This window comes from Shewanella sp. OMA3-2 (genome assembly GCF_021513195.1).
Taxonomy (GTDB): Bacteria; Pseudomonadota; Gammaproteobacteria; order Enterobacterales; family Shewanellaceae; genus Shewanella.
On sequence record NZ_CP090974.1, the window covers coordinates 2220826 to 2278496 of the forward strand.

General features: G+C 41.0%; 52 protein-coding genes, 4 pseudogenes and 1 riboswitch (2 of these 57 only partly in view). Of the genes and pseudogenes, 24 read left to right on the forward strand and 32 right to left on the reverse strand.

The window, feature by feature from the left end:
* A protein-coding gene (locus L0B17_RS09785; RefSeq protein WP_235084434.1) for a citrate synthase crosses the window boundary here: on the reverse strand, positions 1 to 636 show its beginning. Its footprint begins 651 nt before the window's first position; the window shows 636 of its 1287 coding nt (coding positions 1-636); it begins with the start codon at positions 634 to 636; its stop codon lies beyond the left edge, outside the window.
* A gap of 416 nt (positions 637 to 1052) precedes the next feature.
* Between L0B17_RS09785 and sdhC the strand changes: the two genes are divergently transcribed.
* The 12 genes from sdhC to L0B17_RS09845 all read left to right on the forward strand — a co-directional run bounded on the left by sdhC (position 1053) and on the right by L0B17_RS09845 (position 13939).
* Positions 1053 to 1448: a succinate dehydrogenase cytochrome b556 subunit gene (sdhC, locus tag L0B17_RS09790; protein ID WP_235084436.1), complete on the forward strand. Its 396-nt coding sequence runs from the start codon at positions 1053 to 1055 to the stop codon at positions 1446 to 1448.
* Positions 1442 to 1789 (forward strand): succinate dehydrogenase, hydrophobic membrane anchor protein, encoded by a 348-nt coding sequence (gene sdhD / locus L0B17_RS09795; protein WP_235084437.1) that lies wholly within the window; start codon positions 1442 to 1444, stop codon positions 1787 to 1789. The genes sdhC and sdhD overlap by 7 nt, the downstream gene beginning before the upstream one ends.
* Entirely contained in the window at positions 1790 to 3556 is a 1767-nt protein-coding gene (gene sdhA, locus L0B17_RS09800) for a succinate dehydrogenase flavoprotein subunit (protein WP_235084439.1), read from the forward strand.
* A 15-nt stretch (positions 3557 to 3571) separates the two neighbouring features.
* Positions 3572 to 4279: a succinate dehydrogenase iron-sulfur subunit gene (locus L0B17_RS09805; RefSeq protein ID WP_235084441.1), complete on the forward strand. Its 708-nt coding sequence runs from the start codon at positions 3572 to 3574 to the stop codon at positions 4277 to 4279.
* A 222-nt stretch (positions 4280 to 4501) separates the two neighbouring features.
* Positions 4502 to 7324: a 2-oxoglutarate dehydrogenase E1 component gene (gene sucA / locus L0B17_RS09810; RefSeq protein WP_235084442.1), complete on the forward strand. Its 2823-nt coding sequence runs from the start codon at positions 4502 to 4504 to the stop codon at positions 7322 to 7324.
* A 28-nt stretch (positions 7325 to 7352) separates the two neighbouring features.
* Positions 7353 to 8552 (forward strand): 2-oxoglutarate dehydrogenase complex dihydrolipoyllysine-residue succinyltransferase, encoded by a 1200-nt coding sequence (gene odhB / locus L0B17_RS09815; RefSeq protein ID WP_235084444.1) that lies wholly within the window; start codon positions 7353 to 7355, stop codon positions 8550 to 8552.
* A 76-nt stretch (positions 8553 to 8628) separates the two neighbouring features.
* On the forward strand, positions 8629 to 9795 hold the full coding sequence (gene sucC / locus L0B17_RS09820) for an ADP-forming succinate--CoA ligase subunit beta (protein ID WP_226415298.1): 1167 nt from the start codon (positions 8629 to 8631) through the stop codon (positions 9793 to 9795).
* Positions 9795 to 10667: a succinate--CoA ligase subunit alpha gene (sucD, locus tag L0B17_RS09825; protein ID WP_235084445.1), complete on the forward strand. Its 873-nt coding sequence runs from the start codon at positions 9795 to 9797 to the stop codon at positions 10665 to 10667. The genes sucC and sucD overlap by 1 nt, the downstream gene beginning before the upstream one ends.
* Positions 10668 to 10752: 85 nt before the next feature.
* Complete coding sequence (locus tag L0B17_RS09830) at positions 10753 to 11679, forward strand: AEC family transporter (protein ID WP_235084447.1); 927 nt, start codon at positions 10753 to 10755, stop codon at positions 11677 to 11679.
* Between the two features lie 40 nt (positions 11680 to 11719).
* Positions 11720 to 12124 (forward strand): NUDIX hydrolase, encoded by a 405-nt coding sequence (locus L0B17_RS09835; protein ID WP_235084449.1) that lies wholly within the window; start codon positions 11720 to 11722, stop codon positions 12122 to 12124.
* Positions 12125 to 12345: 221 nt separating this feature from the next.
* Positions 12346 to 12777, forward strand: coding sequence for a PliI family lysozyme inhibitor of I-type lysozyme (locus tag L0B17_RS09840; RefSeq protein WP_235084451.1), 432 nt, complete (start codon positions 12346 to 12348; stop codon positions 12775 to 12777).
* Entirely contained in the window at positions 12770 to 13939 is a 1170-nt protein-coding gene (locus L0B17_RS09845; protein WP_235084452.1) for a thiolase C-terminal domain-containing protein, read from the forward strand. Before L0B17_RS09840 ends, L0B17_RS09845 begins: the two co-directional genes overlap by 8 nt.
* A gap of 29 nt (positions 13940 to 13968) precedes the next feature.
* Here the strand turns inward: L0B17_RS09845 and L0B17_RS09850 are convergent, their stop codons facing one another.
* From L0B17_RS09850 to L0B17_RS09870, 5 genes and pseudogenes are all read right to left on the reverse strand, one after another.
* Entirely contained in the window at positions 13969 to 14313 is a 345-nt protein-coding gene (locus L0B17_RS09850; RefSeq protein WP_235084453.1) for a hypothetical protein, read from the reverse strand.
* Between the two features lie 193 nt (positions 14314 to 14506).
* Positions 14507 to 14935 carry a CBS domain-containing protein gene (locus tag L0B17_RS09855; protein WP_235084454.1) on the reverse strand — a complete coding sequence of 143 codons (429 nt, stop codon included), beginning with the start codon at positions 14933 to 14935 and terminating at the stop codon, positions 14507 to 14509.
* Positions 14936 to 15056: 121 nt separating this feature from the next.
* Positions 15057 to 16791: pseudogene (locus L0B17_RS09860) on the reverse strand (GNAT family N-acyltransferase).
* Complete coding sequence (locus L0B17_RS09865; protein ID WP_235084455.1) at positions 16791 to 17759, reverse strand: UDP-2,3-diacylglucosamine diphosphatase; 969 nt, start codon at positions 17757 to 17759, stop codon at positions 16791 to 16793. The pseudogene L0B17_RS09860 and the gene L0B17_RS09865 overlap by 1 nt, the downstream one beginning before the upstream one ends.
* Positions 17760 to 17983: 224 nt before the next feature.
* The gene (locus tag L0B17_RS09870; protein WP_235084456.1) at positions 17984 to 19015 is read right to left on the reverse strand and encodes a Glu/Leu/Phe/Val dehydrogenase dimerization domain-containing protein; all 1032 of its coding nucleotides are present in this window, start codon (positions 19013 to 19015) and stop codon (positions 17984 to 17986) included.
* Between the two features lie 393 nt (positions 19016 to 19408).
* Between L0B17_RS09870 and L0B17_RS09875 the strand changes: the two genes are divergently transcribed.
* Positions 19409 to 19849 (forward strand): DUF4826 family protein, encoded by a 441-nt coding sequence (locus tag L0B17_RS09875; protein WP_235084457.1) that lies wholly within the window; start codon positions 19409 to 19411, stop codon positions 19847 to 19849.
* Positions 19850 to 19959: 110 nt separating this feature from the next.
* On the opposite strand, the gene L0B17_RS09880 is transcribed toward L0B17_RS09875, so the two are convergent.
* The 6 genes and pseudogenes from L0B17_RS09880 to L0B17_RS09905 form a co-directional block, all read right to left on the reverse strand.
* Entirely contained in the window at positions 19960 to 21096 is a 1137-nt protein-coding gene (locus tag L0B17_RS09880) for a ribosomal protein uL16 3-hydroxylase (protein WP_235084458.1), read from the reverse strand.
* A 107-nt stretch (positions 21097 to 21203) separates the two neighbouring features.
* Positions 21204 to 22574 carry an adenylosuccinate lyase gene (gene purB / locus L0B17_RS09885; protein WP_235084459.1) on the reverse strand — a complete coding sequence of 457 codons (1371 nt, stop codon included), beginning with the start codon at positions 22572 to 22574 and terminating at the stop codon, positions 21204 to 21206.
* Positions 22575 to 22621: 47 nt separating this feature from the next.
* Positions 22622 to 23212, reverse strand: a complete 591-nt coding sequence (hflD, locus tag L0B17_RS09890; RefSeq protein ID WP_235089729.1) for a high frequency lysogenization protein HflD — start codon at positions 23210 to 23212, stop codon at positions 22622 to 22624.
* Between the two features lie 42 nt (positions 23213 to 23254).
* On the reverse strand, positions 23255 to 24370 hold the full coding sequence (gene mnmA / locus L0B17_RS09895) for a tRNA 2-thiouridine(34) synthase MnmA (protein WP_235084460.1): 1116 nt from the start codon (positions 24368 to 24370) through the stop codon (positions 23255 to 23257).
* 151 nt (positions 24371 to 24521) lie between these two features.
* Positions 24522 to 24980, reverse strand: a complete 459-nt coding sequence (locus tag L0B17_RS09900) for an NUDIX hydrolase (RefSeq protein ID WP_235084461.1) — start codon at positions 24978 to 24980, stop codon at positions 24522 to 24524.
* Between the two features lie 70 nt (positions 24981 to 25050).
* A pseudogene (locus L0B17_RS09905) lies at positions 25051 to 25753 on the reverse strand (rRNA large subunit pseudouridine synthase E).
* Positions 25754 to 26341: 588 nt separating this feature from the next.
* Between L0B17_RS09905 and L0B17_RS09910 the strand changes: the two are divergent.
* Positions 26342 to 28567: an NADP-dependent isocitrate dehydrogenase gene (locus L0B17_RS09910; RefSeq protein ID WP_235084463.1), complete on the forward strand. Its 2226-nt coding sequence runs from the start codon at positions 26342 to 26344 to the stop codon at positions 28565 to 28567.
* A 125-nt stretch (positions 28568 to 28692) separates the two neighbouring features.
* On the opposite strand, the gene cspD is transcribed toward L0B17_RS09910, so the two are convergent.
* Positions 28693 to 28899 carry a cold shock domain-containing protein CspD gene (gene cspD, locus L0B17_RS09915; RefSeq protein WP_235084464.1) on the reverse strand — a complete coding sequence of 69 codons (207 nt, stop codon included), beginning with the start codon at positions 28897 to 28899 and terminating at the stop codon, positions 28693 to 28695.
* 195 nt (positions 28900 to 29094) lie between these two features.
* Between cspD and clpS the strand changes: the two genes are divergently transcribed.
* A complete protein-coding gene (gene clpS / locus L0B17_RS09920) occupies positions 29095 to 29403 on the forward strand; it encodes an ATP-dependent Clp protease adapter ClpS (RefSeq protein WP_235084466.1) in 309 nt (102 codons plus the stop codon).
* Between the two features lie 70 nt (positions 29404 to 29473).
* A pseudogene (gene clpA, locus L0B17_RS09925) lies at positions 29474 to 31733 on the forward strand (ATP-dependent Clp protease ATP-binding subunit ClpA).
* 50 nt (positions 31734 to 31783) lie between these two features.
* On the opposite strand, the gene L0B17_RS09930 reads toward clpA, so the two are convergent.
* From L0B17_RS09930 to aat, 4 genes are all read right to left on the reverse strand, one after another.
* On the reverse strand, positions 31784 to 33109 hold the full coding sequence (locus tag L0B17_RS09930) for an IS4 family transposase (RefSeq protein ID WP_235084467.1): 1326 nt from the start codon (positions 33107 to 33109) through the stop codon (positions 31784 to 31786).
* Positions 33110 to 33378: 269 nt separating this feature from the next.
* Complete coding sequence (infA, locus tag L0B17_RS09935; RefSeq protein WP_011496276.1) at positions 33379 to 33597, reverse strand: translation initiation factor IF-1; 219 nt, start codon at positions 33595 to 33597, stop codon at positions 33379 to 33381.
* A 77-nt stretch (positions 33598 to 33674) separates the two neighbouring features.
* Positions 33675 to 34394 (reverse strand): arginyltransferase, encoded by a 720-nt coding sequence (locus L0B17_RS09940; RefSeq protein WP_235084469.1) that lies wholly within the window; start codon positions 34392 to 34394, stop codon positions 33675 to 33677.
* Positions 34384 to 35091 carry a leucyl/phenylalanyl-tRNA--protein transferase gene (aat, locus tag L0B17_RS09945; protein ID WP_235084471.1) on the reverse strand — a complete coding sequence of 236 codons (708 nt, stop codon included), beginning with the start codon at positions 35089 to 35091 and terminating at the stop codon, positions 34384 to 34386. The genes L0B17_RS09940 and aat overlap by 11 nt, the downstream gene beginning before the upstream one ends.
* 54 nt (positions 35092 to 35145) lie before the next feature.
* Here aat and L0B17_RS09950 point away from each other — a divergent pair, with 54 nt between their 5' ends.
* Positions 35146 to 35634, forward strand: a complete 489-nt coding sequence (locus L0B17_RS09950) for a glycine zipper 2TM domain-containing protein (RefSeq protein ID WP_235084472.1) — start codon at positions 35146 to 35148, stop codon at positions 35632 to 35634.
* A 72-nt stretch (positions 35635 to 35706) separates the two neighbouring features.
* On the opposite strand, the gene L0B17_RS09955 is transcribed toward L0B17_RS09950, so the two are convergent.
* Together L0B17_RS09955 and L0B17_RS09960 are read right to left on the reverse strand one after the other, a co-directional pair.
* Entirely contained in the window at positions 35707 to 36099 is a 393-nt protein-coding gene (locus L0B17_RS09955; RefSeq protein ID WP_235084474.1) for a hypothetical protein, read from the reverse strand.
* A 120-nt stretch (positions 36100 to 36219) separates the two neighbouring features.
* Positions 36220 to 36402, reverse strand: coding sequence for a hypothetical protein (locus L0B17_RS09960; protein WP_235084477.1), 183 nt, complete (start codon positions 36400 to 36402; stop codon positions 36220 to 36222).
* Between the two features lie 174 nt (positions 36403 to 36576).
* Between L0B17_RS09960 and L0B17_RS09965 the strand changes: the two genes are divergently transcribed.
* The gene (locus L0B17_RS09965) at positions 36577 to 37329 is read left to right on the forward strand and encodes a Nif3-like dinuclear metal center hexameric protein (RefSeq protein ID WP_235089733.1); all 753 of its coding nucleotides are present in this window, start codon (positions 36577 to 36579) and stop codon (positions 37327 to 37329) included.
* A gap of 67 nt (positions 37330 to 37396) precedes the next feature.
* Here L0B17_RS09965 and L0B17_RS09970 read toward each other — a convergent pair whose 3' ends face one another.
* The 8 genes from L0B17_RS09970 to L0B17_RS10005 form a co-directional block, all read right to left on the reverse strand.
* Entirely contained in the window at positions 37397 to 38152 is a 756-nt protein-coding gene (locus tag L0B17_RS09970) for a hypothetical protein (RefSeq protein ID WP_235084478.1), read from the reverse strand.
* A 226-nt stretch (positions 38153 to 38378) separates the two neighbouring features.
* Entirely contained in the window at positions 38379 to 38699 is a 321-nt protein-coding gene (locus tag L0B17_RS09975) for a YdbL family protein (RefSeq protein ID WP_235084481.1), read from the reverse strand.
* Positions 38700 to 38711: 12 nt separating this feature from the next.
* The gene (locus tag L0B17_RS09980) at positions 38712 to 38870 is read right to left on the reverse strand and encodes a YnbE family lipoprotein (RefSeq protein ID WP_235089734.1); all 159 of its coding nucleotides are present in this window, start codon (positions 38868 to 38870) and stop codon (positions 38712 to 38714) included.
* 43 nt (positions 38871 to 38913) lie between these two features.
* A complete protein-coding gene (locus tag L0B17_RS09985; RefSeq protein WP_235084484.1) occupies positions 38914 to 39774 on the reverse strand; it encodes a YdbH domain-containing protein in 861 nt (286 codons plus the stop codon).
* 38 nt (positions 39775 to 39812) lie between these two features.
* Positions 39813 to 42092 carry a hypothetical protein gene (locus L0B17_RS09990; RefSeq protein WP_235084485.1) on the reverse strand — a complete coding sequence of 760 codons (2280 nt, stop codon included), beginning with the start codon at positions 42090 to 42092 and terminating at the stop codon, positions 39813 to 39815.
* Positions 42093 to 42185: 93 nt separating this feature from the next.
* Positions 42186 to 43031: a D-hexose-6-phosphate mutarotase gene (locus L0B17_RS09995; RefSeq protein WP_235084488.1), complete on the reverse strand. Its 846-nt coding sequence runs from the start codon at positions 43029 to 43031 to the stop codon at positions 42186 to 42188.
* A 95-nt stretch (positions 43032 to 43126) separates the two neighbouring features.
* Positions 43127 to 43726 (reverse strand): DUF938 domain-containing protein, encoded by a 600-nt coding sequence (locus L0B17_RS10000; protein ID WP_235089735.1) that lies wholly within the window; start codon positions 43724 to 43726, stop codon positions 43127 to 43129.
* Positions 43726 to 44388: a response regulator transcription factor gene (locus tag L0B17_RS10005; RefSeq protein ID WP_235084490.1), complete on the reverse strand. Its 663-nt coding sequence runs from the start codon at positions 44386 to 44388 to the stop codon at positions 43726 to 43728. Before L0B17_RS10005 ends, L0B17_RS10000 begins: the two co-directional genes overlap by 1 nt.
* Positions 44389 to 44775: 387 nt before the next feature.
* Between L0B17_RS10005 and katG the strand changes: the two genes are divergently transcribed.
* The 3 genes from katG to L0B17_RS10020 all read left to right on the forward strand — a co-directional run bounded on the left by katG (position 44776) and on the right by L0B17_RS10020 (position 48211).
* Positions 44776 to 46932 (forward strand): catalase/peroxidase HPI, encoded by a 2157-nt coding sequence (gene katG / locus L0B17_RS10010; RefSeq protein ID WP_235084491.1) that lies wholly within the window; start codon positions 44776 to 44778, stop codon positions 46930 to 46932.
* Positions 46933 to 47172: 240 nt separating this feature from the next.
* Positions 47173 to 47526 carry a YkgJ family cysteine cluster protein gene (locus L0B17_RS10015; protein ID WP_235084494.1) on the forward strand — a complete coding sequence of 118 codons (354 nt, stop codon included), beginning with the start codon at positions 47173 to 47175 and terminating at the stop codon, positions 47524 to 47526.
* Positions 47527 to 47623: 97 nt separating this feature from the next.
* Positions 47624 to 48211, forward strand: coding sequence for a GNAT family N-acetyltransferase (locus L0B17_RS10020; RefSeq protein ID WP_235084497.1), 588 nt, complete (start codon positions 47624 to 47626; stop codon positions 48209 to 48211).
* Positions 48212 to 48366: 155 nt separating this feature from the next.
* Here the strand turns inward: L0B17_RS10020 and L0B17_RS10025 are convergent, their stop codons facing one another.
* The 5 genes from L0B17_RS10025 to kdnA all read right to left on the reverse strand — a co-directional run bounded on the left by L0B17_RS10025 (position 48367) and on the right by kdnA (position 52468).
* A complete protein-coding gene (locus L0B17_RS10025; protein ID WP_235089738.1) occupies positions 48367 to 48774 on the reverse strand; it encodes an acyl-CoA thioesterase in 408 nt (135 codons plus the stop codon).
* Between the two features lie 260 nt (positions 48775 to 49034).
* Positions 49035 to 49292, reverse strand: coding sequence for a DUF2897 family protein (locus L0B17_RS10030; protein ID WP_235084498.1), 258 nt, complete (start codon positions 49290 to 49292; stop codon positions 49035 to 49037).
* A 20-nt stretch (positions 49293 to 49312) separates the two neighbouring features.
* On the reverse strand, positions 49313 to 50050 hold the full coding sequence (gene kdsB, locus L0B17_RS10035; protein WP_235084501.1) for an 8-amino-3,8-dideoxy-manno-octulosonate cytidylyltransferase KdsB: 738 nt from the start codon (positions 50048 to 50050) through the stop codon (positions 49313 to 49315).
* Positions 50051 to 50135: 85 nt separating this feature from the next.
* Complete coding sequence (gene kdnB / locus L0B17_RS10040) at positions 50136 to 51206, reverse strand: 3-deoxy-alpha-D-manno-octulosonate 8-oxidase KdnB (RefSeq protein ID WP_235084502.1); 1071 nt, start codon at positions 51204 to 51206, stop codon at positions 50136 to 50138.
* A gap of 77 nt (positions 51207 to 51283) precedes the next feature.
* Positions 51284 to 52468 (reverse strand): 8-amino-3,8-dideoxy-alpha-D-manno-octulosonate transaminase KdnA, encoded by a 1185-nt coding sequence (gene kdnA, locus L0B17_RS10045; protein ID WP_235084505.1) that lies wholly within the window; start codon positions 52466 to 52468, stop codon positions 51284 to 51286.
* Positions 52469 to 52669: 201 nt separating this feature from the next.
* Positions 52670 to 52770, forward strand: a riboswitch (TPP riboswitch).
* A 188-nt stretch (positions 52771 to 52958) separates the two neighbouring features.
* On the opposite strand from kdnA, the pseudogene thiC reads away from it, so the two are divergent.
* The 3 genes and pseudogenes from thiC to L0B17_RS10060 form a co-directional block, all read left to right on the forward strand.
* Positions 52959 to 54943 (forward strand): annotated as a pseudogene (gene thiC / locus L0B17_RS10050) (phosphomethylpyrimidine synthase ThiC).
* Positions 54943 to 57021: a bifunctional hydroxymethylpyrimidine kinase/phosphomethylpyrimidine kinase gene (locus tag L0B17_RS10055; protein ID WP_235084507.1), complete on the forward strand. Its 2079-nt coding sequence runs from the start codon at positions 54943 to 54945 to the stop codon at positions 57019 to 57021. The pseudogene thiC and the gene L0B17_RS10055 overlap by 1 nt, the downstream one beginning before the upstream one ends.
* Positions 57018 to 57671, forward strand: partial view of a HesA/MoeB/ThiF family protein gene (locus L0B17_RS10060; RefSeq protein WP_235084510.1) — the 5' portion only. Its footprint extends 162 nt past the window's final position; only the first 654 of its 816 coding nucleotides appear in the window; its start codon is at positions 57018 to 57020; the stop codon falls past the right edge of the window. The genes L0B17_RS10055 and L0B17_RS10060 overlap by 4 nt, the downstream gene beginning before the upstream one ends.

Below are 57671 nucleotides of genomic sequence, written 5' to 3' on the forward strand. Positions count from 1 at the left end.
GACTTTGTACTCTTCACACGGAGTAGCAAACATCATCGACAAGAAGTTACCCGCATAGCTTAAATCGTTACGTGGATAAACAAAAGGTTGTCCCATTGAGTATTTGTAACACATTGCGGCGATCGTAGGCATTTTTGACACCAAACGATAAGCAGCAATTTCACGATGCTTAGAATTATTTACATCAAGAGAATCTTGATAAAAAGCAGACAGTGCACCAGTCACACCACAAAGCATTGCCATTGGGTGTGCGTCACGACGGAAACCGCGGAAGAAGAAAGCGATTTGCTCGTGAACCATAGTGTGTTCTTTCACTGTGGCTTCAAACTTTTCGAAATCAACTTTAGACGGTAGCTCTCCGTATAATAGCAAGTAGCATAAATCTAAATAAGTTGATTCAGTTGCAAGTTGATCAATTGGGTAACCACGGTGTAATAAAATACCTTGGTCGCCATCGATGTATGTAATTGCAGACTCACAAGAAGCTGTTGCTAGAAAGCCTGGATCGAAAGTGAAATAACCTTTCTTTCCTAATGTACTGATGTCGATTACATCAAACCCTTCAGTACCTTTCTTAATTGGTAAGTCGATTGAATCGTTACCTGGTAACTCTAATTTGGCTATATTATCAGCCATACCCCGTTCTCCTTACGTCATTCTCTATCTATGAGTGCGGCATGTTAAGCGGACATTACTTTACAGTGAATAGGGATGACAGATCAATTTAAATAAGCGTTTAAATTTGTTAGACCAAGGTATATCTCGCGCTAAAAGCCCTGTGGTGTAGGCTTTAGAATAAAAAAATCATAAAAAAACATAAATTGGATAATGTGATGTTTGTATTTGAGAATTCTCACGAGTATACTTGCCTTCGTCCCTAAGGGCGACAAACATCACACTTTAGAAATGATTGCTTTACAAACTAAACTAGTGATTTCTCAATTGGTTAGATGTTTGATAGTAATGTCTTTTTTGCTCAATTAATGTAATTAACATTTTTTGACCTTGATGTGTTTAAAGCAAAAAAGAGATACATAAAAAAATAATGCTCAATGGAGCTGAGTGAGCAGAACGTGAAAAAGCAAAGACCTGTCCATCTAGACCTGCAGACGATAAGCTTCCCTGCGACAGCTATCGCATCTATCCTACACCGCATTTCCGGTGTCATCATGCTATTCGCTATTGGTATTCTTTTGTGGTTGTTAAATTCTACTTTAACTTCTGCTGAAGGCTTCGCTAGCGTACAAACCTTGTTTGATGGTTTCGTAATGAAGTTCATCCTTTGGGGCATTCTAACCGCGCTTGGATATCACTTATTAGGTGGCATACGCCATTTGATTATGGATACTGGCCGTTGGGAAGAGCTAGCTTCAGGTATTGCTTCAGCTAAAGTGATGTTTGCTTTAGCAGTAACCTTTTCTATCATAGCGGGGATTTGGGTATGGTAACTAACGCAGCAAGTTTTGGACGCAGTGGTGTCCATGACTATATTTTACTACGTGCCAGTGCGGTAATCCTAGCTTGTTATACTGTTTTTTTGGTGGGATTTATCGCGTGTAGTTCTCCACTGACTTTCGAGATTTGGCATGGCTTATTTAGCACATTGCCGATGAAAGTATTTACACTGTTAGCCTTAGTTGCTTTGCTTGTCCATGCGTGGATTGGTGTATGGCAAGTATTGACTGACTATGTAAAATGCACTTCGTTACGTGGTGTATTACAGTTTATCTTTGTTGTGACCGCATTCAGTTATTTAGCGGCCGGCATCGTAATAGTGTGGGGTGTATAAGTGAGTATTCCAGTACGCGAATTTGATGCAATCGTGATTGGCGCCGGTGGCGCTGGTATGCGTGCAGCATTACAGATTTCTAAAGAAGGTAAAAGCTGTGCGCTTTTATCAAAAGTATTTCCTACTCGTTCTCATACCGTATCTGCGCAAGGTGGTATCACTGTTGCGTTAGGTAATGCGCATGAAGATCACTGGGAACAACACATGTACGATACGGTTAAAGGTTCCGATTTTATCGGTGACCAAGACGCGATCGAATTTATGTGTCAAACCGGCCCAGAAGCCATTATCGAACTTGAGCACATGGGTTTACCTTTCTCACGTTTTGAAGACGGCACGATTTATCAACGTCCATTTGGTGGCCAATCAAGAAACTTTGGTGGCGAGCAAGCGGCGCGTACAGCAGCAGCAGCAGATCGTACAGGTCATGCATTGCTTCATTGTTTATATCAGCAAAACGTAAAGCATAAAACTCAAGTGTTTTCTGAGTGGTATGCATTAGATCTTGTTAAAAATGATGACGGTGCGATTGTCGGTTGTACAGCCATTGAAATTGAAACCGGTGATATTGTTTATTTCAAAGCTAAAGCGACTATTTTAGCCACGGGTGGTGCAGGGCGTATTTACGCATCAACTACCAATGCTCATATCAACACGGGTGATGGCGTGGGTATGGCAACACGTGCTGGCGTTCAGTTACAAGACATGGAAATGTGGCAGTTCCACCCAACGGGTATTGCTGGTGCAGGTGTTTTGGTTACTGAAGGTTGTCGTGGTGAAGGTGGATATCTTCTCAACAAAGATGGCGAACGTTTCATGGAACGTTATGCGCCAAACGCAAAAGATTTAGCATCACGTGACGTGGTAGCACGTTCAATGATGACTGAAATTCGTGAAGGTCGTGGTTTAGATGGTCCTTTAGGTCCACATTTATTACTTAAGCTTGATCATTTAGGTAAAGAAACCCTTGAAGCGCGTCTTCCTGGTGTATGTGAACTATCTCGTACTTTTGCTCACATTGATCCGGCCGATGGTCCAATTCCAGTGTTACCGACTTGTCATTATATGATGGGCGGTTTACCGGCTAAAGTCAGCGGTCAAGTTATCCGCATGGACAAAGACGGCACAGAATCTGAAGTTGTCGGTTTGTTCGCTGTCGGTGAAATTGCCTGTGTATCTGTACATGGTGCTAACCGTTTAGGTGGTAACTCACTGTTAGATTTAGTGGTATTTGGTCGTGCAGCTGGTCAACATTTAGGTAAAGCACTGGATGAGACAGCCGATCCAAAAGCAGCTTCAACTGCCAATATTGATGCTTCTTTAGCGCGCTTAAACCGCTGGGAAAGCAATAAAGATGGCGAAGACCCGACTGTAATTCGTAAAGATTTACAGCTTTGTATGCAGCTAAACTTCTCTGTTTTCCGTACTGGTAAAGCAATGGCGGAAGGGTTAGAGCAGCTTCAAGCAATTCAAAAACGTTTAGAAAACGCTAAACTTTCTGATAATTCGAGAGAGTTCAACACTCAACGTATTGAATGTTTAGAGCTTGATAATCTTATGGCTACAGCGTTAGCAACAGCATATGCTGCTAACTTCCGTACAGAAAGCCGCGGTGCGCATTCTCGAGAAGACTTCTTAGAACGTGATGACGATAACTGGTTATGCCACAGTTTATTTGACCCAGCTGATACATCAATGGTTAAACGTGATGTTAATATGGCGCCTAAGTTACGTGAAGCCTTCCCTCCGAAGAAACGTACTTACTAAGCAGGAGTTGCAAAGATGAAGTTAACATTTGCAGTGTATCGTTATAATCCTGATGTAGATACTAAGCCATACATGAAGGATTACATCTTAGAAGTGCAAGATGGCACTGATATGATGGTGTTAGATGCATTAATTAAGCTGAAAGAACAAGATTCTACCTTAGCATTCCGTCGCTCATGCCGTGAAGGTGTGTGTGGTAGTGATGGTATCAATATGAATGGTAAGAATGGATTAGCGTGTATTACGCCTCTTTCTACCTTCAAAGGTAAGAAAATTGAAATTCGTCCGCTACCTGGCATGCCAGTAGTACGAGATCTGGTGGTTGATTTAACTCAGTTCTATAAACAGTATGAGAAAATTAAGCCTTTCTTGATCAATGACGAAAAAACACCAGCGCGTGAACATTTACAATCACCTGAAGAGCGTGAGCACTTAGATGGTTTATACGAATGTATCATGTGTGCATGTTGTTCTACAGCTTGTCCTTCTTTCTGGTGGAATCCAGATAAGTTTATTGGACCAAGTGGTTTATTACATGCTTATCGTTTCTTAATTGACAGCCGCGATACCGCTACTGAAGAGCGTTTATCTGAGCTTGACGATGCTTACAGTGTATTCCGTTGTCACGGAATTATGAACTGTGTTGATGTTTGTCCTAAAGGGCTCAACCCAACTAAAGCCATTGGTCATATCAAGTCAATGCTATTGAAACGAGCTGTTTAATGAACACAGAAGAGCCTTTAAATTCATTTAATTAGCTCTTTATGAGAGTCATCTTCATATTGGAGATGGCTCTTTTGTGTGTTTACGGATTACCTTTGTCATTAATTTGTTAGATCCGTTATTTAGTACAAGTCTTTGGCAGAGATAGAAGTTAAGCATGGCGATTATGTTAATTGTTATGCATTATGGCTAGCACGTGTATCAAGTTTGAAAGGAATAACAATGCACCAAGGCATCATGAAAGCCTGGCTCGAGTCGTCTCACTTAAGTGGTTCGAATGCGACCTATGTAGAAGAGATGTATGAAGCCTATCAAGAAGATCCTCAATCAGTTTCTGCTGATTGGCAGGTCGTTTTTGATAATCTCCCACCTGTTAATGGTAATTCTGTTGAAGTACCTGAGGTTTCCCACTCTAAAGTTCGTGACTATTTCCGTAGTTTAGCCTTAGAAAGCCGTGCAAAAGGTGCTGCTCGTGTCAGTGACCCTGAGCTAGATGCTAAACAGGTTAAAGTACTGCAATTAATTAATGCTCATCGTTTCCGTGGTCACCAAAATGCTAACCTAGATCCATTAGGTATGTGGAATCGTGATGCGGTTCAAGAGCTAGACCCTGCTTACCACGGCTTAACCGCTGAAGATATGCAGCGTGAGTTCAACACGGGTTCATTCGCTTTAGGCGGTGAAACCATGAAACTTGCGGATATTGTTTTTGCCCTTAAGAGCAGCTATTGCGGTTCGATTGGTGCAGAATATATGCATATTACTGATACCGACGAAAAACGTTGGATCCAGCAACGTCTAGAGCCAACCTTAGGTAAGGCTAATTATGACAGTGCGGTTAAAAAACGTATTCTTGAAGGCCTAAATGCTGCTGAAGGTATTGAAAAATACTTAGGTGCAAAATTTCCAGGTGCTAAACGTTTCTCTTTAGAAGGTGGTGATGCGCTTGTTCCAATGATGCGCGAAATCATCTACCGTGCCGGTGAGGCTGGAACTAAAGAAATCGTCGTAGGTATGGCTCACCGTGGCCGTTTAAACTTATTGGTTAACATTCTTGGTAAGCGTCCTGGAGAGTTATTCGACGAGTTTGCTGGCAAGCATGCCGACACACATGGTTCAGGTGATGTTAAGTATCATCAAGGGTTCTCATCAGATTTTGAAACGCCAGGTGGTAATGTTCACTTAGCGTTAGCTTTTAACCCATCACACCTTGAAATCGTTAACCCTGTGGTTATCGGTTCCGTACGCGCTCGTCAAGATCGTCGCGGCTGTAAAGATGGCTTACAAGTTATGCCTATTACAATTCATGGTGATTCAGCTATTACCGGGCAGGGTATTGTACAAGAGACATTTAATATGTCTCAAACCCGCGGTTTCAAAGTGGGTGGCAGTATCCGCATTGTGGTCAATAACCAAGTTGGTTTTACTACATCTAACCATGCTGACGTACGCTCAACTGAATATTGTACTGATATCGCTAAAATGGTTCAGGCACCTATTTTCCACGTTAACTCAGATGATCCTGAAGCGGTTGCGTTTATTTCGCAGCTTGCGGTGGATTACCGTAACGAGTTTAAGCGTGATGTGGTGATTGATTTAGTTTGTTATCGCCGTCATGGCCATAACGAAGCTGATGAGCCTAGCGCTACTCAGCCGTTAATGTACGCAAAAATCAAAAAACACCCTACGCCACGTAAAATTTATGCTGATAAATTGATCGCTGAAAACAGTATTCCTGCTGATGAAGTGACCGGGCTGATTAACCATTACCGTGATGCGTTAGATGCGGGTGATTGTGTGGTTAAAGAGTGGCGTCCAATGACGTTGCATACTGTTGACTGGACTCCTTATTTAAATCGCGAATGGGATGAAGAATACGCTGGTTCAATGTCGATGGAGCGCTTACAGAATTTAGCTAATAAGTTAGTTGATATTCCAGAAAGCCATGCATTACAGTCACGTGTTGCTAAAATTTGTGCTGATCGCGTATTAATGGCAAAAGGTGAGAAGTTACTTGATTGGGGTTTTGCTGAAACCTTAGCCTATGCTTCTATCCTTGAAGACAACAAACGTGTCCGTATTACCGGTCAAGATTCAGGCCGTGGTACTTTCTTCCATCGTCATGCGGTATTGCATAATCAAAAAGACGGTACAACCTATTTACCTTTGCGTAATGTGGCCGAAGAACAAGCCCCGATTGATATTATTGACTCTGTTTTATCTGAAGCATCAGTACTCGCATTTGAATATGGCTATGCAACAGCTGAACCAGTTGGTTTGACTATTTGGGAAGCGCAGTTTGGTGATTTTGTTAACTGTGCGCAGGTGGTTATTGACCAATTCTTATCATCTGGTGAGCAAAAGTGGGGCCGTTTATGTGGTCTGACTATGTTATTACCTCATGGTTATGAAGGTCAGGGGCCTGAGCATTCAAGTGCACGTTTAGAGCGCTTCTTGCAATTATGTGCTAACCATAATATGCAAGTGTGTGTGCCATCAACACCGGCGCAGGTTTATCACATGTTGCGTCGTCAAGTGGTGCGTCCAATGCGTCGTCCATTAGTGGTTATGTCGCCTAAATCTTTACTGCGTCATCCATTAGCAGTGTCTACCTTAGAAGAACTTGCTGAAGGTACTTTCCAAAATATCATCGGCGAGATTGATACCTTAGATGCAAGTAAAGTTGATCGCGTAGTGTTCTGTAGCGGCAAAGTGTATTTCGAGTTGCTTGAAAAACGTCGCAAAGAGAATATCACTAATGTTGCCATCATTCGTGTTGAGCAGTTGTACCCTTTCCCTGATGTGGAAATGCGTGCTGCTTTAGAAACATATCAACATGTTACTGATTTTGTTTGGTGTCAGGAAGAGCCTCAAAACCAAGGTGCGTGGTACTGTAGTCAGCATCACTTCTGGGCTAATATTCCAGCAGGCGCTCAACTAACTTATGCTGGTCGTGAAGCGTCAGCAGCACCAGCATGTGGTTATCCTGGATTGCACGTACAGCAACAAGAATCATTAGTAAATAGCGCATTAAAACTGTCGTAATAGATAATTTATATAAGGGAAGCTTTCCATGAGTATCGAAATTAAGGTACCCGTATTACCAGAATCAGTTGCTGATGCAACTATTGCTACTTGGCATGTTAAACCTGGTGAGGCGGTCACTCGCGATCAAAACTTAGTTGATATCGAGACCGACAAAGTTGTTCTAGAAGTTGTTGCACCAGAAGACGGTTCAATTTCTGAATTATTATTTGAAGAAGGCGACACCGTTTTAGGTGAGCAAGTTATCGCAAGATTTGTTGCTGGCGCTGTGTCTGGACAAGAAGTGACTAAAGCTGAGGCGACTGCGCCTGCTGCTGAAGCTGCACCAGAGCCAACTTCTGACGAGTCAAATGATGCATTAAGTCCATCAGTACGCCGTTTAATTGCTGAGCATAATCTTGATGCTGCAAAAATTAAAGGTACTGGTGTTGGCGGACGTATCACTAAAGAAGACGTAGAAGCATTTGCTAAATCAGCACCTGCTAGCAAACCAGCTGCAGTAGCGGCACCGGTTGCACCGTTAGAAGGTCGTAGCGAAAAACGCGTGCCTATGACTCGTTTACGTAAAACGATCGCTAAGCGTTTGTTAGAAGCTAAAAATTCTACCGCTATGTTAACCACGTTTAACGAAGTTAACATGAAGCCAATTATGGATATCCGTAAGCAATATCAAGATATCTTTGAAAAGCGCCACGGTATTCGTTTAGGCTTTATGTCTTTCTATATCAAAGCGGTAACTGAAGCGCTTAAGCGTTTCCCTGAAGTTAACGCATCAATTGATGGCGATGATATTGTTTATCACAACTATTTTGATATCAGCATTGCTGTATCAACGCCTCGTGGACTGGTAACTCCAGTACTGCGTGACACAGATACGATGAACTTAGCTGAAATTGAAAAAGCGGTGCGTGAACTTGCTATCAAAGGTCGTGACGGTAAATTATCTGTTGCAGATATGACTGGCGGTAACTTTACCGTGACTAACGGCGGCGTGTTTGGCTCGTTAATGTCTACTCCGATTTTAAATCTGCCACAAAGCGCAATCTTAGGCATGCATGCCATTAAAGATCGCCCAATGGCAGTCAATGGTCAGGTTGAAATCCTGCCAATGATGTACCTAGCACTCTCTTACGATCATCGTATTGTTGATGGCCGTGAGTCAGTTGGCTTCTTAGTTGCTATTAAAGACTTCTTAGAAGATCCAACTCGTCTGCTACTTGATCTATAAGTAGTTAGATAAACCCCTCGTCGCTGGCTCATATTGAGCCAGTTGGATTTGATTAGAAGTATATGGATAGATCATCATGAATTTGCATGAGTATCAGGCAAAATCTTTATTTGCCGAATATGGTTTACCAGTCTCTGAAGGCTTTGCATGTGATACCGCTCAAGAAGCAGTTGAAGCAGCTGGCCACATTGGCGGAAACTTATGGGTTGTTAAGTGTCAAGTACACGCTGGCGGCCGTGGTAAAGCAGGTGGCGTTAAAGTTACCGGTAATAAAGACGAAATCAGAGCATTCGCTGAAAACTGGTTAGGTAAAAACTTAGTAACGTACCAGACTGACGCCAAAGGTCAGCCAGTTGCTAAAATTCTAGTTGAAAGCTGTACTGACATTGCTAACGAATTGTACTTAGGTGCAGTTGTTGACCGTAGCACTCGTCGCGTTGTATTTATGGCGTCGACTGAAGGCGGAGTTGATATTGAGACTGTGGCTGAACATACGCCAGAGCTTATTCACACAGCTATCATTGATCCGTTAACAGGTCCTCAAGCTTTCCAAGCTCGTGATCTTGGCTTCAAGTTAGGTTTAAACCCAACTCAAATGAAGCAGTTCACTAAGATCTTTATGGGTCTGGCGAACATGTTTAACGACCACGATTTTGCGTTATTAGAAATCAACCCACTTGTTATCACCACTGAAGGCAATCTTCACTGTTTAGATGGCAAAATTGGTATTGATGGCAACGCATTATATCGTCAGCCAAAAATCAAAGCGATGCACGATCCATCACAAGATGATGCTCGTGAAGCGCATGCTGCTAAATTTGAATTAAACTATGTTGCTTTAGACGGTAACGTAGGTTGTATGGTTAACGGTGCCGGCCTAGCAATGGGTACAATGGACATCGTAAACTTACATGGCGGCAAGCCAGCTAACTTCTTAGACGTTGGCGGCGGAGCAACTAAAGAACGTGTTGCTGAAGCATTTAAAATCATTCTTTCTGACAGCAATGTTAAAGCAGTATTGGTTAATATCTTCGGTGGTATCGTACGTTGCGATATGATCGCTGAAGGTATTATCGGTGCAGTTAAAGAAGTTGGCGTTAAAGTGCCAGTGGTTGTTCGTCTTGAAGGTACTAACGCCGAATTAGGTCGTGAAGTATTGGCTAAGTCTGGTCTTGATATCATCGCGGCTACAAGTCTAACTGACGCGGCTGAGCAAGTTGTTAAAGCTGCGGAGGGCAAATAATGTCTGTTTTAATTAACAAAGATACCAAGGTAATCTGTCAAGGATTTACTGGCGGTCAGGGTACTTTCCACTCTGAACAGGCGATTGCTTATGGCACGCAAATGGTTGGTGGTGTTTCTCCTGGAAAAGGTGGTCAAACTCACCTAGGTCTTCCAGTGTTTAACACTGTTAAAGATGCAGTAGCTCAAACAGGTGCAACTGCAACTGTTATCTACGTACCTGCACCATTTTGTAAAGATGCGATTCTTGAAGCAATCGATGCTGGCCTTGAGCTAATCGTTTGTATCACTGAAGGCATTCCAACACTTGATATGCTTCAAGTGAAAGTGAAGCTTGAAGAAACGGGCACTCGCATGATCGGTCCTAACTGCCCAGGTGTTATCACGCCTGGTGAATGTAAGATTGGTATCATGCCTGGTCACATTCACTTACCAGGAAAAGTCGGTATTGTTTCTCGCTCAGGTACATTAACGTACGAAGCGGTTAAGCAAACTACTGACGAAGGTTTCGGCCAATCTACTTGTGTAGGTATCGGTGGTGACCCAATTCCTGGTACTAACTTCATCGACGTATTGGAAATGTTCCAAAACGATCCACAGACTGAAGCGATTGTTATGATCGGTGAAATCGGTGGTAATGCTGAAGAAGAAGCGGCTGCTTATATCAAAGCACACGTGACTAAGCCTGTCGTATCTTACATTGCTGGTGTTACTGCACCAGAAGGTAAGCGTATGGGCCATGCTGGCGCAATTATCGCTGGCGGTAAAGGTACTGCTGAAGACAAGTTTGCCGCTCTTGAAGCTGCAGGCGTGACTACAGTTCGCTCTTTAGCCGACATTGGTAAAGCATTGCGTACTCGTACTGGTTGGTAACTTCATTACCTTACTAGTTTAAAAGGCGCTTAGGCGCCTTTTTTATTGCTCGTTTCTAGTAGTGCTTCTTAAATCTCAGGTGTGTATGTCTATTATCAGTATTATTTTTCCACTTATTTTTATGGTGATCTTAGGATATTCACTCACTCGGCTAGGCTTTTTTAACAAACAACAGATTGGTGGAATTAGCAAATTTACCTTTTATGTCAGTATTCCGGCTTTTTTATTTATTAATATGTTAGCTGCGCCCTTATCCCAAAGCATAGATGTTAAATCCCTACTGGCATTTTATCTTCCCGTATTAACAGTATTCGCCATAGGGTATCGACTTAATCGCCATTTTAGTCCGGTGAAATTGCAAGGATGCGATGCCAGTGCTGTTTTTGCTTTGGGTACCAGCTATTCAAACACCGTATTGGTAGGTTTGCCTATCATCATTGCTGCCTTGGGCGAGGCAATGATAGGACAGGTATTTATGATAATTACTTTTCATAGTGCCACTTTATTTGCACTAACGTTTATTTTAGCCGCGCGCGGGAATGTTGAGGGTTTTTCATGGACTAACTTTAGCCGCACTATGTTACTTAATCCTGTGGTAATGAGCATAGGCTTAGGAATAGGTGCGAATGCGTTAAGTGTTCAATTAGGTGCTCAATTAGATGCCGGCTTAGCGTTATTAGCAAAACCGGCTCTTACCTGTGCCTTATTTGTATTAGGTGCCAATTTAACTTTTTACAAAATTGGTGATGATTGGCGACTGGCACTTGTTGCCAGTAGTCTTAAACTGCTATTACTGCCAGCCTTAGTGTATCTTATCGCGCGCTATGGTGTAGAAGTGGGCTCTGATCGTCTTATTATGTTGGTATTACTGAGTGCTTCTCCATTAGGAGTGAATGCATACCTTATCGCGACAGAGCTTAAGCAACATGAGTCGACGTTAGGCAGCACTGTGGTGTTATCGACGGTATTATCAGTGTTCAGTTTTAGTTTATGGCTCGCTTTCTTATTATAAAGGACCGTTTTTTAATCGGCGGATACAAAAGGAAATTCATTTGGCATTTAACGATATGTTCCGACTCAGTGCTCATGCTGTTATCACTAATGTGAAAGGACAGGTATTACAATTAAAAGCCACTTATGGTGATAAATGTTGGGGGTTACCTGGTGGCGCATTAGAGATAGGGGAAACAATTCATCAGGCGGTGATACGTGAGTGTTTGGAGGAGTTAGGCTGTGATATTGAAATTGATTATCTTTCTGGAGTTTATTTTCACAGTGCTTATCAGTCACAGGTGTTTATCTTTAAGTGCAGTGTTAAGGATGCCACGGCAATAAAGTTAAGTGCAGAGCACAGTGAATATCAATACTTTGATTTTGCAGATTTATCTAAGGTGCAACAGATACGGATCAAAGCTTGCTTCGATTTTACAGGACAAGTCGATAGCAAAGTGTTCTAAACGCATTAACGATAATCTTCCCAATATGATGATATATATTCATTACCAGTCAAAAAATAACAGAAATATGCTTACAATAAAGATTACTTTTTATCATAAATCAAAAAAGCGTCAATTAATTTTGGGCTAGGGCACTAGATTAACGATTAACATTTTTTCAATACAGAGTATTATCATGGCATGACTATATTTTTTGATATGTACTACTTTGGGAGTGCACTATGTTGAAGTTATTGAATATTTTTATTGTTTTTGCGGTTTTCATTTTTAACTCGTTTTATGCCAGTGCCAATGAATCTTTAATTAAGACCACTGAGGTTTCAGCGCAATCACATTCTGCTGCTGACGGCTATTTTCATGTGTTCAGTTTAACTAATGACATGTCTGTAATTGTTGAAGAAGGTCGGTTAGAACCTAGATCGATTGGCAGTATCAGCGTGAAGTTATATCGTGATCTAGAAGTGGGTGATTTTATCGCTGGTATTACTTTCCCCCGTGATGGCACTATATCTAACGTCTCGATTTCAAATGATACTGACGTTCAGCAGCTAACCATTACAACCGTTACCGCAGGCAGTGGACGTTATCAGTTAGAGCAGAAAGTGTGCATCACTGATACAGCACTACAGATGTGCGGAGTAAACCATGACTAAAGTTGTGATTGCTGGTGTAGGTATGATGCCTTTTTGTAAGCCAGGGCAGCATCAGCCTTATCGTGTGATGGCCGCCAATGCGATTCATTTAGCCTTAGCCGACGCAGGCATCAATGCTAAGCAAATACAGCAGGCATTTGGGGCATATATTTATGGCGATAGTACCTGCGCACAACATGCCTTTTATGATGTTATTCAAAGTGGTATTCCTATTATTAATATCAATAATAATTGTTCTAGTGGATCTACCGCTTTGTACTTAGCTAGACAGGCAGTAATGTCTGGTGAAGTTGAGTGCGTATTAGCCTTTGGCTTTGAAGAAATGCAGCCTGGTGCGCTGGGTTCACATTGGCAAGACAGAGAAAGTCCGTTTACCCGGATTGAACCGGTGTTAAGTCAGTTTAATGCACCTGATGGGCCAATCGCCTTGCGTGCTTTTGGTGCCGCGGGTCGACATTATATGGATAAATATAATGTCACCTCTGACATATTTGCCAAGGTCGCGGTAAAGTCCCGCCGTCATGCAATGAACAACCCTTATGCTTTATTAAAAATGCCTTTATGTGCAGAGCAAGTATTAGCTGATAAGGTGATTTACGATGGCTATTTAACTCGCCTTATGGCATGTCCTCCTACGTGTGGTGCGGCGGCTGTTATTGTCTGTAGTGATAAGTTTGCCCGCCAGCATGGGGTGAGCACCAAGGTGAGAATTCTTGCGCAAGCAATGGCAACCGATAATCAAGATTCGTGGCAAGACCCAATTAATGCCGTCGGTCGAAGTATGACTCAAATGGCAGCAAAGCAAGTGTATAACACAGCAGGAATATCGCCATTGGATGTCGATGTGATTGAATTGCATGACTGCTTTACACCCAATGAAGTGATTACCTATGAGGCTTTGGGTTTATGTGCAGAAGGCGAGGCCGAAAGATTGATTACTCAAGGGAATAATACCTATGGCGGCCAGTTTGTTATTGGACCTTCAGGTGGCTTAATGTCTAAAGGTCATCCTATTGGCGCTACTGGATTAGCTCAATGTGCAGAGTTAGTCTGGCATTTACGCGGCGATGCTGGTAATCGTCAAGTGATTAATGCCTGGTTAGCATTACAGCACAATGTCGGACTTGGCGGTGCTGTAGTCGTTACCTTGTATGGCCACTAGCCAATTTTTAGAACAGAATAAACACGGCTCTAAACAAAGATATAAATGGCGAGTAGTGAGAACAATATCGTCATTAAACTTGCTTCTATGAGTCGCTGACTTTGTTGTAATTGTTTTCTTCCTTGCCTGAGCACTGTGACTAACCGTCGTTGATTATAGATCTTACAGGTTAGTAGGTCAGTTTGTGGGTCAACGAGTAATTTACATTGATATTTATGACCATCATTCAATAGGATATCGTGACAACTAAAGATCCCGAAATTGAACTTTTTCGAAACCACTTTACCATTTAACATCACTTTTTCCAGTCCACACCAATCGCTGGCTTGCATCTCAAAATTGTTTTGGTTTAAAAGATAATTAAACTTAATCATGGCATCACCCCTGTCGTGCTGTAACTGTTGCGACTAGTACTAAGCTAAGCAGAGTAATATGACATTTTCCAGTGTCAAAATATGAAGGTTTAAAATAAACATGCTAATTGGTTGGTGCCTAAATGAATTTTTATTTTAACTATATTTTCTTGCCAAAATGACGGTTATACACTTATTTACGTTTGCGACTAAGCTAATTTAAATCGTTGTCACTGTAGCTTTTGAGTAAGTCTTTCCAAGTAATAATGCCAACTAATGTACCTGCTTCCAATACTGGTAAGCTGCCAATACCATGTTTAAGAATAATTTCACAAGCATGCTTAAGACGTGTATCTGGTGAGATAGTAATAGGATTGTGGCTCATGACTTGGTGGACACGTTTATTGAGTGTTTCTGTGTCGCGGATAAGTTCAGCCGCCGTACCTAGGTTAGGGCTCAGGGCTTTTAACAAGTCTCGGTGTGATAAAATGCCTTGCAGTTTGTCATTTTCATCAATGACCAGTAAATGGTGGAAACTGACATTGTCGAAAATGTGTTTTGCCACCGATAATCTATCATCCATCGAAACGGTGACAATGCGTGTCGTCATAATATCGCGGACTAAAATCATTGCTGCTGACATATTTATCTCCTATAACACGGCCGATAATAGAAATGTAAACCGTATTACTTATGTATATCAGATAAAGTATAGTACAACAATGAGTTAGCTACATAATCCTAACAAGTAGTAAGGGTAAAGGTTATTTTGTTAAACCAAGGTATTTTTGTGCTTTAATCGGTTTAAGCTGATGAACATCAACCAGCACAAGGCCATCAATACAGTCACCAAACTCAGTATCAATGCCAAAGTCGATGAATTGCACGCCTTGGTCTTCACATAATTCGCCATACTGTTTAAATAAAGTCGGTACTGAAACACCCATGTTGGCTAATGTCCTTTTCAGAATTTTAAAATTGTCAGCGTACGTCTCACCATTAAACTGGTTATATAATTGATGTGACCGTTCATCGGTAAGCTGATAAGCGTTGTATGAGGTAGCGAGCATTGATTGGGTCGGGAATTGAGTTTTATAGAAATAAATAAGTAATTCTTTTGCGGGTTCAGGGTAGCTATTACTAATAGACACTGGGCCAAATAAGTAGCGGTATTGAGGGTTTTTAAGCAAAAAAGCACCTATCCCTTGCCATAAATACTCAAGGCTTCTTTTGCCCCAATATTTGGGCTGCACAAAGCTTCGACCTAGCTCTAATCCTTGTTCAAAATAAGGAGTGAACCAGGGATGATATTGAAATAGCGTTTGGCTATATAGTCCTGTGGTAGATGGTTCATCATAAATGTGCTTGGCACTGGCAAAGCGATAAGCACCGACGATTTCTAAATCATCTTTATCCCATAATACTAGGTGCCAATAATCATTATCATATTTGTCGGTGTCTCTGCGCTTGCCAGTGCCTTCACCTACAGCTCTAAAGGCTATTTCACGTAATCTGCCAATTTCACGCATAATGGCACTGCTGGCATCATGTTGATAAAGATAAATGATTTTATTGTCTGATGTGAGTCCAAGCTGTTCACATTGTTGTAATTCATGTTGCAAAGTGGTGCGAGACTCTGGGTGGGCAATCGCATTTTGAGTACTAAACAGTGGTGGTCTATTTTTACCGATACGGTAAAGATGATTTTTTAGCAGTTTAACCTGTGTTTTTAACGGAAAGTCATTATTAGCCACAGTTTCTTTAGCAATCAGTTGGCCGATACGTACCGGCATCACTTGATTAATTTGGCGAAACATTTCTTTGACCAATAGTAATGTTGCCAATGGTTTATAAATCATTGACGCGCCATAAAAGGTTGCTGAATTTTTCGCATCAACAAATATTGGTAGCAAGGGAGCATTACATGCCTTGGCCATTTTAACAAATCCACTTTGCCACAATAAATCAGTTACTCCGCTTGGGCGTAATCGAGACACTTCACCTGAGGGGAATATTAATAATGCACCTTCACGTTTCAGATGCTGGTGAATATCATCTACATTTTGCTTTGGGGTGCCACCAGTCATGTTTCTGACCGGTAATAAAATAGAGTGCAGCGGTTTGATGGCCATTAATAGTTCATTGGCGACCACTTTAATGTCTGGGCGAACTTTACTGATTAACTTGATCAACGCAAGGGCGTCGAGGGAACCAATGGGGTGATTGGCATAAATAACTACACGGCCGTCAATCGGAATATTTTCAATTTCATTATTTGGTACGCTGTAACTAAAATTGAAGCTAGCCAATACCTGCTCAACAAAATCAACCCCTGGTTAAGTGTTTATATTGAGTTGCAATATCGTTACATTGCTGCTCATGTAAAAGATAGCGTAGCATGGCTTTGGTGGGCTTGGATAACCAAGGAAATTTAGCCAGTTGAGGCAAGTTTTTATCAACCATTTGATCGACAGTAAACATCATTTCTGCTGACTTCATTATGCTACCTTCTTATTGGGTTGTTTATGAGTTGAAGCGGTATGAAGTGTTAAAGGGGTTGCTGTGCCAATATTGTCGATAATCTGAGGGGTTTTAGTTTGTTCGTTCCATTTTAGTAACTGAAAGTCACCGGATAGGGTTTCAGCGATTAAGGTACAGTTTTCAACCCAATCCCCGTCGTTAGCATAAATAATTCTATGCTTCCCCTTATGATGAATTGACAGTTCTGGCTGATGAATATGGCCACAAATGACCATATCAACTTGCTGTTTTAAGGCAAATCGCAGCACGGCGTCTTTATAGCTATTAATGGCTTGTTGGGCTTTATTTACTCTGAGTTTTATGTAGCTGGCAAGTGACCAATAAGGGTAGCCAAGTTGGCTGCGTACACTATGAAGGTGTCGATTTAACCATAACAAAACATCGTATAAATGATCGCCTAGTTTGGCGTAAGTGCGGCTGACACAAACTTCAGAATCAAATTGATCGCCATGTAACATAAGGCAGCGTTTGCCGAGAATTGACTGATGAATATAACTGGGTGCGATTGTGATGCCACGAAAATGGCTATCAGTGTAAGATTTAAACATCTCATCGTGATTACCAGGGATATAAAATACTTGGGTGCCATTTTGCGCGAGTGCGAGTATTTTTGTTAATACGGCTTGATGGCTATCTGGCCAGTAAACCCGTTTTTTTAACGCCCATATATCGACTATGTCACCGACTAAGTATAAGTATTGGCATGAGTTGTTATTTAAAAAATCCAACAAAAACTCAGCTTTACAATCAATGCTGCCTAAATGAACATCAGACAGCCAAACGGCGTAAAATGACAGCTGTTCATCTAGTGCTTTATGCTCTCTATCATTTTCTTCATGAAGGTGTTGAGTTGATAGGTGAGATGTAAATGCAGAATTAGCAGATGCTTGCGAGACTTGTTTAAATAGTGCACTGATATTACCCATTAGCCTAATCTCTACAAATAGTATTGCATTAAGATAACTAGAGCTTACTGAGGATAATTGACTAATTCGTGACGTAAATATTACATTTAGATGAAGCTTGCAACTTGCTTGTGAGTTAATTGGCTGGAACAAGCACTAAAAAGGGAAGCCTAGGCTTCCCTTTTTGTTGATACTACTGATGCAGTGAAAAGCAGAGCCGTTAAACAGTCTTATTGCTCGCTGATTTAACGGCCTGCGTTAATAATGGCGCGTGCCATTTCATCGGCTACTGAACCCGTAGTGCGGTTTTCAGCATCTGCGCGAGTAAACACGGTTAATAATGTTTGATAAATTTGCTCAACCTTAGCGATAGCTGCAGTTTTATCATAGTTATTTTCAAAAGACACATTGATAATACCACCGGCATTAATCACATAATCTGGCGCGTATAAAATACCCATCTCTTTAAGCTTTTCACCATGGCGCACTTCTGCTAATTGATTGTTGGCGCAACCTGCGACAATAGTCGCTTTTAATAATGGCAAGGTAATGTCATTTAGGGTCGCTCCTAGTGCACAAGGTGCATATACATCCACATCTTGATTATAGATGTCCTGAGGCTCGACTACGGTAGCACCAAACTCGGTGGCCACGCGATCAAGAGACGCTTGATGGATATCAGTAACAATTAACTTTGCACCGGCTTCATGTAAATGTTTACATAAATAATATCCAACATGTCCCACACCTTGCACTGACACTTTAATGTCTTTTAAGCTGTCAATTCCACGTTGGTGTTTAACGGCTGCTTTAATGCCTAAATAGGTGCCTAGCGCGGTTAATGGCGATGGATCACCAGACTTGCCTTCAAGTCCTGCTACATAAGGTGTTTCACGGTTGGCTATCATCATATCTGATGTTGATACGCCTACGTCTTCTGCAGAATAGTATTTACCGCCTAAGCTATTAACAAAACGACCAAAAGCAAGGAATAATTTTTCACGGTCTACGGTTTTAGGATCGGCAATGATAACTGCTTTACCGCCACCCATAGTTAAACCGGCAAGGGCATTTTTATAGGTCATCCCTCTAGAAAGACGCAATACGTCTGTCAACGCTTCATCATCAGATTGATAATTCCACATTCTACAACCACCCACAGCGGGGCCTTTGTTGGTATTGTGCACCGCAATAATGGCTTTTAAGCCACTTTCTTTATCATGACAAAACACCACTTGTTCGTGCTCATCAAATGAGACATGATTAAATACCGCCACGTAAATTCTCCAGTTGCTTTTGGGTCGTGTGTTAGTTGTTCTAACACTTATTTATTACCGTACTTGATAATACTTAATCACAACTTAAGACAACAAAAAGCAATACTAAACAAGGGGAAGATTGAGCTACACCAATGGCTGCGTACTACTTTTATATGGTTTAAACTGAAATGCTTAAATATGTATCAAATTCGTTATTTGGTATTGCAGCACGATAGCATTTAGCGATACTCTCAACAAAGCCTGATGTCGTAAATTTTAAAATTTAGCTGGCAATTTTGCTTGCCACTTTACGTAAACGTAAAGTATTTTAGTGGTGTGTGTTAAATTGAGTATCGTTGGGGCTGAAATTATAACCGACGAGTACGTGATAATAATAAGATAGGAAGTGTTATGACTGATGAAGTAGTAGAGCAGGTTGCAACACCCGCTGTAGATCAAGAAGCATTAAGACAAGATTGGGTAAAAACACAATTTCAAAAAGCCAATCGTTTTTTAGCTGAAAAAGGTGTGCTGCCAAATAAAGTGTATGCCGAAGAAAGTCGTTACCTTGCACCTTATTTAGCGATTTGGAAAATGGATTCTAAACAACCGACTAAACAAACTTTCTGGGTGATGTCTGGGGATTTACCCACAGATTATGTTGATGTCAAAGTGGCTAAAACAGCCCGTGAAGCAATGCGTCATTTTTCAATGATGTGGCAACTTAAAGCTGAAAATTTACATAAATCGGGTGCGACTCGTGATCAAACCCAGCTTAAATTTGCTAATTTATTGGTCACTCGAGCAGAAAGCCTATATAGAATGCATGAAGATGAAAAACTTTGGTCTTAAGCGCGAGTCTTAAGCCCTAGTCGCAAGCTTTCGTCGCATATATTGACTGGTTTTATAGATTAAAAAGGCACATTAAGTGCCTTTTTTATGTCATTAAAACTAGCTGAGAATTACTCAGCTAGATAATAAAAACCCTGATTTATCAAGTTAACTAATAGTGCTGCAATCGCTAAGTTTTCACACATCTTAGCGGCTAACTCATTGTCTAAACTGACAGTGTTAGCCAAGCAGATGAGTTCTGCTTCGGTCACGTTTTCAAGTGAGTAGACTTCACCATTAATAAACAAGCGACTCAGGTTGTCATTTTCTAAGCGCAATACTTTTAAGCCACCAATGCGTAAAATACTGGCACCATCTTCTATGACTTGCTGTAACTCTTCTAAATCAAGCGGTTCTTCACCTTCACAAATATCAAGTTCAAATCGATTCTGGCTCAATAGCTTACCTAGCATGGTTTGATACTTTTCAGGTTGGCTAGCCAACTCAGCTAATAATTGCATAATGCCTTGTTGTTGCTCTTGGCTAACCATACCAGGTTCTTGTGCTTCTGAAGCGGAGATAAAGCGTTGATGACCATTGTTGTTATCAATCAGTGAGTCTGCAAGCTGAGTCAGTAATTCTTGCTGGCTTGGTGCTCTAAAACCAATTGAGTAACTTATGGCTAAAGAGAGAGTTTCACCACAATGTGGGTATCCAGGTGGAATATACAGCACGTCACCTTTTTTCAATACCACGTCAATAATAGGCGTAAAATCTTCTACTAATGGAGAGTTAGCATCTCCACCACGGCGTTGGTGATCACCTTTATCACCCACTTTCCAGCGACGTTCACCTTCGCCTTGAATAATAAATACATCATAATTATCTATGTGTGGACCGACTCCACCAAGTGGCGTAGCAAAAGACACCATTAAATCATCAAAACGCCAGTCAGGTAAAAAGCGGAAGGCATCAACTAACGGTTGCGAGTCTGGATACCAATGGTTAACCGCCTGTACTAGCAGTTGCCAGTGGGTTTCACCATAGGCATCATAATCTTCAAATGGACCTTGAATAACGTTCCATTGGTTTTGGTTGGCTTCTGTAACCACAATACGTGATGAAATTTCTTCTTCACAAGCAAGACCAGCTAATTCATCTGCGGCGATAGGGTCAACAAAATCCTCGAAGGCTTGTGTTAATACCACTGGGGTTTGTTGCCAGTGCTTTTTTATGAATGCTTGGGTGTCAAAAGTTAATTGATACATGGTCTTACTCTCTGTTCGGTGTGAAAGCATTTATAGAAAGAAAAGCGGCAACTCGAATATCGAACTGCCGCTAGATTACGTGAGGTTAACCAACCTCAGTTGACGCGTTACTTTAGTTCGTCAACAAAGGCTTCTGCACGGCCAATATAATTAGCTGGGGTCATTTTTTTAAGTTCGATTTTCACTTCAGCTGGTAGCTCAAGCCCGTCGATAAATACTGCTAACTGTTGGGCGTCAATACGTTTGCCACGTGTTAATTCTTTCAGTTTTTCATATGGCTTCTCAATACCATAACGGCGCATAACGGTTTGTACTGGCTCAGCAAGGACTTCCCAGTTAGCGTCTAATTCAGCTCGTAGGTGCGCTTCGTTAACTTCTAGCTTGCTAATGCCTTTTAATGTCGCTTGATATGCAATTAATGAATGCGCAATACCAACACCTAAGTTACGTAAAACCGTAGAGTCGGTAAGGTCACGCTGCCAGCGAGATATCGGTAATTTGGCGGCTAAATGTTGCATTAACGCATTAGCGATGCCTAAGTTACCTTCAGAGTTTTCAAAATCGATAGGGTTAACTTTATGCGGCATAGTTGACGAACCAATTTCACCGGCAATCGTACGTTGTTTGAAGTGACCTAACGCAACATAACCCCAAATATCACGATCGAAATCGATTAAAATGGTGTTAAAGCGTGCGATAGCATCAAATAGTTCCGCGATATAATCATGCGGTTCAATTTGAGTAGTGTAAGCATTCCAATGAATACCTAAACTGGTCACAAAACGTTGTGATAATGCATGCCAATCTACTTCTGGGTATGCAGATAAATGGGCATTGTAGTTACCTACTGCACCATTAATTTTACCCATAATTTCGACGGCTTGAATTTGCTTCAATTGGCGCTCTAACCGCACAACCACGTTAGCCATTTCTTTACCTAAGGTAGAAGGAGAGGCAGGTTGGCCATGGGTACGTGACATTAAAGGCACGGTTTTATTGTCATGGGCTAATTTTTTTATTGCATCAATAATGTGCTGACACTGAGGCACAAGTACTAATTCACGTGCTTCTTTTAACATTAACCCGTGCGATAAGTTATTGATGTCTTCTGAGGTACAAGCAAAGTGAACAAATTCATCAATTGCGACTAATTCAGCATTGTCAGCAATTTGTTCTTTAATGAAGTATTCAACCGCTTTAACATCATGGTTAGTGGTGCTTTCAATGGCTTTAACACGTAATGCATCTTGCTCACTGAAGTTATCTTTTATGCTGTCTAATAACGCCAGTGCCGTTTCACTGAACGGTGGCACTTCTTCAATTTCAGGACAGCTCGATAACAATTTTAACCAGTTTATCTCAACTTGTACGCGGTACTTAGTAAGACCGAACTCACTGAAAATCCCTCTTAATGAGGCGGTTTTACTACCATAACGACCGTCTACCGGCGAGATAGCAGTTAGTGCTGAAAGATCCATTTGAAGCTCCTTGATGAACTTTTATATTGTAGGGTGATTCGAATTATTTATTTTTGTTGGCTGCTGACAGCCATGTCAAATATTGCTTTACGAGCAAACACTAAATGACGACGTTTGCCGCCTAATTGGCGCCAAAGTACTGCACTGCGCATAGCCGATAATAATAATGAGCGGATTTTATGTTGCACATGAGTTTGCTTTAAAAATGCTGGATTACCCGAAATTTGTAATTTAGGCCCTAGAGCACTAATAACATCACTGTAAATACTGGCAAAATTAGCCAATACTTGTTCATCGGTAATGGCAAAATGGTGCAGCTGACGATGCACTTGACTAATGCGTTCAGCAAGCATACCTAAACCATTAGGTGAGCGAGATAGCTTACGTTCTAATGCTAATACGCCAACCAGATAACGCGTGGTTTCAACGTCTTTATTACTACCATCACCAAGTTGGTTTTGAATAAGCTGATAGCCTTTATCCAATAAGTCTTTATCTGGATATACATCGGTTATGCCATCAGGGTTAGTCACCAAAATAGTATTAAGACTTGCCGCGAGGGCTTTCTCGTCACTTTCACCATGGCGGGCGATATATTGTACTTGCCCGATGGCTTGTAAAATACCTGCAAAAGCCATAGTGCGTTCATATAATATATTGTCAGTCACTGTTTGGCTTACCTATTTCTTAATTAAATTATCAATGATGCCGCCGCCTAAGCAAACCTCACCATCATAAAATACTGCTGATTGACCTGGGGTAACTGCGGCTACAGGTTCATCAAAAATGACTTCGATAGTGTCATTGTTAATGTGTTTGATTTGGCAGTTAACATCATGTTGACGGTAGCGGGTTTTTACACTGATACGGCTAGCATCTGCAGGACCTTTACGGTCTACCCAATCTAATTGATTTACTATCATGCCAACAGACATTAAACGTGGATGATGACCACCTTGACCGACTACCAATACATTGCGGTTTAGATCTTTATCAACCACATACCAAGGGTCGTCATTGCTATTTTTTAAGCCACCGATCCCCAACCCTTTACGTTGACCTAAAGTGTGGTACATCAAACCTTGGTGAGTACCAATGACTTCACCTTCAGCGGTTTCAATGTTACCTGGTAATGCAGGAAGATAAGTGGCTAAGAAGTCAGTGAATTTACGTTCACCGATAAAGCAAATACCGGTACTGTCTTTTTTATCATGGGTAATTAAGCCCATTTCTTTGGCGATATCACGTACCTGGTGTTTCTCTAGCTCACCGACAGGGAATAAGCTACGCGCGACTTGTTCATGGCTAAGCGTGTATAAAAAATAGCTTTGATCTTTATTACCATCAACACCACGGAGCATTTGGGTTGTGCCGTCAGCATTATCACGGCGGCGCACATAGTGGCCCATTGCAATATAGTCAGCGTCTAAAATTTCATCAGCGAATTCTAGAAATGCTTTGAATTTAATTTCTTTGTTGCACATGATATCAGGATTAGGCGTACGGCCAGCTTTATACTCGGCTAAAAAGTACTCAAATACGTTGTCCCAATATTCAGCGGCGAAATTGACAGTGTGCAGTGTAATGCCGAGCTTGTCGCAAACCGCTTGTGCGTCTTTAAGATCATCACTGGCAGCGCAATATTCATCAGTGTCATCTTCTTCCCAGTTTTTCATAAACAGACCTTCAACCTCATAGCCTTGCTGCATTAGCAGGTAAGCTGAAACAGAAGAGTCCACACCGCCGGACATGCCAACGATGACTTTTTTACCATTAGTGGGTGTGATTGATGTCATAGATCCTATAAACCGTCTGTGTATCAATGAAACGCTTATTTAAAGCATTTCAAAAAGGGAAATTGTGCAAATTCTGCGGCGCATATTCTATCACGCCTTAGTCTTTGGGGCTATCTTGAAGCTGGGTTAGTTTGCTTCTGGTATATAGCATTTAAAAGAAGTCAGCATTGAGCAAGTTTAGCGGGAAATGTTGGTTTTGTTGCGCTAAAAAGTCATCAATAGATTTAAGCACTAGTGGGCTGCGCATTTGAGTCGATTTTGAGCTTATTTCATCGCGGGTAAACCAGTGGGTACGAGTAATAGCGGCGTCTTGTGGAATAGCCGTTACCTGTACAGGTAGTTCAACACAAAAACTGAACCTGACAAATGCGACATTATTACTGGCGGTAAATTGATAAATGCCCACTAAGCCCGATGGCGTAATACTAAGGCCAGTTTCTTCAAGTACTTCACGTTGGCAGGCGGCTATTATGGTCTCATTAGCTTCTAGGTGCCCAGCTGGCTGGTTATAGCGTATTTGTCCATCAATCCATTCTTCAACCAATAAAAACTTACCGCTGCAATGAATGATTGTCGCCACAGTGGTGTTGGGCTTATATCGCTGGTTCATAAAGTTTCTCTTAGAGTGATCGCGACTGTCATAACTACAACTCTGCTTTGGTATGCCGCTTTAATTACCATTATTTACTGCTGGCGGGCAGTACCGAGAATTCACCACTTTGAAGGTTATCCAAACACCATTGACCTATTTTATAACGGATTAATCTAAGTGTAGGGTAACCCACATGTGCCGTCATACGGCGTACCTGGCGATTTCTTCCTTCGCATATTTGAATTTCTAACCAACTGGTTGGGATTGCTTTACGCTCTCTTACCGGTGGTGTTCGTGGCCATACATCTGGTGCTGGCATTAAACGTACCTTGGCGGGTAAAGTTTTACCGTCTTTTAATTCAACTCCTAATTGCAGCGCGGTAATTGCTTCTTGGGTGGGTTCGCCTTCAACTTGTACCCAATAGGTTTTAAATGTTTTTTGGTTGGGTTGGGTAATTTTTGCCTGTAATTGGCCATCATTAGTCAGCAGTAATAATCCTTCGCTGTCTCTATCTAAGCGCCCTGGCGGCATACACATCGGCTATGGAGATGAAATCTTTTAAGGTTTGTCTGCCGGCTTCATCAGTAAATTGGCATAACACATCAAAGGGTTTATTAAATAATACAATGATCGGGTTTGACGGCCTCGGCTTTACTTTTAACTGACGAGATGACGCAAAAGAAGGTTTGTTATTTATCTGTTTTTTATCAACCAAAAAAGCCGAATCAGATTTTGATGGCTTACTGTTGAACGGTTTTCGAGTCGATTGTTTTTTTGCAGGAAGCGCCATAATGAGAATTGAAAACCTTTGTGTGTTTATGCAAATGAGTCAATTAAGCCTAAGGTAAAATCGGCCAATTGAAAACCAAGGATTAGCTTAAGGTTAATTTGTATCAAAACAGTAAAATAAAATGAACAGCAACAAGTTTACTGCTTATTCGCCATAAGTGGAATTTGAATATTACTCAGAATGCTCTATGATGTTGGCCTGAAAATTGTGAACTACACCTAATTTTTTCAAAAGTGGGTTGGCTGTATTAAGGATTGTTGATTTTTCGGTATAAATTTTAGCTGTTAAAAATTGATAAGACGTAAAGACCAGTAGCCGATTTTTCATTGCTTGGTATCTAAGGCAATGCAATAAGTACTAATAAAAATAAAAAATGGGATAGGGGATTTCACAAACGTTGAGACAAAAAATACAGCTTGGTGATGCACATTGATTGGGTACTCACTGACGGCTTGTATTGGCTCGACTTCATTTCATCAATGGATTTAGATTAACATCTTGCTTGATGACTTAACCGTGAAATCGACTTCATATCCGCACCAAAAAGATTCTAACAAATTATTAATTTACAATAATGTAGGAAAAACCATGAAAGATAACTCTCCAACGATTATTTATACTGAAACCGATGAAGCGCCAGCATTAGCGACCCTTTCTCTGTTACCTATTATTCGTACCTTTACTAATGCCGCAGGCGTTAAAGTCGAAACACGTGATATTTCTTTATCTGGTCGTGTGCTTGCTAACTTCCCTGAAAAATTAACAGCAGATCAGAAAATTGCTGATGCATTAGCAGAGTTAGGTGAATTAGCTAATCAGCCTGAAGCTAACATTATTAAATTACCTAACGTCAGCGCGTCAGTGCCACAGTTAAAAGCTTGTATTGCAGAGCTTCAAGCTAAAGGCTATGACATTCCAAATTACCCAGATGAGCCTAAAACGGATGCTGAGAAAGAAACTCAGTCACGTTATGACAAAATCAAAGGTAGTGCCGTAAACCCTGTACTACGTGAAGGTAACTCTGACCGTCGTGCACCGACATCAGTGAAAAACTATGCCAAGAAAAACCCACATTCAATGGGTAAGTGGGCAAGTGATTCTAAGTCACACGTTGCACATATGTCAGCAGGCGACTTCTATGGTAGCGAGCAATCAGTGACTTTAGCCGCTGCGGATAAAGTGAGTATTGTATTAGCTAAAGCCGATGGTAGTGAACAAGTATTAAAATCAGGTTTAGCGTTATTAGCTGACGAAGTGATTGATACTGCTGTGATGAGTAAGAAAGCATTAATTGAATTCTATACCCATGAAATTGAAGCCGCTAAATCAGAAGACATTTTATTATCGCTTCACTTGAAAGCGACCATGATGAAAGTATCTGATCCGATTTTATTTGGTCATGCAGTTAAAGTGTTCTTTAAAGACGTATTTGACAAGCACAGTGCCTTATTTGCTGAGTTAGGTGTTGATGTTAATAATGGTTTTGGCGATGTATATGCCAAAATTAAATCTTTACCTGATGCACAACGTGCTGAAGTTGAAGCTGATATTGCAGCGGTTTATGCAGCACGTCCAGCATTAGCAATGGTTGATTCTGATAAAGGTATCACTAACTTACATGTACCAAGTGACATCATTATTGATGCTTCTATGCCAGCTGCTATACGTTCATCAGGCCAAATGTGGGGGCCAGATGGTCAATTGAAAGACACTAAAGCAATGATCCCAGATCGCTGTTATGCGGGTGTTTATCAAGAAACTATCGCATTCTGTAAAGCCAATGGTGCATTCAATCCAACGACAATGGGTAGTGTACCTAACGTCGGTTTGATGGCGCAAAAAGCAGAAGAATACGGCAGCCACGACAAAACATTTGAAATCACAGCTGCTGGTACCGTTAAGGTTATCAATCAAGCCGGTGATGTCATCATGAGCCACGCGGTTGAAGCGGGCGATATTTACCGCATGTGCCAAGTAAAAGATGCTCCAATTCGTGACTGGGTTAAGTTAGCGGTTAAGCGTTCACGTTTAAGCAATACTCCAGCGGTATTTTGGTTAGACAGCAACCGTGCTCACGATGCTGAGATAATCAAGAAAGTGAATACCTATTTAGCTGACAGTGACACAGCAGGTTTAGATATTCGTATTATGTCACCAGTTGATGCTACGCATTTTACATTAGATCGTATCATCAAAGGTGAAGATACTATTTCTGTTACCGGTAACGTATTACGTGACTACCTAACAGATTTGTTCCCAATTCTTGAATTAGGTACCAGTGCTAAAATGCTATCTATCGTGCCATTAATGAACGGCGGTGGATTATTTGAAACAGGTGCGGGTGGTTCAGCGCCTAAGCATGTTCAACAAGTTGAAAAAGAAAACCACTTACGTTGGGATTCTTTAGGCGAGTTCTTAGCACTTGCAGCTTCACTTGAGCACCTAAGCCAAACAACGGGCAATACAGAAGCACAGGTTCTTGCAGACGCATTAGACGTGGCTATCGGTCAATTCCTTGATTGTAACAAGTCCCCTTCACGTAGAGTGGGCGAGTTAGATAACCGTGGCTCACATTTCTACTTAGCAATGTATTGGGCACAAGCACTTGCTGCACAAACAACTGACACAGTACTTGCCGCTAAGTTCACTCAACTAGCAGCAGACTTATCAGCAAATGAAGCAGTGATTGTTGCTGAACTTAATGCTGCACAAGGTCCAGCAGTTGATTTAGGCGGATATTACCGTTTAGATGCCGCTAAAGCTGAGCAAGCAATGCGTCCAAGCAAAACGTTAAACAGTTTTATTTTGGCATAAGCTTATATTTAAACTGAAAAACGCGCCTCAATTGGGCGCGTTTTTGTTTGTTATTCGCTTATTTACTAAAAATAAAAAAGACAGGGATTAAAATCCCTGTCTTTTTGCTTTATAGTTCCATCCAACTAATTAGTTGGTGAAATGGCTGAAGCATGCATCCCTTTAGGGCCTGCTTCTATTTCAAAAGAAACTGGTTGACCCGCTTTAAGCGTTCGGTAACCTTCCATTTCTATAGTTGAATAATGCGCAAATACATCTTCGCCACCCAGATCTGGGCAAATAAACCCGAATCCTTTGGCGTTGTTGAACCATTTAACAGTTCCGCTTGCCATACTTCCACTTCCTTCTTTTGTCTACTTACCAGTAAGATAGTAAAACTTATTATTCAGCGGTCTTTAAACGCCGCCTGGCAAACAGAATGAAATTTGTACGAAAAGAAGTCAAGCGGAAATTAACAAAAAGACAACATTAAGTTAATTTATTATTATCATGTGGTCGGTATTGAAATGAGAGGCTAGTATTAAAGCATGACTAAAATAGGCAGCATTGAAAAAGTTGAAGAAAAAGTTGAATCAGACATACAAAGGCCCAACCTCTATAAGGTAGTCCTAAATAATGATGATTACACACCAATGGATTTTGTAGTTGAAGTGTTACAACGTTTTTTTGATAAGAATGAACAGCAAGCAGTTGATATTATGTTAGCTATTCATCATCAAGGAAAAGGACTCTGTGGTGTTTTTCCATTTGGCATTGCTGAAACTAAAGTGTTACAAGTAAATCAGTTTGCAAGAGAAAACCAACATCCGTTACTGTGTAGTTTAGAGAAAGATTAGATAGATAATAGTGTAGCTTAAGACATAATAATCTTACTCTGCAGTTTGTGGTTAATTTGAGGGGGTGCTTATGCTGAACAAAGACTTAGAAGTCACCTTGAACCTAGCGTTTCAGCAAGCTAGAGATTCGCGTCATGAATACATGACGGTAGAACATTTATTATTAGCGCTATTAGACAACCCCGCAGCTTATGAGGCGTTGATTGCTTGTGGGGCTGACATTAATAAACTTCGTGAAGAAGTGCATAATTTTATTCAACAAACCACGCCAATTATTGCAGATAGTGCTGAAGACAAAGAAACTCAACCAACATTGGGATTCCAGCGTGTTCTGCAACGAGCGGTATTTCATGTGCAATCATCTGGGCGTAATGAAGTCACTGGTGCCAATGTTTTGGTTGCCATTTTCAGTGAGCAAGAGTCACAGGCGGTATATTTATTACGTCGTTGTGAAATCACTCGCTTAGATGTGGTCAATTATATTTCCCACGGATTTTCAAAAGATGAAGAAAAAGCCGATGATGGAGGTAGTGAACACTCAGATGAACAATCAGAGTCGTCTGAAGATCGCAGCATGTTGTCGCAATTTACAGCCAACCTAAATCAGTTATCAATAGATGGTGTTATTGACCCCTTAATTGGCCGTGATGCGGAAGTTGAGCGTGCGGTACAAACTTTATGTCGTCGTCGTAAAAACAATCCTTTGTTAGTGGGTGAGGCAGGTGTCGGCAAAACCGCTATTGCTGAAGGATTAGCTTACCGTATTGTTAATAAACAAGTGCCTGAAGTGATGGCTAATGCCACTGTCTACTCGTTAGACATGGGCTCACTATTAGCGGGCACTAAATACCGTGGCGACTTTGAGAAACGCTTTAAAGGCTTGCTTAAAGAGCTAGCCGCTGATGAACATGCGATTCTATTTATCGACGAAATTCATACCATTATTGGTGCTGGCGCCGCTTCAGGTGGCGTGATGGATGCCTCTAATTTGCTTAAACCATTATTATCTAGTGGTAAATTACGCTGCATGGGCTCAACCACATTCCAAGAATATCAAAGTATTTTTGAGAAGGATCGTGCATTGGCGCGCCGTTTCCAAAAAATTGATGTTAATGAGCCTTCGGTCGCTGAAACCACAAAAATCTTAATGGGATTAAAGTCGAAATACGAAGAGTATCATGGTGTACGTTACACCCAAGCGGCAATTAGCAGCGCGGCTATTTTATCCGCTAAGCACATTAATGATCGCCACTTGCCAGACAAAGCCATTGACGTGATTGATGAAGCGGGCGCACGCATGGTGATGATGCCTGCAAGTAAACGCAAAAAAACCATTGGCCAAGCTGAAATCGAAGCCATTATCGCTAAGTTAGCGCGAATTCCTGAGAAGTCGGTATCGTCGTCTGACAAGGACTTGCTTAAAAACCTTGAACGTAACCTTAAGATGGTGGTTTTCGGTCAAGATAAGGCTATTGAGAGCTTATCAGCGGCTATCCGTTTGTCTCGTAGCGGTTTAGGCAGTGATAAAAAGCCTGTCGGTAGTTTCTTATTTGCTGGTCCTACCAGGGGTGGGTAAAACGGAAGTGACCAATCAATTAGCCGCAGCGTTAAGTTTAAAGCTGATTCGTTTTGACATGTCTGAATACATGGAGCGTCATGCGGTATCGCGTTTGATCGGCGCGCCTCCAGGGTATGTCGGTTACGATCAAGGTGGTCAACTGACCGATGCTGTGATTAAAAACCCACATTGTGTCGTATTATTGGATGAAATTGAAAAAGCCCATCCTGAAGTCTATAACTTATTACTGCAGGTCATGGATCACGGTACGTTAACTGATAACAATGGTCGCAAAGCTGATTTTCGCAATGTCACCTTAGTGATGACAACGAATGCCGGCGTACAAGAAACCATTCGTAAATCAATTGGCTTTCAGCAGCAAGATCATACCCAGGATGCACTGGCCGAAATTAATAAGGTATTCACACCAGAGTTTCGTAACCGTTTAGATTCGATTGTGTGGTTTAACCATTTAGACTTAACCGTGATTGCCAAAGTGGTCGACAAGTTCTTAGTTGAACTTCAAGCTCAGCTAGATGATAAACGTGTCACCTTAGAGGTCAGTGATGAAGCGCGTACCTTACTTGCCGAGAAAGGTTACGATAAAGACATGGGAGCTCGTCCAATGAGCCGTGTGGTCACTGAATTGATTAAACGCCCATTAGCGGATGAAATCCTATTTGGTAAACTTGAAGCTGGTGGCATTGCGCATATTGACGTTAAAGACGGTGAGATTTATATCGAATGTGAAACACCTGAAAAAGTATCTTAATACATAAATACTGTAGGTTTGATAAAAAGATGGCAACTGCCTAATGCCGTTCACTTAAGGTGAGCGGCATTTTTTATTTTTGCGACTGGGTAGCCATTTTTACTGACTTTTAAGCACCTTGGATAACTTCTTTCTCGTTTTCCTTCCAGCTTAAACTGCTTGGCATTTCTCTCTATATCTAAAATAAACCTCGGAACATTTCCTGGTGCATATAACGGCATATTAGTGAGTTGATTGATAATATGAGATGAAGCATCTCGAAAACTCAGCTGATTTGGAAATACATTTTTAAGCGATTTCGCCATTAAAATCATTTTATAACGTATTAAATTATAAGCTAATAATAGTCCCCATAGCTCTTGATTTATTAACTCTGGAAGATTGCTTCTCAGCGTAAATCGACTTTCTAACATATATTGTTTCATTTCTCGATAACCCAGCTCTATCTCCCAGCGATGTGTATATAAATCAACTATTTCTGCACCCGGATAGGCCATAACATCAAGCATTGAACTCAGAATGTTGACCTGTTTACCTTTTATCTGACGAGTGGTTAATCTGGCTTCTATTGTTAATGGTAATTCAGGGCGTTTCTTTCTCGATTGAGGCGTTGTACTTAACCTGACAAGCTTATCGTGCTTACCTAAACTGCGGATTGTTTCATATTGAGTGCCTTTTTTTAACGGTAATAACCAATGGGTGTTAACGCCTTTAGCCTGCCAATCGTGTAATAAGCCTAGCGAGTAAAAGCCTTTATCAAACAAGGTTAAGCTGTTGTCGGGTACACTTTTGATAAGCTTAGCCGCTAAGTTCATTTCATTTTCAGCCACACTGTCAAAGACGCTATCAACCAGTAAATGACTACTTAGTTCCATCATACAAACCATGCGCACTTGAGGGTAACCAGACTCACTTGATTTGTTTGCTGTGCGCACAAAAGCTGCACTATTCTCTTTCGTTTCAGGCGTTCTCCAGACTACGCCATCAACGCCAAAGAGGTTCAAACCGCACCAATGAGGATGTTCAGCACGTTGATGCCATGTGGCCGCTGAGCGATGAAATATATCGCGAACCACATCACTGCCAAGCTTTTTTCTGGCCTGTGTGACAGCACTTCTCGCCACATAATCAACCTCTTGTGGCAGCACAATATCAAGCTTGTTAATCAATTGACGAACGGATTCAGTGCGAAATAAAGACATCCCAATAACAGCCCAAACCATAGCGTCCATGGGTAGTTTTCGACGTCTTAATGTGGTAACACCATTGGAGTCTAGACAAGATTGAATAATATCGGGTTCAAGGACATCAGCAAGAGATGAAAATTCGGTGAGTCGGTTAATTGAAGTGCGAGCAAGTGCCTCTGAAAGTTCCATAAAAAAATCCGATAATAAAGATTATCGGATTTTGGCAGACTAAAAGGATCGGTCAATAGATCGGTATATTTTTTATCACTTCAGTTCTTAACTGATCGGCATTATGGCAACTGCCATCTTTTTTATTGCTTTGCCATCATGTGGATGTGTTCTTGTTATATGAAAAATTAAACCAGAATACGAGTAAATTTTTGAGCTGCAATATCGTCAACGTGGTATAAAAAAACCGACATAAGAGTCGGTTTTTTTTCATACGAAAACTATAATCATTAACGTGCGCGGAAGACGATACGTCCTTTAGATAAATCATAAGGAGTCAACTGAACAGTGACTTTATCACCCGTTAAAATACGGATGTAGTTTTTGCGCATTTTGCCAGAAATGTGGGCTATCACCACATGTCCATTTTCAAGCTCTACGCGGAACATTGTGTTGGGCAAGGTCTCAAGGATAGTCCCTTGCATTTCAATGTTGTCTTCTTTCGCCATTAATAAATTATCCCATTAGCCTTCAAATATGAAAATCGGGCGTATCATGCCGCAAAAACGCCTTGCTGTAAAGGCCGTTAACAAGATAACGGCCTAAGTTGCTCTTCATTTTGCCAACCATCCGTGGTTAAGATTTGGTAAGGACGATATTGGCGCTTATAAGACATTTTACGGTTTTCATCGATTTGATAACCCAAATAGACAAAATGTTTACCTAGAGATTTTGCTAGCTGGCACTGGATTAAAATCATCAAAGAACCTAATGAATTTTTTTCATAGTCTGGATCAAAATAGCTGTAAATAGCCGATAAGCTGTGAGCAAGATTATCTGTTACAGCAACGCCAATCAATTTATCTTGATCATAGAGTTCGATAAAGGTTGAGGGTAACCATTCACACAATAAAAAATCATCAAATTGAGCTTGTGAAGGTGGATACATAGGACCGTCATGATGACGTGCGCTTATGTAGCGGTCATATAATTCATAATGCGCTGTAGTGCGGTTTTCGACGACTTTCCAATGCAGATGTTGATTTTGTTTTAAGGTGCGTTTTTGACGTTTTGACAAGACAAATGTTTGCACTGGCACACGGATAGACTGACAGGCTTGGCAGGCAGGGCAACGCGGTTTATAAATCGCATTACCATTGCGTCTAAAGCCCATTGCAAGTAATTGTTCAAACAATTGCCCATCAAGATGAGACTCTTGAATAACCAGTAGTTGCTCTTGATTGCCCTCTATATAGCTACAATCAAAAGGTTTACTAATTCCTACAGTGACAGATTTAGAATTCAAATTTTACCTCTTGCTTGAGCCATATTTTAGGTGAAACATCTTGATCTCTATGTTGTTTTAACGTCGTCAAAAATGATGTTCTACTCATCGCCACAGCACCTAAGCTAAGTAAGTGTGGATTGACTAATTGCGCGTCAATAAGCGCAAAGTCATGCTTTGCTAAATGTTGATTTAACATAGTAAATGCTGCTTTTGATGCATTGGTTTGGCGATGAAACATAGATTCACCGCAAAAAACTTTACCCATTGGAATACCATATAGACCACCAATTAACCGATCTTCATCCCACACTTCAAACGAATGAGCGAACCCTAGTAAGTGCAACTCGTAATAAGCCATTTGAATTTCTGGGGTGATCCAGGTGCCATTTTGATCGGCTCGTGGTTGGGCACATCCCGCCATCACATCCAAAAATGCATGATTTATTGTGTATCTCCAAGGAGCCTGCTTAAGATATTTCTTTAAACTCTTACTGCCAAAATCCAGTTTGGGAGTCAATACTGCTCTGGGATTTGGTGACCACCATAATATGGGGTCATTTGCGTTAAACCAGGGAAAAATTCCATGATAATACGCTTCTAATAATCTTGCTGGCGATAAATCTCCTCCAACAGCTAATAAGCCGTTAGGTTCAGCTAAGGCCTGTTCTGGTGAGGGAAAATTAATTAATTCATTTAAATAAGACAGTGAATTCACAATTGATTATAGTTAGCATATAGACCTTACTTATTAAGTTAACGGAAAAAGCGTATGTTGAACATCTTCGCGAGTAAATTATCTGGTTTTTTACTGTTAATATTTCTGTTCAGTGGCATAAATTCGCCAGTATTGGCCGCTTACGACAGAAACCAAGCCGTACCCGTTGAAAAAGTACTCTATGGTTATGTTGAATCAGTTAAAAACATCACAGAGAAACAGCTTGTCGCCGATAAAAATCAAGGGTGGCGAACCTTTGGTGGCGCACTTGTTGGCGGTGTGATTGGTCATCAATTTGGCGGCGGTTCGGGACAAGATGTTGCCACTGTGCTTGGGGCACTATTAGGTGGCGGAATTGCGAATCAATATGGCAACCAAGAATATTATCTTGAATATAAACTGGTTGAAGTGATGATTAAGCAAGAAGATGGAACGCAGGTGATGATCATTCAAGACGTTGATCCTGGCATGACGTTTAAGGCGGGTGATGAAGTCAGAGTGGTCTATTTGCAAGGTTATGTTAGAGTCGATTTAGCAATGTAATCTATTTAAACATATAAAGTTTAAAAATAACAAAGGCGCATAAAGCGCCTTTGTTATCGGATTTAAATCAATTTAAAAACCACGCGGCAGGGTATTTTTGCCTTTAGCATTTTCAAGTTTTGCACGCCATAGTTCTTTTGGGGTTAACCCTGAACCTTCACCCGCCAGGGCTGACTTCACTGATGCAGAAGAGGTTTTTTTAGCGACAGCTGGTTTTGCTTTTGTCGCGGTGGCTTTTTTAGCTGTGGGTTTTGTAGCTGTGGATTTTGTTGCCGCCTTAGTGACGCTTTTTGAACCACTATTCATTTCAGCTAACATTGATTCTAGCTCACTAAAACGAACTGATTTTCCACCATCAATTTTATACCAACTTCCAGATTGTTCGATGTTAACTGCAGTGCCTGACTGTTTTTCTAATGCAGCCTGCAATGAACTGATCACGTCTTCCTTTGATAATGTTGTCATAATTTAACCTATTTTTATCTAACTGACTTTTTGGTTTCAGCTAATTTTATAGGTTAAATGACACAAAAGTCCAATTTAGGGCATTTTTTATGTTAAACAGTATTTGTTCTTGTTGAGGTTTTAGGTGTGTTTTCGTCGATTTGAATGACAGTTTTTAACAATGATAAGTCCCCAAAACAACACTTCGAATAATATTCCTAAGCCTATAAAAGCGGCAATGCCAGATGAAAACCCCATTGCATAACAGGTTATCGCTGCAAAAATGCACAGCATTAATATCCCAAATCGTGATAAATGTTTCATATACCGTCCTTGACACCATTGAAAATTATTAATTCATCTTAGGCTTAAGGATTAAGCTACTCAAATGAATCATTTTTCATGATTTTTACAGGGTGTCACTTGATTAGCAGATACTGTAAAATAATATGATTATCCCTGCATCAATAATGGACCACCACCATGACCAATAATTCAATTGAACGTCAATCACTATCAACTTATCTAGATGAATTTTTGAATGTTGTTAAGTTTAAAGATTACGCTCCCAATGGGTTACAAGTGCAAGGTAAAGACAGTATTCGAACTATAGTCACCGGGGTGACAGCCTGCCAACCGTTAATTGAACAAGCGATAGCGTTAAATGCGGATGCGATTCTAGTTCATCATGGTTTTTTCTGGAAAAATGAGCCTGAAGTGTTAACCGGTATGAAGTACAAACGTATTAAAGCACTGATGGATAATGAGATTAACTTATTTGGCTATCATTTACCGCTAGATGCACATCATGGCGTTGGCAATAATGCTCAACTCGCTCTGCAGTTAGGTATTTTAAACCCCACTGTTTATGCTGACGTTCCTCAAGATTTATTGTGGCACGGTCACTTAATGCAAACGATGAGTGCCAGCGAACTCAACGCTCACATAAGTCAGGTACTAGAAAGACCAGCGTTACATATTGGTGATAGCAGCAAACCTATTAATACCCTTGCCTGGTGTACTGGTGGTGCACAGGATTATATTGATTATGCTGTCCAGATGGGCGTAGATGCATTTATTAGCGGTGAGGTTTCAGAGCGTACTTACCACAGTGCAATGGAGCAAAATATTCATTATTTTGCCGCAGGCCACCATGCCACAGAACGCTATGGAATTCAGGCTTTAGGTGCACATTTAGCTGAAAAGTTTGGGATTGAACATCACTTTGTGGATATAGTTAATCCGGTATAATTTGGATATTTTAAAAAGCCCAGACAGTGTCTGGGCTTTGTTATTTTTGACTATGTCAGCTAATCAATTAGCTGATTAAATAATCGATGACAGTTGCAATAAAGTGAATAATTACCGTCAAAGATAGCATCATCATGACCGCATATGAGTAGACAAAGCCGATCCCGCCGGCTGCCGTTTTATCCCCATTACACGCCGCGTCAGCCACTGCTTTAGCGGTGACAATGCTAATAATGAAACTTATTGGCAACATCCACCAAAAACTACTGGTAAAGTGTGGTACAACAAAATTAGCAGATATTAATAATAAACCAATCACCCCCTGCGTTTCAGTTTTGATTCGAGAGTTAATCATTTGTGCAACAAATAATGCAAAGTAAACTAAAGCTGCATATAGAGACGATAGTGTAGGTTCTATAGATATTGGTTCAATCAAGGTTTCAGCAGATCTTGATGTTGCTGCCGCAACAGTTTCAGCATTGTCAGAACGGAAAAAAATAATTAAGGTATTTATTATTGCTGGGCCGGCAAAAATATTGAGTTGATAGATCCACTGATTATCTTTCTGGTAAAATTTATCGACTAGAAAGTTTAATAATATTGTACCAATACTTACCCTGGCTAAAATTAACGCTTTATCCCAATGAGGGAGATCAAAAAAGTAAACACTGAATAATGGAAAAGCGATGAATGGGTTTACCAGTTGATAATTTGGCGTAGATGAAGAGTGTTTGGTAATGGTTTTTGGATTAGATCTATGATCAGAGTAAATAGCCATAAAACTGCCAGCAATTAAAATTGCTAGCCAGGTCGTAAATTCCATTTTAGTTGAGTCCATTTTAAAGTGTAGATGTTTTAGATTAATAGTATTATATCAGCGACTTAAGTTGAATTTTTTGTTCAGAGTTTAGATCGCTGTGTTTATGTCACTTTTGTTTGAATCACTGTATGTAAGTCTACAGATTATTTAACGTTCAACATCCTACATCAATATTACTTTGGCAGTAGCAGTAATAGTAAAGTACTTGCTTGTAAATGATCTGGTGTGTTTACTTGGTGTGCCACACACCTTGTTTATCCTGATAGACATGGCCTGTGTTAGCCGCTTCAATGGCTTTTTCTGCGGCGAGTTTGGCTACGCTGGCAGTACTGAGGCCATTTTTTTGAGCTATCCGTTGATAATGTTGTAAACGTTTAGCATTAATATCAGTGACCAATGCGTCAATCTCGGCAGAGCTTTTAATCACAGCCAAATAGCCGTTAATTTGTTCACCCACAAGTGCGTTATTTTTAGCATCTTGTAAGGTAATTGCCCATGCGTTGAAACTGAGCAGCAAGCTGACTAATAGGGCAGGTAAGGTACATTTCATGTTTAATTCCTATTAAAATAGCTGCTCGTTTTCTAATAAACTATCGAGTTCTTTATCCACTTTTATTCTAATATCATGCTCAATTTTAACGTTCAAATTGATTACAATAGGCTTGTCTGATGGCTCAATTCTAACCGTGGGCGTACAGGCTGAAACTAAGCTGATTAACATCAAAGTTGAAGCAAACAGGGCGGCAAGTTTCACAGTGTCTTCCTTATTTAACGGACTTCTCTATATTCGATTGTAGCTGATTACCAATTTGAGTACTGCGATACAATTGAATCAAATTTTCTTCATGGGTGTAATTAAGGTGAATGGGGCGAGCAATATCGCGACTTTTACCTTTAATGGCAACATTAATTTGTGCATCGCCATTAGAACGCATAGCAAATTTCCCAGATAACTGCTGATAATTTAAATGCTCTAAAGCATCGAAGACTAATTTCAGATAAGGCTGAGACTGTTTTAATTGTTCAACTGCTTCATTATTCTCCACTTCAATCAGACCACCAGGTTGTCGTGCAGCGATATGCCCACCTGAAATAGTCAGTTCACCGTTGATAAACTCTGCAGGTAAAACGCCATCAAAATAACCATCAGCATATACTCCCACTTGCGGTTGCTGCTCAAGCAACTGTTCAAGACTTAAGCCTTGTAAAAGTAAATAGCCATGGGATTTATCATGCAGTTTGAAAACAAACTCAGGTACAAAGAACTGTCCCTCCAAAGCATCGCCTCTAAGAGTCATTTTAATATCTGTTTCACTTAGTCCGGTCAGCTTTTGCAACCAATTCTTCAGTGGTTTAGCCAGGTCCATATTGAGTGCAATATTAGCTTGTAATTTCAAATTGCTAAACAGTAATCCTGCACGGCCTTTTGCGATATTAATGTTTGTTTCAGGGCATGTCAGTTGACTTGTTGATATTGAGTCTTCAATGCTTTGTTGCCAATTAAACTGGCATTGAGTGTTAACCGAAGAGTCTGAAATATAATAGTCGATGTAATCGAGGTTTAAATCGATTAACTGAGGCTGGATTAACATTTCAAAATATTGTATTCCATCCTGCTCGCTCATTGAATAGCTGCTCGCTAACTTAACATGACCTGCGATGTTTAAACCGGTGCAATTGGTTGATTCTTACTGATGGTAGGTAATGCTTGGCTAATATCGGTTTCTAGCAGCCATTGTCCTGCTAGCGATTGATATTTAGGCTGCAAGAAGTGCTGGCTGGTGGCATTGATGCTATCAAATTGCCATTGATCTTGGCTTTGAATTAAGCCTTTATTCACAGATACGTGCTGTTTCAGGCTGATATTATCCAAGTTAAGCAATGTTTGCTTTTTCTGGTTTACCAATGTTTGACTGAATTTTATATGGTTTAACTGACTGTTAATTTGGTGTTGGCTGGCTTGTGTTAACAAGTGTTCAAAAAGATTGTCAGTGGTATTTTCTTGCAGCGTAAAACGAGTCTGTGATAGCCAATCAAGTTGGATGTTTTTAACCGCTAATGATTGGCGTTTACCAAAAGGGTCAATGGCGACAGCACTGACTTTTTTTAGCTCAACTTGTAATGGCGAAACGGTAAACTGGGTGATCTCCGCTGTCGACTTAAGGGTACTTTGTTGTTTGAACTTAATGCTAACGTCAGCACTTGTAAAGGTGTGCGAACCTGGTTGTTTTACTATTGATTTTGTTGGTAATTCACTTTTGTGGTGAATTTTTTTCACGTTTAATTGAGACAGTATTATATGGCTTGACGGCTGAATTGTGAGCTTATCGATAAAGCCTGCATTTATCTCATTTTGTGCATTCTTGTGTATATTGCTGCGGCTTAACAAGCGTTCAAACTCAGCGGCTAAGGTTAAATGAGTTTTTGACAATGTGAATTCATTGAAGGGTAATGTTAGCGCTAAAGGTGGTTGGGTTAATGGCGCAAATAGTTTGACTAGATCAATAGCTTGAGTTGTAGCTAATTCAATAGAAGGAACTATGTTAATTTCTCCTAAATCATTTACCTGAACGTTAGCTATGCGAAAACGATTGTCGATGATACTGCCTGAGACACTGGCAATAATTTCAGGGGTCGAAAAGCTGATAGGCACCGCAGTGTTAGCCATACCACTCAAATGATCACTTGGCTCAGCAGAGGTTAAAGGCAGCCACAGTAGACTAGAGTTTGGCACTGATACGGCTAAACTAATATTGTTTGTGGTATCGCGTTGATCAATTTTCAAGCCTTCGATAAACACACTAAGTTGGGATGCTATATCAAGGGGAAACAATTTACTCAGAAGTTGATTAAGCTGTGGACGGTTAAAACTGATTTGTTGTTTAAAAGGAGCGATATTGATTTTGGCTGCAAAAACATTTTGCGCAACTTGGTGCATTGCTGCTGGAACCAGTTGTTGTTTAACATCAACCTCAATTTTAAAGTCATCAGGGACATTAAATGCTAGGTGTTCAAACTTTTGCGACAGAACCTTTAATGCGCTGAAATGATTAACAGAATAAATTTCACCCTTGGTTAAGTTAATGTAGGTGTCAGCATGCCAATCGCCATTAATATCAATTTGGTATTGATTAAAAGGAGCTAAAATAGTGGTTAATTGTTGTTGGGCTTCAACAATCATGCTGTTATTTATCTGCTGACTATTTTTAGTTTGAAGGGTGGTCGTTGCGGCCGTCAAATAGTCTGACAATGCATTTAACCCTAGCTGACTTTGTTTTAGGTTCAACTTAGTGGTTAACTGTAAGTGTGTTGGCATTATTTGCGCATTAACGTTAAACAATTCATTGTCATCGAATCGCCACAGGGTAGATAAAGCGCCTTGTGGGTTAAGTGTGAATCTATCCATTTTTAAACTGTGTCGAAAGGTATTTGTAACGCCATTAGCCGTGGTTAATTCAGATCCGGACCCAGCTACGGGTAAAGTGGGTAAGCGAATTAACGTTTCACCTAAATCAATATCGGGAATTTGGTTAAATACTAATTGCCACACCGCACTGGACTCGGTTTTTTGTTGATTTTGACGATTAAAAAAGCTCGCGCCTAAATCAACATAAACACTTTTACTGCTCAACTTAACTATGTCACTAGGGTCGAGTTGTTGTTTTTGTGCTATAGCAAGGGTGTCGGTTAGGGTCAGTTCAAAACCTTGTATGGCAATGTAACTGTCTTCTATTTGTAAGATAAGCCTAGGGATGCGCAGTTGGTTGATCGATACTAACTGTGTATCTAAGCTCAGTACTTGAATATCATAGGGTGATAACAGCTTGTTAAGCACCTTGACACTGATAGGATGAATATTGTGGCTGACATACCAAGCTGCACCGATAATCATCAGCAGCAAAAGGAGTAATACTCGCTTAACGGTGAATATGCCTTTAATCATTAACACTTCAAGTAGTTAAATAAAAAGCCAGCGTATCAAACTCTGGCTTAAAAGTAATGTTATCTATTGCTGAATTAATGCAGCATTAACCGATTACACCCAGCGAATACGGGTTGTAAGGGTATGACTTTCTCCTGGGGATAAGGTCACTTTGTCATCCAATACATTGGCGGCTTCTAAACACACCATAGTGAGGTAGTCATCTGCTTTAAAACGAGAAAGGCGAGTCGATTTTTCTATCCACGGATTCCACAATACAGCTGATTGGCTGTTTTCTCGGCTTATTTCGATAGTTCCTGTTGGCGTATGTAAGCGCTGAACTAACGATAAATCTGTGTAGACTCGATCAGTTTCTTTATCAAAGCTCACTTTATCATCAAGTTGCTGATAAGGACCCTGGCCAAATTCTATATATTTTGCCCCCTCAAAACCTGAGGCTAACAATTGATGAATATCATCAATGGGTAAATAGGTGTGTAATGCTTGGGTTAAGCTGACAGGATAGTTAGCATTATTCTTATTAACAATACTGACTGATAAGGTGTCGCTTAGGGTGAACAGGACTTTGACCTCGGTATCATGCGGCCAGTATTGACGGTCTTGTTCGGTGAGCTTTAGGCTAAATATTAAATCCACGACTTGATCATGCATATTGACAGAGTCGAGACTCCATAATCGAGTACGGGCAAAGCCGTGTTGTGGAAAACCAGCCGTGTCACTCATACCAAACCATGGCCAACAAACGGGGATACCGCCGCGGATCCCATTACCTAGTTGGTAATCGTCTGCTGCTGATACCCATAATAATGGTGCTTTGCCAGTTGGGGTGAATTGGTCAATTTGTGCCCCTTGAAGAAAGATACGTGCTTGGCATAAATCGGTATTAACCTCGACATAATCAAGACCATTTTGATGTTTTTTGGTGGTCACTGAACCCATAATGTATTTCCTTGTGTTCAACTTGGTGGTGGATTAAGGCTGTGCAGTAACTTAACTGTTTTCATTCGAAAAAGTAAGTGATTCAACTGTTGAAATTATCGCTTGATAAAATGCAATAAACGGTTGTTGGCAGGCATACTAAAGTCGTTAATTAAGGTTAATTGTTGTGCTTTGGCTAATGCGAGTATCCATTCTATATCTCGTATTCCGCTAAGGGGATTATGCTGTTTAAGCCATTGCTCAAAATTTGCATTACTCTCACTGGTAAATTGGCCCTGATAATTAAATGGCCCGTAGATGAATACCTGGCTGTTAATTTGAGTGACTTGTCCTACGCCGATAAAAAAAGCTTCAACTAACTGCCGACTCATAATGTGTAAGGTATTTGCACTATAAATAACATCATATATTTGCTTCGGCCACTGCTGGCTAACATCTAAGGCAATTGCCGTGGGTAAATTAACCAGATTAGCGTGCTTAATACGGGCATTGATATGATTTAAGTTAATGACTTGGTCGCTGGCTTGCCAATAAATATGCGGTAATTGATTGGCAAAAAATACCGCATGTTGACCTGTACCCGTACCCACTTCCAATAAATTAAGTGGTTGGTTTAATCGTGGCGCTATAATATCTAAAATGGGTTGTTTGTTATTTTCACACGCTTGAGAAAAGGGTAAATGCGCTAATTCAATCAAGACAAATTAACCTTATCCATAAGAAGTTGCTGTAAGGCTATAACTGCTTGAGTACGGTTACGAACCCCAAGTTTACGAAAAATAGCCGTAGCATGGGCTTTAATGGTCGCTTCAGACACGCCAAAATCATAGGCTATCTGCTTATTTAATAAGCCCTCGGCAAACATTTGTAGCACTTTATACTGTTGCGGGGTTAAGTCCGAAAGTCGGCCTGCCATTTGATCTGTTGCATCATCGGTTACCGGTAAAATTTGAGTACCTGCGGGTAACCAAATATCACCGTACAACACAGCATTTAAGGCTTCTGCTAAGGTTTCCATTGATGACGATTTAGGAATAAAGCCACTACTACCATAATGTATAGCACGGCTAATGGTATTGATGTCCTCATGTGCGGAAATGACCACAACAGGAATGTTAGGATAATGGCTGCGTAAATGGATAAGCGTCGAATATCCGTGTGAACCTGGCATTTGTAAATCTAACAAAATGAGGTCAACCGGAGCATCAGTCATATCCATCAATTTCTGTAATGCGTCAGCACTGTCAGCTTCAAACCATTGGGTGTTATTAAACGTCAAACTTAATGCTTGTCGTAAGGCGTTGCGAAATAAGGGATGGTCGTCGGCAATAATAATATTTAAATTTTCTAGCTTCATGGCTTTTATATTCGTTGTTGCGCTTGAAGATTGAATCAATGTAACAGAAAAGTTATCTGGTATTCCATTGCTTTGTGCCTAAATAAATCGAGATTAGCGCAAAATCAGATCAAAGTTAGACTTTAGTCTAGTAAGGCGGGTCGTTTGAATGTGTTTAGCGGTTTATATGTAGATATTTAATGGAAAAATATTGAAATCCTTAGCACATTAACTAAGGTTAATGCTTGATAAAGGTTGGTTTTTTTGATCCTAGTCCCATGTCATTGAGTATATAGATGATAACTTAGTGCGTAGTTAGTCCGCGTACGTGTTTTAAAGAGTAGAGTTTCAATGTTACTGACACAACACAATTAAATGCTTTTTTAAGTAGCCAACAGGAGACACACAATGTCAGCAGGTAAATGCCCAGTGATGCACGGTGGTGCGACACAAAGTGATATGTCGCATATGGAGTGGTGGCCTAAGTCGTTAAATCTAGACATTCTTCATCAGCACGATACTAAAACCAATCCGATGGGACTCAATTTCAATTATCAAGATGAAGTTAAAAAATTGGATGTTGGTGCGCTTAAAAAAGATCTTCATTCCCTCATGACTGACAGTCAATCATGGTGGCCTGCAGATTGGGGCCATTATGGCGGATTAATGATCCGTATGACTTGGCATGCGGCAGGTACCTATCGCATTGCCGATGGTCGAGGCGGAGCAAGTACCGGTAATCAACGTTTTGCCCCATTAAATTCATGGCCAGATAACGGTAACTTGGACAAAGCGCGTCGTCTACTTTGGCCGATTAAGAAAAAATACGGTAACAAGTTAAGTTGGGCTGATTTAATCGCCTACGCCGGCACAATCGCTTATGAATCTATGGGGCTAAAAACATTTGGTTTTGCCTTTGGTCGTGAGGACATTTGGCATCCAGAGAAAGATATTTATTGGGGCGCTGAAAAAGAATGGCTAGCCACCAGTGATAAAGCGAATAGCCGCTACTCTGGAGAGCGTGATTTAGCTAATCCACTGGCATCGGTGATGATGGGGCTTATTTACGTCAATCCCGAGGGAGTTGATGGTAATCCTGACCCACTTAAAACAGCCAAAGATGTGCGTGAAACCTTTGCCAGAATGGCTATGGATGATGAAGAAACCGTAGCATTAACGGCTGGCGGCCATACTGTAGGTAAAGCCCATGGTAATGGTGATGCTGCGTTATTAGGTGCTGAGCCTGAAGGTGCTGAGATTGAAGACCAAGGTTTTGGCTGGTTAAACAAAACCAAGCGCGGCATAGGCCGTGATACAGTTACTAGCGGTATAGAAGGGGCTTGGACGACAAATCCAACCCAGTGGGATAATGGCTATTTTGATATGCTGCTAGATTATGATTGGGAGCTTAAAAAGAGTCCTGCCGGCGCTTGGCAGTGGGAGCCTGTAAACATAAAAGACGAGCATAAACCTGCTGACGTTGAAGATGCATCGATTAAATGTAATCCAATAATGACTGATGCCGATATGGCCATGAAAATGGATCCTGAGTATCGTAAAATCACCGAACGATTTGCCAAAGATCCTGCCTATTTCTCTGATGTGTTTGCTCGAGCATGGTTTAAATTAACTCACCGTGATTTGGGACCTAAATCCCGTTATATTGGTCCTGATGTTCCAGAGGAAACGTTAATTTGGCAAGACCCTATTCCAGCAGGTAAAACGGATTACGATGTCCAGTCGGTTAAAAACAAAATAGCTGCCAGTAACTTAACTATCAGTGAAATGGTCGCCACAGCTTGGGACAGTGCACGTACATTTAGAGCGTCCGATCTTCGTGGTGGGGCCAATGGCGCTCGTATTTGTTTAGCACCACAAAATCAATGGCAGGGTAATGAACCAGCACGCTTATCTAAAGTGATTGGCGTATTACAACCTATTGCTGAGCAAAGCGGTGCAAGTCTGGCTGATGTTATTGTGCTTGCAGGTAATGTCGGTATTGAAAAGGCCGCTAAGCTTGCGGGTAGTGAGGTGTCTGTACCCTTTACGCCTGGTCGTGGTGATGCCACTGCTGAAATGACCGATGCAGAATCATTTGATGTGCTAGAGCCTATTCACGATGCTTATCGTAACTGGCTTAAAAATGACTATTCTGTCAGTGCTGAAGAGTTAATGCTAGACCGTACTCAACTGATGGGGCTTAGCGCACATGAGATGACAGTATTAGTTGGCGGAATGCGCGTATTAGGTACTAACCATGATAATACTAAACATGGTGTATTTACCGAACAAGAGGGGGCGTTAACCAACGACTTTTTTGTAAACCTAACCGATATGAATTATTCATGGAAACCAGCAGGCAAAAATCTGTATCAAATCTGTGAACGAGATAGCGGCAAAGTCAAATGGACCGCAACCCGAGTAGACCTTGTTTTTGGTTCTAATTCGATTCTTCGAGGGTATGCTGAAGTGTATGCTCAAGACGATAACAAGCAGAAGTTTGTTGATGATTTTATCGCTGCGTGGTCTAAAGTGATGAATGCAGACCGTTTTGATGTAGCGTAAATACATTACTTATTTAGAGTAAAAACTAAAGAGGTTGAATATAAACCATTGTATTGAGCATTAACTTGCTAGATACAGTGGTTTTTTTATGCCAGTTTGATTATTACCTGCGATGTTTATATCAGGTTTACAGTCCAGCTTGGATCTAATTAGACCGCGATCAACTTAGGGACATTACCAACTGTTAATGTGTTAGGTAAATCCTTATAATAATCACAAATTATAAAGTATTAAGTCATTATGAATAATAACCGAGAGATTGTTGATCATCTGCGTGATCGTATTCCGACGTTTGAATGTAAACCAGGTTGTCATGACTGCTGCGGTCCTGTTACAACCTCTTCAGAAGAAATGTCACGTTTACCAGTAAAGACAGACGCTGAGCATGATGCAGCATTAAATGAGTTTAACTGCGTACACTTAGGGCCCAATGGTTGCACCGTTTACGATGAAAGGCCGTTAATTTGCCGATTATTTGGTACGACACCTAATATGCCCTGTCCAAATAGTTGCCGTCCCCAAGAGATGATTGATATTAAAGTTGAAAATCAAATTCATCACTTTATCAAGAACACGCGCCAAGTATTAGTGTAAATATTGATTGTTTGAAGTGCCATGTCAATAGCCTTTTGTGTTAACTGCATGTGACCTTAAGCGTATAGTAAGTGCGAATTAAAGCAGGAATATATTTATGTGGTTAACAGAGGTTGAACTAGAAGCGGCAACAGTTAAACTTATTCCACTTCGTACAATACATGCAGCAGGGTTAGTTACCGCGGCGTCTGATGGCGAGCTTTGGGATTTATGGTTTACCTCTGTACCTAATGAGACAACTATTGAGGCTTATATAGCCAATGCGTTGGCTGAGCAACAAAAAGGCACCTGCTTACCTTTTACCATTATTGATAAAACGAATAATAAAATTATAGGTTCAACTCGATTTTGCCATGTGGACAGTTTGAATAACAGAGTTGAAATTGGCTATACCTGGTATTCAAAAAGTTATCAGCGAACATCAGTGAATACACAGTGTAAGCAACTGCTGTTAAGCCATGCTTTTGAAACACTTAATACAATAGCGGTTGAATTTAGAACCCATTGGCACAATCAAAAGTCTAGGGAAGCGATAGCACGTTTAGGTGCTAAGCAAGATGGGGTGCTGCGCAATCATCAAAAGGTTAACGGTGTTTACAGAGACACGGTTGTATTTTCGATTATAGATGCCGAATGGCCTACAGTAAAAACCAGTTTAGCGTACAAATTGGCCAAATATGATTGATAACGTTTGGGGGACCTAAATGCTTGATTATGTGATTATGTATGACTGATGTTGCAGCTGGCGAGGTTAAACTAAAGTGTTTACATGATGTTAGGCATTGAACCACATCCATGTGGTGACATATTATTTATGTTAATAAATCTTTAATGTCTGACTTAAACGCTTTGATCTAATGGCCAAACTTTGATGGGATTTCGCTGTTCATCTACCGCTACAAAGGTAAACACCCCTCTAATAGCATGTTCGCGATGATCGTTATACATATCTTCAACAAAAATGTTCACTTCAACTTTCAATGAGGTGTTGCCCACATGAATAACTCTGGCAACTAATTCAGCTAAACTGCCTGCAGGAATCGCTTTTTTGAAATCGATTCTGTCTGAGCTGACTGTGACTAAAGATTTTCTACAAAAACGGGTTGCAGCAATAAAAGCTGTTTCGTCCATCCAGGCTAAGGCATCACCACCAAATAAGGTGTTGTGATGATTAGTGTTAGAGGGAAAAATGGCTTTAATGACACGAGCTTCTGAATGATCAATACGAGCAAGCATTTCATCTGACATTGTGCTGGTGGTGTTAGGTGTATTTGAGCTCGTATCTGTGACTGTGAGGGGCATGTTACTCCTAAAGGGACGTGCAATAAGGTTAACACTGGGTATTGCACCAGTTTTAAGCTGACTTTAAATTAATGACTCAAAATAATTTAAGGCTTCATTTTATTAAAAATGAGAAGCCTTAAATTTAAGTAATACATTGATGTTAAAAATTTAATTGATGTTAAAGATTTAATTGGGGTTAAAGACTCATCAATAACCAGTGAGCATTAATCTACTTTAGTTGATGAATTATCTTTTTTGCTTGTATCTGCATTGCTGATATTATGATCAGCATGAGTATTGCTATCTTGGTGTTCATCGCCATTGTTATCTTCGTTTTTACCCGAGGCAATACTTTTATCTTTGTGATCACCTAGGTGTGGCATTTTAAATTTAGCGCTGTACTTTAATACGGCTAAATTACTGGCAATAACGCCAAGTACTAAACCAATAATAATCCACACTTCAAAGCCTGATAAATCCATAATGGCGCTCCAAGATTTAGTTAATCAACCGCTAAGCGTAACTCACATTTGCGAATATCTTCAGGAGTATCCACTTCTGGCGAATCAAATGCGCTGATCGCGATTTTTATTTTATGACCGTATTCTAATGCGCGCAGTTGCTCTAATTTTTCTAAGTCTTCTAACTTACCGAGTGGTAACTGGGCAAAGGCATTAACAAAACGTTTGGTGTAAGCATAAACCCCTAAATGTTTATACACAGGGTAGTCGTTGGTGTCACGGCCAAACGGAATGCGTGCGCGTGAGAAATACAGTGCGTTGAAATCATTATCAAACACCATTTTAACGTGCATTGGGTCGTCTAATTCTTTTTTATCAACGATTTCAAACCCTAAGGTCGCCATTTCAAACTCACCAGGATGGCGCTCAAATAAGCTAATGATTTGCTCAATCGAAATAGGGTCAATTAGCGGTTGATCACCTTGAAGATTAATCACTAAATCATCATCGTTAAGACCAAGCTGTTCAATGGCGTCATTAATGCGGTCTGTACCTGATGCTGCATCAGGACTGGTCATAACAACTTTGCCGCCAAAACCTTCAACGGCATCTTTAATGCGGTCGTCGTCAGTGGCAACGTAAATATTGTCTAATCCTCTTGCTAATGAGGCTCGTTCGTAAACATGTTGGATCATCGGTTTACCATTAATCGGTGCCAGTGGCTTTCCAGGAAAACGGCTAGAGCCATAGCGAGCTGGAATTAATAGAGTAACATTCATGGATAACAACCTACTTTAATGGTAAACAAAAGGGCTCGTAGAGCCCTTAATATATTGCGAAATGGACCGAATCGCCTGTTTCGTATTATATACGACGGAACAGCTTAGTCAGCATTTCATCGGTAACTTTTTCTTCCCAGCCTTTACCGTAAACATTGTCCCATAGTGGGCCCATGCTCTTAGTCACTGCAACCATCTTAGCGATAGTTTCATCGGGTAAGTCTTTACAGATGTTTTTCGGTAGAGTGATATTATGAATTTCCATCATCTTACGGAATTCTTTCACACCTTCTGGGTAAAACTCTTCTAACACATCAAATGCTAAACAGTTACCGATACCGTGATGGTAGCCTAATACATAGCCTAAACCGTATGACACAGCATGACATGCACCAACCTGGCTATAAGCAATGCTCATGCCGCCCATGTATGAGGCCATCATTAGCTTGTCATCTTTTTCTGGATGATCGTCTAAGTAGACTTGGCGGCATAAATCCATTGATTTTTCAGCAAAGGCTTTAGCAAATTCGTTTAGGTAAGTCCCTTGTAAAGACTCAACACAGTGAATGAAACAATCCATACCTGTGTAGAACCATTGATCAGTCGGTACACCCGCAATTAGCTCTGAATCCATAATGATTTGATCAAACACAGTGTAGTCAGAATTTAATCCTAACTTACGCACTGGGCCGCACAATACCGCAGTACGTGAGGCTTCAGCACCTGTACCAGACACTGTTGGAATACCAATGTGGTGAATTGCTGGGTTTTTAATTAAATCCCAACCTTGGTATTCAGATGAACTACCTGGGTTAGTTAGCATAAGCGATACCGCTTTGGCTAAATCCATTGTAGAACCGCCACCTAAACCAACCACACTAACAGGCTGTTTAGCATTAAAAGCTTTAACCTGCGCAGTTAAATCATCAACTTGAACCGTTGTTGGCTCGTCATCTACGTTAACGTAAATAACTAAGTCGTGACTTTTGTTTGGTACTCGGCCTGCTAATGGTTTTTCTTGGTGTACGTCGTCAACCAGAAATACCACAAAGTCATCGGCTTGTTTACGTTCTTGCTCTAATACCACGTCCAATTGCACGAACGAGCCACGACCAAAAATCATTTTTGGAACACATTTAAAATTTTTAAAACTCATTACAACACTCTCCAGTTGAGATATTTACTGTAAAAAGTACTGCCACTTCAAATGAGGTGACAGAAATATAAGCTTAATTAAGCAAAAGCACGCTTGATGTTTTCAATACGCTCTGCGATTTGCTCGTCAGTCCAAGACAGCTTGATAAGCATCGAAATCGTGCGGCTCATAATGGCATCTGATTTTGGTGTCTTAACTTGAGTATAGTCAGGACGGTCAGCAATTAACATGATTGGCAGGGCTGCAGGTGCTTTTAATTCCTGGATGTGTTTCCAGTTTTTCAAATAATGCCAGTTGTTGATATACCAGTAAAAACAACCATCAACTTTGTTTGCCGCAAGCTTCTTGTTAATTTCTATTGTGCGCTCTTCTGTTGGTAAGAAAAAGCTTAGGAAACCTGCTGAGTCACCTTCAGGATCAGGTAGTTCACGGAAAGTCACTTCTGGAATTTGTGCCATCGCATCTTTAATGGTCTTTTTGTTTTTGCGTTGAATGGCAATAATTTTGTCTAGCTTACGTAACTGAGCTAACCCCATAGCGGCGTTCATTTCAGAAATACGGAAGTTTAAGCCCATTATTGGGTGACCTTCAGCGCCACGGTCGTTGCCAACATGGTCATGGCCATGATCAGAGAACATATGGCTGTGGTTGTAAATGTCTGAATTGTTAGTGACGATAGCGCCGCCTTCACCACAGGTGATGGTTTTAACAGAATCAAAAGAGTAACAACCGACATCGCCAATTGTGCCAAGTGCTTGACCTTTATAGCTCGCTCCAATGGCTTGGCAGGCATCTTCAAGAATGATCAAGTTGTGCTTCTTACAGACGGCTTTGATTTCATCCATCTTTGCCATAGAACCGCACATTTGCACTAGATTCACTGCTTTAGTACGTGGAGTAATAACGGCTTCAATACCTTCTGGCGATAAACATAAGGTTTCATCTATTTCAGCAAAAATGGGAATTGCGCCAGCCATAAATACCGCTTCAACAGAAGCCACAAAAGTAAACGGTGGCACAATCACTTCATCGCCCGCGCCAACACCTGCTGCAGCCATAGCAGTTTGAAGTGCCGCTGTACCGCTTGATACAAGATGAGCATGCTTAACGTTCATCTTTTCACAGAGTAACTGCTCCATGTCGCGAGTTTTCCAGCGATCATTACGCATATGGTCAAAGTTGTAACGGAAGGTGAAACCATTCTCCATTACGTCAGCGACTTCCTGCTTTTCTTCTGGACCGAATAATTCAAAACCTGGCATGGAAATTATCTCCTAAAATTCTACGCATCTTTGCGTTTACATAAACCCGCTAATTATAACTAGGTTAGTGGGGAGACTGCGACAGTTATTGAAAAATAATTCATTTTTGTTTGCTGCTTATCATTTACGGATAAACCACACCTTGAAAATATATGTAGATATTACATCTTGTTATTGAGGTTTAATTCTGGCTATACTGATCGAATCTTGTCGGAGTGCCTTTAAAGGCTGAGACCGTTAATTCGGGATCCGTTGAACCTGATCAGGCTAAAACCTGCGTAGGTAACAAGCATAATAATCCTTGGCGATTATTCATGCGTAAAACTGAAGTGGTTTTACCATATTCAGTTAATTTACTCATGTTTACCTCTTAAGATTATTGACTGCAATTGCGTCTGACCATTCTTTGAATTGCGTTAACGATATTGCTCGCTCTCAACACATTTTCCTCCAGACAAGCAACTTTCTCTCATTTTATTCGAGGTTGCTCATGTCAAATCGTCGCGAAACCCGTGCTAGTGCACAAGCTTTTATTGATAACTTAAAACCATTACAACACCCCAATTCTGAGAAAATTTATCTGCAAGGTAGCCGCGCAGATTTACACGTGGCCATGCGCCAAATTCATCAAACCGATACTATTCTAGGTGGTGATGACACCAATCCCATTACAGAAAAAAATCCCCCGTTAAGGGTTTACGATTGTGCTGGTGCGTATTCAGACCCCCATGCTGAAATTAATGTGCGCCTCGGTTTAGCCAAGCTTCGTCAAGCTTGGATTGAGGAGCGTGATGATACCGAAGCACTTGATGGTGCGAGCTCCCATTTTACCCAGCAACGTTTGGCCGATGATGGTCTGGACCATTTACGTTTTGATGCGTTAGTACCGCCGCGCCGCGCTAAAGTGGGTAAGCGGGTGACACAAATGCATTACGCTCGCCAAGGGATTATTACCGCAGAAATGGAATACATTGCGATACGTGAAAACATGGCAAGACAAGAGGTTAGTGACCCAGTGCTAACAACAAAAGCCAAGGGTGAAGCGTTTGGTGCCGTGATTGGCGAGTTAATTACCCCTGAATTTGTCCGCAGTGAAGTGGCGAGAGGCCGGGCAATTATTCCGCTTAATATTAATCATCCAGAATCAGAACCTATGATTATTGGCCGTAACTTCTTAGTCAAAGTAAACGCCAATATTGGTAACTCAGCGGTGACATCATCAATTGAAGAAGAAGTTGAAAAGCTGGTGTGGTCTACCCGCTGGGGCGCAGATACCGTCATGGACTTATCGACTGGCCGTTATATTCACGAAACCCGCGAATGGATCATTCGAAACTCACCGGTTCCTATTGGTACTGTGCCCATTTATCAAGCGCTAGAAAAAGTAAATGGTGTTGCTGAAGATCTAAATTGGGAAGTATTTAGAGATACCCTAATTGAACAAGCCGAGCAGGGCGTTGATTATTTTACCATTCATGCAGGTGTGTTATTACGCTATGTGCCTATGACAGCCAAACGCTTAACCGGCATGGTGTCTCGTGGTGGTTCTATAATGGCCAAGTGGTGTTTAAGTCATCATAAAGAAAGCTTTTTGTATGAACGCTTTCGAGATATTTGTGAGATTTGTGCCGCCTATGACGTGTCACTGTCATTAGGTGATGGTATGCGTCCTGGCTCGATTGCTGATGCCAATGATGAAGCGCAATTTGCTGAATTAGAAACCTTGGGCGAGCTGGTTAAAATTGCCTGGGAATACGATGTACAAACCATCATCGAAGGCCCAGGTCATGTGCCAATGCAGTTGATTAAAATCAACATGGAAAAACAATTAACACTTTGTGATGAAGCACCATTTTATACCTTAGGCCCACAAACAACTGACATTGCCCTGGTTATGATCATTTTACCTCTGGCATAGGTGCAGCCATGATGGCCTGGTATGGCGTAGCAATGCTGTGTTATGTCACCCCAAAAGAGCATTTAGGCTTACCCAATAAAGAAGATGTAAAACAAGGGCTAATAGCCTACAAGATAGCCGCACATGCCGCTGATGTTGCCAAAGGGCATCCAGGGGCACAAGTACGTGATAACGCATTATCAAAAGCACGTTTTGAATTCCGTTGGGAAGATCAATATAACCTAGGGCTTGATCCTGATACCGCCAGAGCTTATCACGATGAGTCTTTGCCACAGGAGTCGGCTAAAGTGGCGCACTTCTGCTCAATGTGTGGACCTAAATTTTGTTCGATGAAAATCACTCAGGACGTGCGTGAATATGCGGCCAACCTTGAAAAACAAGCACTGCAAAATGTTGAGGTGATTTCGCCGGCTGATTATCAGTCCTATCAAGCACAGGGCCAAGCGGTTCAATCTAAGGATTCGATAGCTGAACAAATGGCACAAAAATCAGCTGAGCTTAAAGCGACAGGTTCAAATTTGTACCATCAAAAATCGGTGGTAGAGGTTGCTGAATAATGGCTCCAACGATTCAACATACCCAGAGATCAGCTTGGCAGATCACACAAGATTTAGCGGAGCAAAATTCCGCTAAACAGAATAGTGCTTTGCCAATAGTGTGGACTATTGCAGGCTCAGACAGTGGTGGCGGAGCGGGCATTCAAGCCGACTTGGCCACTATTAATGACTTGCAATGTCATGGCTGCAGTGTCATTACCACGCTTACCGCTCAAAACTCAGTTAAGGTGGCATTAGTTGAGGCTGTGTCAGAGAAAATGTTACTGGCGCAGCTCAACACGCTAGCTGCAGATATGCCACCTAAAGCGATTAAAATTGGTTTGCTTGCTAATCAAGGTCAGCTTAATCAGTTGGCTAGTTGGTTACGGGACTTCAGTATTAATCGTACTCAAACACTGGCCGACGGGTCATCAATAGGGATTATTCTAGACCCTGTTATGGTAGCAAGCAGTGGTGATAAGCTTAATCAGCACAGGCTAGATTTTAGTCCGTTTAAAGGGGTGATTAGTTTGATTACCCCAAATCAGATGGAGTTAATTAGTCTATTTGAAGCAACAGAAGCTAAAGCGGCAAACGTTAGTGGGACTGATGATAAAGGTGGTCAAAATAAGCTAGCTAATATTCAAAGTAACACGCTTGATGGCATGGTTCATATGGCCAAGCAAGTGAGCGATTATTTTGACTGTAATATTGTTGCTAAAGGTGGCGATGCGCCATGGCAAGGCGATAAAGCCCATGATGTCTATATTAGCCAGCATGTAATAGGTGGCAGTATTGAGCATAATAACAGCGGGTTTATATTAAGCTCAAACCGAGTTAATACCGTGAATAATCATGGTAGTGGTTGCACTTTATCATCAGCAATTGCCAGCTTTTTGGCACAAAATTTTGTTTTGCACGATGCTATCGTTTTAGCAAAAGCCTATGTTAATAACGGCCTTAAGCACAGTACTAAACTGGGTCAAGGCCCTGGATGTTTAGCCAGAACCGGTTGGCCAACCTCGCTTGAATTAATGCCGCATATTGTAAAGTTAGCAGCAGATTCGACAACTACCGATACTGCGCCAGAAGGTGCAAGTCCCGCGGTTAAGTCAAAGCTGACAATTGAGCAGCAAGTTGAGGGTTCACAGGCTAAAACAGCTGCATTTAATTTCACCAAATTGTCGACGCCATTAGGCATTTACCCTGTAGTGTCGTCGGTAGATATGTTAGAGCAGTTATTGCAAGCGGGTTGTAAAACAGTGCAGCTGCGGATAAAACAAGATGCTGAATATCCACTTTCATCTTCTAATGACAAGGTGCACAGTTTTGTCGATGAACAGCACAAAGCTATGTGGTTATCGAAATATGGCTCAGGGAACTCAATCTCAGCTCCGATAGCCTTAGCGCCGCTAATTGCCACTAACCACCACCTAGAAACGCACCAGTTAGAGCAACAGCAGCTGGAGCAACAAATACAGCGGGCAATTCAGCTAGGCCAAGACTTTAATGCCCAATTGTTTATTAATGATCATTGGCAGCTTGCGCTTAAGCATGGTGCATTTGGAGTACATTTAGGCCAAGAGGATGCCTTAGTTGCAGATTTATCAGCCCTTGCTGCAAATAATATCGCGCTTGGGTTATCTAGCCACAGTTACTTTGAAATACTGCTAGCGACTCAATTGCAGCCATCCTATATTGCCTTAGGGCATATATTTGCCACCACCACTAAACAGATGCCATCTAAGCCACAGGGGTTATCTAAACTGGCTTGTTATGTGTCGCTATTAAATGGCCATTATCCTACCGTAGCTATCGGGGGAATTGATGGTGATTGCTTAAAAGAGGTTGCCGAAACAGGCGTAAATAATGTTGCTGTGGTGCGAGCGATAACCCAGGCCAAAGATACCACAGTTGCCTATAAAAGCTTGAGTGAGCAATGGCAGCAATTAACCGAGCCGTCATTTCAAACTGAAACAACACAGCAAACTGAATCGACTTCTCAAACCAGATCGACTCCGCCAACTCAGTCTGAACGACAAACCCAGTACCAAGACGTTGACATTACCGCTACCCAAACGCATTTGGAGGGCATATGAAAGTCAGCCTAAATGATCATGAATACATTCGGTATTCAAAACAAATGTTACTGACAGATGTGTCTGAACAAGGCCAGTTAGCCTTGATGAATGCTACCGCTATTATCGTAGGAGTTGGTGGTTTAGGGCAGCTGGTGGCGCAATACTTAGCTGCATCTGGAGTGAGTATAATTCATCTTATTGATGGCGATAAAGTGGAGCTGTCTAACTTGCCTAGACAAATATTGTTTAATATCGATGATATAGGGATTAATAAAGCCAGTGTTGCTGTGAAAAAATTACATCAAAGGAATGTGAATTGTGACTTGAGCGCTCATCAGGTGTTGATTGGTGCAGATAATTATCAAGCATTGTTTAACAGCCTGATACCAACATCTTTACCCGCTAATGGCACTTCGTCTGTCGTATTGTTTGACTGTAGCGACAACTTTGCGACCCGGCAATTAGTTAATCGGATCGCAATTGAATATAAATTGCCGCTGATCAGTGCATCAATATCTGCCGATCAAGGCCAATGGTTCGCCTATCTACCTTTGGCTGCATCGTCTGCGTCGCAAACTTCAACCATCAATCTTCACGGTTGCTATCACTGCGTTTATCCATCCGACAGCATATTAAGCCAAAATTGTAGCCAAGCAGGGGTGTTAGGC

What these genes read in the sequence shown, in the direction of transcription:
- sdhC (WP_235084436.1), top strand. Translation starts at nt 1,053, where the DNA reads ATGGAGCTGAGTGAGCAGAACGTGAAAAAGCAAAGACCTGTCCATCTA.
- sdhD (WP_235084437.1), top strand. Translation starts at nt 1,442, where the DNA reads ATGGTAACTAACGCAGCAAGTTTTGGACGCAGTGGTGTCCATGACTAT.
- L0B17_RS09805 (WP_235084441.1), top strand. Translation starts at nt 3,572, where the DNA reads ATGAAGTTAACATTTGCAGTGTATCGTTATAATCCTGATGTAGATACT.
- sucA (WP_235084442.1), top strand. Translation starts at nt 4,502, where the DNA reads ATGCACCAAGGCATCATGAAAGCCTGGCTCGAGTCGTCTCACTTAAGT.
- odhB (WP_235084444.1), top strand. Translation starts at nt 7,353, where the DNA reads ATGAGTATCGAAATTAAGGTACCCGTATTACCAGAATCAGTTGCTGAT.
- sucC (WP_226415298.1), top strand. Translation starts at nt 8,629, where the DNA reads ATGAATTTGCATGAGTATCAGGCAAAATCTTTATTTGCCGAATATGGT.
- sucD (WP_235084445.1), top strand. Translation starts at nt 9,795, where the DNA reads ATGTCTGTTTTAATTAACAAAGATACCAAGGTAATCTGTCAAGGATTT.
- L0B17_RS09830 (WP_235084447.1), top strand. Translation starts at nt 10,753, where the DNA reads ATGTCTATTATCAGTATTATTTTTCCACTTATTTTTATGGTGATCTTA.
- L0B17_RS09840 (WP_235084451.1), top strand. Translation starts at nt 12,346, where the DNA reads ATGTTGAAGTTATTGAATATTTTTATTGTTTTTGCGGTTTTCATTTTT.
- L0B17_RS09845 (WP_235084452.1), top strand. Translation starts at nt 12,770, where the DNA reads ATGACTAAAGTTGTGATTGCTGGTGTAGGTATGATGCCTTTTTGTAAG.
- L0B17_RS09850 (WP_235084453.1), bottom strand. Translation starts at nt 14,313, where the DNA reads ATGATTAAGTTTAATTATCTTTTAAACCAAAACAATTTTGAGATGCAA.
- L0B17_RS09855 (WP_235084454.1), bottom strand. Translation starts at nt 14,935, where the DNA reads ATGTCAGCAGCAATGATTTTAGTCCGCGATATTATGACGACACGCATT.
- L0B17_RS09865 (WP_235084455.1), bottom strand. Translation starts at nt 17,759, where the DNA reads ATGGGTAATATCAGTGCACTATTTAAACAAGTCTCGCAAGCATCTGCT.
- L0B17_RS09875 (WP_235084457.1), top strand. Translation starts at nt 19,409, where the DNA reads ATGACTGATGAAGTAGTAGAGCAGGTTGCAACACCCGCTGTAGATCAA.
- L0B17_RS09880 (WP_235084458.1), bottom strand. Translation starts at nt 21,096, where the DNA reads ATGTATCAATTAACTTTTGACACCCAAGCATTCATAAAAAAGCACTGG.
- purB (WP_235084459.1), bottom strand. Translation starts at nt 22,574, where the DNA reads ATGGATCTTTCAGCACTAACTGCTATCTCGCCGGTAGACGGTCGTTAT.
- hflD (WP_235089729.1), bottom strand. Translation starts at nt 23,212, where the DNA reads ATGGCTTTTGCAGGTATTTTACAAGCCATCGGGCAAGTACAATATATC.
- mnmA (WP_235084460.1), bottom strand. Translation starts at nt 24,370, where the DNA reads ATGACATCAATCACACCCACTAATGGTAAAAAAGTCATCGTTGGCATG.
- L0B17_RS09900 (WP_235084461.1), bottom strand. Translation starts at nt 24,980, where the DNA reads ATGAACCAGCGATATAAGCCCAACACCACTGTGGCGACAATCATTCAT.
- L0B17_RS09910 (WP_235084463.1), top strand. Translation starts at nt 26,342, where the DNA reads ATGAAAGATAACTCTCCAACGATTATTTATACTGAAACCGATGAAGCG.
- cspD (WP_235084464.1), bottom strand. Translation starts at nt 28,899, where the DNA reads ATGGCAAGCGGAACTGTTAAATGGTTCAACAACGCCAAAGGATTCGGG.
- clpS (WP_235084466.1), top strand. Translation starts at nt 29,095, where the DNA reads ATGACTAAAATAGGCAGCATTGAAAAAGTTGAAGAAAAAGTTGAATCA.
- L0B17_RS09930 (WP_235084467.1), bottom strand. Translation starts at nt 33,109, where the DNA reads ATGGAACTTTCAGAGGCACTTGCTCGCACTTCAATTAACCGACTCACC.
- infA (WP_011496276.1), bottom strand. Translation starts at nt 33,597, where the DNA reads ATGGCGAAAGAAGACAACATTGAAATGCAAGGGACTATCCTTGAGACC.
- L0B17_RS09950 (WP_235084472.1), top strand. Translation starts at nt 35,146, where the DNA reads ATGTTGAACATCTTCGCGAGTAAATTATCTGGTTTTTTACTGTTAATA.
- L0B17_RS09955 (WP_235084474.1), bottom strand. Translation starts at nt 36,099, where the DNA reads ATGACAACATTATCAAAGGAAGACGTGATCAGTTCATTGCAGGCTGCA.
- L0B17_RS09960 (WP_235084477.1), bottom strand. Translation starts at nt 36,402, where the DNA reads ATGAAACATTTATCACGATTTGGGATATTAATGCTGTGCATTTTTGCA.
- L0B17_RS09970 (WP_235084478.1), bottom strand. Translation starts at nt 38,152, where the DNA reads ATGGAATTTACGACCTGGCTAGCAATTTTAATTGCTGGCAGTTTTATG.
- L0B17_RS09975 (WP_235084481.1), bottom strand. Translation starts at nt 38,699, where the DNA reads ATGAAATGTACCTTACCTGCCCTATTAGTCAGCTTGCTGCTCAGTTTC.
- L0B17_RS09980 (WP_235089734.1), bottom strand. Translation starts at nt 38,870, where the DNA reads ATGTTAATCAGCTTAGTTTCAGCCTGTACGCCCACGGTTAGAATTGAG.
- L0B17_RS09985 (WP_235084484.1), bottom strand. Translation starts at nt 39,774, where the DNA reads ATGAGCGAGCAGGATGGAATACAATATTTTGAAATGTTAATCCAGCCT.
- L0B17_RS09990 (WP_235084485.1), bottom strand. Translation starts at nt 42,092, where the DNA reads ATGATTAAAGGCATATTCACCGTTAAGCGAGTATTACTCCTTTTGCTG.
- L0B17_RS09995 (WP_235084488.1), bottom strand. Translation starts at nt 43,031, where the DNA reads ATGGGTTCAGTGACCACCAAAAAACATCAAAATGGTCTTGATTATGTC.
- L0B17_RS10005 (WP_235084490.1), bottom strand. Translation starts at nt 44,388, where the DNA reads ATGAAGCTAGAAAATTTAAATATTATTATTGCCGACGACCATCCCTTA.
- katG (WP_235084491.1), top strand. Translation starts at nt 44,776, where the DNA reads ATGTCAGCAGGTAAATGCCCAGTGATGCACGGTGGTGCGACACAAAGT.
- L0B17_RS10015 (WP_235084494.1), top strand. Translation starts at nt 47,173, where the DNA reads ATGAATAATAACCGAGAGATTGTTGATCATCTGCGTGATCGTATTCCG.
- L0B17_RS10020 (WP_235084497.1), top strand. Translation starts at nt 47,624, where the DNA reads ATGTGGTTAACAGAGGTTGAACTAGAAGCGGCAACAGTTAAACTTATT.
- L0B17_RS10025 (WP_235089738.1), bottom strand. Translation starts at nt 48,774, where the DNA reads ATGTCAGATGAAATGCTTGCTCGTATTGATCATTCAGAAGCTCGTGTC.
- L0B17_RS10030 (WP_235084498.1), bottom strand. Translation starts at nt 49,292, where the DNA reads ATGGATTTATCAGGCTTTGAAGTGTGGATTATTATTGGTTTAGTACTT.
- kdsB (WP_235084501.1), bottom strand. Translation starts at nt 50,050, where the DNA reads ATGAATGTTACTCTATTAATTCCAGCTCGCTATGGCTCTAGCCGTTTT.
- kdnB (WP_235084502.1), bottom strand. Translation starts at nt 51,206, where the DNA reads ATGAGTTTTAAAAATTTTAAATGTGTTCCAAAAATGATTTTTGGTCGT.
- kdnA (WP_235084505.1), bottom strand. Translation starts at nt 52,468, where the DNA reads ATGCCAGGTTTTGAATTATTCGGTCCAGAAGAAAAGCAGGAAGTCGCT.
- L0B17_RS10055 (WP_235084507.1), top strand. Translation starts at nt 54,943, where the DNA reads ATGGCTCCAACGATTCAACATACCCAGAGATCAGCTTGGCAGATCACA.